Genomic DNA, 56,817 nt, shown 5'->3' with positions numbered 1-56,817 from the left:
TCGATGCCGTGCGCCTGCCGCTGCTGTCGCCGGATTTCCGCGAGCGCGAAGTGTTCTGCTGCGGCCCCGAGCCGTTCATGCGCGCCGTGCGCGAGATGCTGCAAGGCACCGGCTTCGACATGGCCTTCTATCATCAGGAAAGCTTCGGCGCACCGCCGGTCGAGCCGGTGCCGGCGCCCTTTTCCGAACTGCCATCCGATGCGGACGCGACCCCTGCCGAGGCGACCGTCGCGGTGCGGTTCAGCCTCTCCGAGGTGGACGGCGAATGCCTTCCCGGCCAGACCGTCCTTCAGGCGGCGCGCGCCAGCGGCGTGCGGATTTCAGCCGCCTGCGAGTTCGGCCTGTGCGGCACCTGCAAGGTGAAGAAACTCTCCGGCGAGGTCGAGATGAACCACAATGGCGGCATTCTCGACGACGAGATCGCCGACGGCTTCATCCTGGCCTGCTGCTCCAAACCCCTGTGCGACCTCGAGATAGAAGCCTGATCATGAAAAAAGACGATGCGGCCGTCGCCCTCCCAAGACCGCTCGACCGGCAGGCGGCGGCGAAAATCTCGCCGCTGCCGCCGCCGGAGGAGGTGTTCGTCGACTGGCTGATGTCGGTGCCGCCGGATGCCTGCCTCGAGGACGAGGCACGCCGCCAGATCGAGCTGATCGACAGCCGCCCGACGCTGCATCCGGACGTGCGCTGCCTGCGTGCGCTGCTGGTCGCCGTGGCAGGCAAGGGAAGCTGGCCGAAGCCTGCCGCCAGCCTTTGATCGACAGGTTGCCTGCCGCCGGTAATCCGGCGGCAGGCATTTTCGTCAGCCGGCCAGCGACCGCAACTCGCGCGCGGCCGCCACCATGTTGACCAGAGCCGGCCTGACCTCTTCCCATTTGCGGGTCTTGAGGCCGCAATCGGGATTGATCCAGATCTGGCTGTCGGCCAGCCGCTTGCGCGCCAGCTTGATGAGGTCGGTCATCTCGCCGGCGTGTGGCACGCGCGGCGAATGGATGTCGTAGACGCCCGGCCCGATCTCGTTCGGATATTTGTAGTTCCGGAACGCATCGAGCAGTTCCATGCGCGAGCGCGAGGTCTCGATGGAGATGACGTCGGCATCCATCGCGGCGATGGCGTCGATGATGTCGTTGAACTCCGAGTAGCACATATGGGTGTGGATCTGGGTCGAATCCTCCACGCCCGACGACGCCAGCCGGAAGCTGCCGACCGCCCAGTCGAGATAGGCCTTCCACTCCGCCTTGCGCAGCGGCAGGCCCTCGCGCAGGGCCGCCTCGTCGATCTGGATCATGACCGCGCCCGCCCTTTCCAGATCGACCACCTCGTCGCGGATGGCGAGCGCGATCTGGCGGCAGGTTTGCGCGCGCGGGATGTCGTCGCGCACGAAGGACCAGTTGAGGATCGTCACCGGCCCGGTGAGCATGCCCTTGACCGGCCTGTCGGTCAGCGACTGCGCATATTGCCACCAGCGCACGGTCATCGGATTGGGCCGCGAGACGTCGCCGTAGATGATCGGCGGGCGCACATAGCGCGAGCCGTAACTCTGCACCCAGCCGGCTTGCGTGAAGGCGAAGCCCGAAAGCTGCTCGCCGAAATACTGCACCATGTCGTTGCGCTCGAACTCGCCATGCACCAGCACGTCGAGGCCGATATCCTCCTGCCAGCGAATGGCGGCCTCGGTCTGCCCGCGCAGGAAGGCTTCATAATCGGCATAGCTGAGCTCTCCCCGGGCATGGGCGGAGCGCGCCTTGCGCACCTCGGCCGTCTGCGGGAAGGAGCCGATGGTGGTGGTGGGGAAGCTCGGCAGGTCGAGCTTCTCGCCCTGCTTGCGGCGGCGTTCGGCGAAGGGGCTCTTGCGGCGCGCCATCGCGTCATCGACGGCGGCCAGCCTGCCCTCGACCAGCGGATCGTGGACGCGCAGCGATTTGCGACGCGACGCGACAGCATCGGCGCAAGCCTGCAATTCATCGGCGACCTCACCCCTGCCCTGCGACAGCGCACGGCCGAGCACCGTCAGTTCGCCGATCTTCTGGTTGGCGAAGGCCAGCCATGATTTCTGTTCCGCATCGAGCGCGGTTTCGAGATCCAGATCGACCGGCACATGCAGAAGCGAGCAGGAGGGCGCGATCTCGATGCGGTCGAGCGGCCAGCCGCCGACCAGCGGCTTCAGCCAGTCGAGGACGGCGGTGAGGTCGGCCCGCCAGACATTGCGGCCGTCGATCAGGCCGAGCGACAGCACCATGTGCCTGGGCGCCAGCCGGGCAATCTGCTCGAGCTGATGGGGCGCACGCACCAGATCGACATGCAGGCCGGAGACCGGCAGCGACAGGGCGAGATCCAGATTGTCGCCGAGCGCGCCGAAATAGGTGGCGAGCATGATGCCGAGCGCCGGCGCCTCCTCCGCGAAATGACGGTAGGCCGCTTCCAGCGCTGCCTGCTCGCGGGCGTCGAGGTCGAGCACAAGGCAAGGCTCGTCGATCTGCACCCAGTCCGCACCGGCTTCCAGCAGACGGTTCAGCAGCTCTGCATAGACCGGCAGGAGCCTCGGCAGCAGCGACAGCGGATCGAATTCCTCGCCGCCGGATTTCGCCAGCTTGAGGAAGGTGACGGGCCCGAGGATGACCGGGCGGGTGTGGATGCCGAGTTCCCTGGCTTCCAGGAAATGATCGACCGGCTTGATGGTGGTCAGCACGAACTGCTGATCGGGCGCGAGTTCCGGCACCATGTAGTGGTAATTGGTGTCGAACCACTTGGTCATTTCCAAAGCCGACGTGCTGTGGACATGGCCCGGATGGCCGCAGCCCGCTTCTTCCTGGCTGCCGCGCGCCATGGCGAAATAGGTATCGAGCGGCACCTCGCCGCCGGCCCAGCCATAGCGCTGCGGGATCGCGCCGACCATGACGGCCGTGTCGAGCACATGATCGTAGAGGGAGAAATCGTTGGAGGGGATGCGCGTCACGCCCTTGTCGCGCTGAAGGCGCCAGTTCTCGGCGCGCAGGCGCTTCGCCGTTTCATGCAGGGATTCGGCCGTATCCTTGCCGGACCAGTAGTTTTCAAGCGCGAATTTCAGTTCGCGGCGGCGGCCGATGCGCGGCACGCCAAGCGCTGCGACGGGAACTGTCGAGATAGCCATTCCATAAACCCCGATGGTTGGGGCGTGGTGATCGGAATAGCCGTCATCGCCTGCACAGGCAGGCGCATCGCGGCCGTCGGGACACCCCGCCCGTGGACGTTGTTCGTCATGGCAGGTCTCCTGGCTCGCGGGTCACCGCCTGCGTCCGTCTTCCCGAAGCTTTCACCCCAGTGACATGGATGGACGCAAGGCTCTCCGCCTACAGTTGCGGGGGCAGCGCCGGATTTCCCTTTTCAAAAGGCACCGGCTTCCCTCTTAGCTTCGAGACACGAGATGCCCCGAAGAACCACGACGCACGCAATCTCCACCTTTCACATCTCAATGTCAATATGACATAAAGAAATCTTTATATCGTTATTTTAGTTTGCGCGATGCAAGCATGCTAGGCACGCAGGGCCTGCGCCGGGCTCTGGCGATAGGCGATCAGTGCCGGCAGAAAGGTCGCCACCGCGCAGGCGGCGAGCAGGCCGGCGAGCGTCCACAGGTCGCCAGCCTGGAACTCGACCGGCATGGCGACGCCGCTGCTTTCGGCGAGATGGCCTGATATGGCGCGGACGATGGCGTAACCGATGGCGAACCCGCAGATCACGCCGGCGGCGACGAGGACAAAAACCTCCATCCACACCATGCCCATGACCACGGGCCGCGACGCGCCGAAGGCCCGCAGCGCGCCGATCTGGCGGCGGCGTTGCAGCACATGCACGGCCACCACCATCAGGATCGCCGCGCCGACCAGCGCCTGCGCGCCCATCGCCACGAAGCCGAGCACGCGGCGGGCATCGCCCAGCGTGCCGTAGAGCCGCGTCAGCACTTCGCCGGGGAAGACGGCCAGCGTCGTTTCCGTGCGGTATTGCTGGCGCAGGTTGTAGGCGTCGGCAATGCTCTTCGGCTTCACGAGGATCGCGGGCACGCCGGGATTGTCGGCGTGCAGCAGTTCAGACTCGTCGACCGTCTGGCCGGCGAAACCTGAGCCGTGATCGTGGTCGTCGGCATGGGGGACGCTGGCAACAGCGGCCAATCCCGCGCTTTCAACGGGTCCATGGCTATGGTCGTGATCGGCATGGGTTTCCCAGACAGACTGGATCGGCACGAGGATCGCCCGGTCCCACGGCGTTCCCGTCGGCGCCATGCGGCCGACAACCCTGTATTCCACATGCGAATGCACCTCGCCGGCCTCGCCCACCGTGCCGTGGAAGGGATGGAAGCTGTCGCCGATCGAACGCGCCACCTGCGCGCCGACAACGGCGTCGCCCATATGGCTGAAACCCTCGCCTTCGGCCAATCCGCCAAGCATGCGAACCGCGTCGGCGGTCGTGCCGACGATCGGGTAACCGGCGACGAAATCGCCGAAGCCGACGGGAACCGCATTGTCCACGCGCGCATCGGCCCGCAGCGCTCCCATCGTCTCGGGCGGCAGAAGTGGCAGCGGCGCCGGCTGGAGGAAAATAGACGACAGGATGAGCTGCGTTTCCGAACCGGCCGCGCCCACCACGAGGTCGAATGCAGCGGCAGCACGCGCGCTGCCCAGCCGCAAGGCCCGCTCCTGCAAGGTGACGGACACGCCGAGCGCGGTCGCCAATGCGATCAGCAGGACAAGGATCAGCGCGCCGATCCAGTTGCGGCGCAAATCGGCAAGAATGAAATGGAACATCTATGCCCTCATTCCGCCAGCCGCCCGTTCTCCAGCCGCAGGGTACAACCCATGCGCTCGACCAGACGGGCGTCGTGGCTGGCGACGATCAGCGTGGAGCCCGCTTCCCCGGCCAGTTCCACCAGCAGGTCGGCCACGGCCGCGCCGGCCTCCGCGTCGAGGCTGGCGGTGGGCTCGTCGGCCACGATCAGGCCGGGCCTGCCGACCAGCGCGCGGGCGACGGCGACGCGCTGCATCTGGCCGCGCGACATGGTGCCGACGCGCTGGTCCGGACGCTCTATGCCGACCCGTGCCAGCAGTTCGCGCGCCCATGCCCGCGTTCCGGAGGGAAGGCGCAGGTGCGACAGACGCTGCGGCAACAGCACGTTCGCCTCGGCTGAAAGGCCGGCGAACAGGTGAAAATCCTGCATGACGAGGCCGACATTGCGGGCCCGCCAGCGGTCGCGGCCGCCTTCGGGCAGCGCGGCGATGTTGCGGTCGTTCCAGGCGACACGTCCGGCGCCGGCGCGGTCCATGCCCGTCACGATGTTGATGAAGGTGGTCTTGCCAGAACCGGACGGACCGACGAGCGCCGCCTTCTCCCCGGCCGGAAGACTGAGCGACGGCAGGTCCAGGGCCGGCACCGGCAGCCCCGGATAGCGCACCTGCAAACCCTCGACGGAAAGCGCCAGCACGCTCAGACCTTTCGGAAATCGGCGCCGACAATGCGCAACAGGCTGACGAAGCCTGTCTCGGGATCGGTCCAGGAACCGACCTCCAGCTTGCCGGAGACCTCGATGATGCCGTTGGCCTGCTCGAAGGTCTGGCTTTGGTCGAGATAGACGACGATGATGTCGTCGGGCCAGTCCGCATCCGAGGAGCAGAAGGGGCAGAGCGCCATCGGCATTTCGGTGAGCACGAAGAAATTGGCCTCGGCCTTCAGCGGCGGGGCCATGAAGCCGCGCATGGCGACGGGCTTGCCTTCCAGCGCCTTCACCTTGTCCGAGAAACTGAGCCCCAGCACGCTGACCTTGCCGTAGAGCTCGTCGAAGGAGATCGTGTCCGTGGCGGCACCGGCCGGCCATGCGGCCAGCGAAAGCGCGGCCCCGCCCATCGCGGCAAGAGCGCGCCGGCGGTCCAGTCTGGTGGCGGTCATGTCGGCCTCCGTCGCAAACGGGCAGGCCCGGAATTCCAGACCTGCCCGGCCGTGCGATGCGTTACTGCGTCTGCCTGGCGCCCAGCGCCAGCGCCTCGGCCAGGACGCGATAGACGTCGCTCTGCTCCATGTAGCCCTTGAAGTTCTCCGAGCCGGGGCCGGTCGCCTGAAGCACCACGTCGTCCACCGAATGCACGCCGGTGTCTCCGTCGCGCGGGATGTTGCCCTGCACCAGCACGGCGCCGGGAACGTCCTTGTAAGCTTCGTTGGCGACGTACTTCTTGTTCTCGTCCTGGATGGCCGGCACGAACGGACCGTCGAGCTTCGGACGGAAAGTCTCGTAATGGTCGGGGCCGTTGTTGGCGGCCAGGAACAGGCGGCGCGAGACATCGACGCTGTCGGGATAGCCGTCGCCGTCCTTGTCCTCGTAGTTCGGGAAGCCGGCATCGGCATAGGTGCCGACCTTCTCGCGCATCTCGTCGCCCGGCTTCCCGTCATCGACCGTGCCGATGATCGAAACGCCGTGGGTGTGGTCGCCGGTGACGACGATCAGCGTATCGGGGTTCTGCTCGGCGAATTCGCGGGCGGCGCCGATCGCCTTGTCGAACTCGATGGTGTCGACCACGGCACGGTCCCAGTCGAGCGGATGGGACATCTTGTCGACATTGGCGGCCTCGACGACCAGCACGAAGCCTTCCGCGTTCTTCGAGAGTTGGCCGAGGGCGACTTTGGTCATATCGACCAGACCGGGCTGCTCGGGGAATTTCTCGACGGTGCCCTTCTTCAGGAACTCGCGGTCGAGCGTGGTGTCCATGTTGCCGGTGTGGAAGAGGCCGAGCACCTTGCCGGTGTTGGAGCCGGCGGCAGCCTCAAGCTCGCTCCTGGTGGTGGCCAGCGCATAGCCGGCTTCCTTGAAGCCCTCGATATGATCGATGTCGTCCTTGCGCTTCGAGCCCGGGACCGACTGCGGCAGGAAATAGGCCGAACCACCACCGAGAATGACCTCGGGCTTCAGATCGAAGATCTGGGTGTTGATGGCGGCCTTCTCGGCGCGGCGGCGGGTGTGGGCGAAGAGCGCGGCAGGCGTCGCATCCTGTAGCTCGGATGTGGTGACGATGCCCACCGACTTGGACGTCTGGCGGCGCAGCGCCTCGACCAGCGTCTCGACCTTCGGATCGTCGAACGGATCGGCGGTGCGGTCGGCATAGACGCCCAGCGCGTTCACGGCGCTCTTGTGGCCGGTCATGTAGGCCGACATGGTGTTGGCGCTGTCGGTGGCGACGGCCTCGGTGGACGAGGTGCCGATGAAAGCCATGCGGTCGAGGTCGTCCATGTTGAGACGGCCGTTGGCCTTGCCCTCGGTCATGCCCCTGGACATGATGCGCGCGGCGGTGCGATGCGCCACCGAAAGACCGTCGGCGATCAGGAAGATAACGTTCTTCGCCCTGGGCTCGGCGGGGGTGCCGTAAACCTCCCAGGTCACGGTCTTTTCCTCGTCGCCGGCTTTGGCGACAACCGTGTAGGTGCCGGGCTCGGCAATCGTCACGCCTTCAAGGCGCACGGCGGAAGCCTCGACACCGTCTTCCTTCTCGATGAAGGTGGCTTCCTTGCCGAACACTTCGGGAGCCGGCTTGCCGTTGATGGTGACGCTGACATCGGAGCCGGCGACGACGCCGTCGAACTCCACCTTCAGGTCGAAGGGCGACGCGCTGAGGATTGTCGCCCGGTCGAGCGGGTAGACCGTGGCCGCGCCGGCAACGGCCGGCACCAGTACGGTCGTTGCGGTCAGGATGGCGAGCAGGCTGCGCATTGTCGTGTTCTCCGTGAACGTCGAAAGAGACCCGCTTGCTAGGGCCGGCACATTACAGCGCGATGACGGCTTTGAGACAGGCCGATGACAAAGCCGCTCCGGTTCCATTGACCTCGCTTGACAGCACAGCCGGCTTGCAACATAGATGGCGCCATTCCGAGGGGGGCGCCGCACGGCGCTGAGATGGCGAAGAGCCGGACCCTTGAACCTGATCCGGGTTATGCCGGCGTAGGAACGGAACGAGGGCCTTCGGGCAATCCTGCCAATTCTTCGCACACCTGGATCTCCATGATGACAAGTCGGGAGATCGCCATGCATTCGAAATACGAGCCTCGCCCACCGACACGGCTTCCCTTCTAGGGGCCCGGCGTCCATGTCGGCTGTCTCGGCAGCGCTGCGCACCGCCCTTGTGCTGGTGGCTTCATGGCAGGCGATCGTCATCGCCTTCGCCCCGCCGCGCTACATATTGCCCACGCCGCTCGAGGTCGCGGCCGCTTTCCGGCGGCAGCCGCTTTATCTTCTCGACAACGCGCTGGTGACCCTGGCCGAGATCGCCGCCGGTTTCGCGGCCGGCATGGCGGCCGGCATCGCCACCGCGCTTGCCATCGCCGCCTTCCCGCGACTCGGGCGCGCCGTGTGGCCGATAGTGCTGGTGCTGCAAGCCTTCCCGGTCTTCGTCATCGCGCCGCTGCTGGTGCTGTGGTTCGGCTTCGGGATGACCTCCAAGGTGGTGATGACCACGCTCATCATCTTCTTTCCAGTGGCGTCCGCCTTTGCCGACGGGCTGCGCCGCACGCCGCACGAAATCGTCGATGCCGCCGCCCTCACCCCGGCCAGTCACCGGCAGACGCTGTTCCTGCTGCGCGTACCGCTTGCCCTGCCCGCCCTGATTTCGGGCCTGCGGGTCGCAGCACCCCTTGCCCCGCTGGGCGCGGTCATCGGCGAATGGGTGGGCGCCTCGGCCGGGCTCGGCTTCGTCATGGTGCAGGCCAACGCCCGCATGCAGACCGACACCATGTTCGCGGCCATGGCCGTCATCGCCGTGCTGGCGCTGGCGCTGCGGCGGGCCGTCGACCTCCTTGCCCCCCTTCTCACGCCCTGGGCGCGCGAAGGCGATTTTTCCTCCACTCCCAAGCAAAGGAAGCCAACATGATTCGATCCTGCGCGCTCGCGCTCCTGCTGTCCGTCGCCACGGCCGGGGCGGCCCATGCCGCCGACAAGCTCACCGTGATGCTGGAATGGTTCGTCAATCCCGACCACGCACCGCTGGTGGTGGCGAAGGAACTCGGCCTGTTCGAGGAGGCCGGGCTGGATGTGGAACTGGTGCCGCCGGCCGACCCCTCGATCGTGCCGCGCGCCGTTGCTTCCGGCAAGGCGGAGATCGGCATCCACTACCAGCCGAACCTCTATCTCGACCATGACGCGGGCGTGTCGCTGGTGCGCATCGGAACGCTGGTCGAGACCCCGCTCAACACGCTGACGGTTCTGGCCGACGGGCCGATCAAGGAGCTGAAGGACCTCGAAGGCAAGAAGATCGGCTTCTCGGTCTCCGGCTTCGAGGACGCCATCATTTCCCGCATGCTGGGAAGCGCCGGCGTCGACAAGGACAAGATCGAGCTGGTCAACGTCAATTTCGCCCTGTCACCGTCGCTGATCAGCGGCCAGGTGGACGCCACCATCGGCGGCTACCGCAATTTCGAGCTGACCCAGATGAAGCTCGAAGGCCATGAAGGCCGCGCCTTCTTCCCCGAGGAACACGGCATTCCGGTCTATGACGAGCTGGTGTTCGTCACCCGGCCGGACCTGGTCGAGGACGACCGCCTCAAGCGCTTCCTCGCAGCCGTCGAAAAGGGCGCGATCCACCTCACCAACCATCCAGAGGAGGGCTGGAAGCTGTTCGTGAAGGCCCATCCGGACCTCGACAACGAGCTGAACCGGCAGGCCTGGATCGACACGCTGCCGCGCTTCGCCAAGCGCCCCGCGGCGCTCGACCGCGCACGCTACGCCCGCTTCGGCGCATTCCTCGAGGAAAGCGGGCTGATCAGGAAAGCCCCCGCCATCGAGGACATCGCGGTGGAACTGCAATGAGCGGCGCTATTCCCGAACGTGCGGTCGAGCTGCTGGGCGAGGTGCGTCGGCGGCGGCCGCGCATCCATTGCCTGATGAACAGCGTGGTTCCCAAATTCGTGGCCGACGGGCTTTCCGCCCTTGGCGCGATCCCCTCCATGACCTCTTCGCCGGAGGAGGTCGGCCATTTCGTCGCCAAGGCGGATGCCCTGCTGGTCAATCTCGGCACGCTGGACGCGCAGCGCCGCGAGGCCATCGGCATCGCGGTGGATGTCGCCGATGAGAAGGGCCGGCCGTGGGCGCTCGATCCCGCCCATTGCGACTACTCGCCGCCCCGCGCGGCCTTCGCGCAGGAGTTGCTGGCACGCGGCCCGGCGGTGCTGCGCGCCAACGCGGCCGAATACGACCTGCTTGCCGTGCCCGCCGACGTGGTGGCGGTGCGGACCGGCAAGGCGGACCGCATCGCGTGGAATGGTGCGGTGCTGCACGTCGAAAACGGCCATCCGCTGACGGCGCTGGTGACAGGCACCGGATGCCTGTCCGGCGCCGTCATCGCCGCCTTCCTCGCCGTCGAAGCCGATCCGTTCCTGGCGGCGAGCGCCGCCATGCTCGTCTTCGGCATCGCGGCGGAAATGGCTGGCAAGACGGCAACCGGGCCGGGCAGCTTCGAGCCGGCCCTGCTCGACGCGCTGGCCAGTCTTGAGGGCACGCACATTCTTCAGTTCGCAAAGGCAGACAATGAACAGGGTTGACTATAGGCTGAATGCCATCATCGACGGCGCGCTGCGTTCGATCGGCAAGCTGGCCGAACTGGCCGGGATTGCGGCACGCAATGGCGCGACCATCATCCAGTATCGCGACAAGGAAGCCTCGACGCGGCAGATGATCGCCGAGGCCGAGGCCATCCGCGCCGCCCTTGCCGGCACCGGCGTGCCGCTGGTGGTGAACGACCGCGTGGACGTCGCGCTGGCCGCCGGGGCGGACGGCGTCCACATCGGCCGCGACGACATGGATGCCGCAACCGCGCGCCATCTGCTCGGCCCCGCTGCGATCATCGGCCTGACGGTGAAGAACGAGGCGGACGCCGACGCGGCCATCGCCGCCCCCATCGACTACGCCTGCATCGGCGGCGTGTTCGAGACGCTGTCCAAGAAGAACCCCGATCCGCCGGTCGGGCTCGAAGGTTTTCGCGTGTTGCGCGCGCGCATCCGCGCAGCGAAACCCGAACTGCCGGTCGGCGCCATTGCCGGCATCGACACCGCGCGTGCTGGCGAGGTGATGCAGGCGGGCGCATCGGGCGTGGCGGTGATCTCCGCCATCTTCCGCGCCGCCGACATCGCAGGCGCCGCCCGCGAAATGCGTGCAGCCGTGGATAACGCCGGAGATCGGCCATGACGGCAATCGCACTCACCATCGCCGGCTCGGACAGCGGCGGCGGGGCCGGCATCCAGGCCGACCTGAAGACCTTCTCGGCGCTCGGCGTGTTCGGCACCAGCGTCATCACCGCCATCACCGCCCAGAACACGCAAGGGGTGCGTGGTGTCGAGGACATCAGCCCCGGCATGGTCGCGGCCCAGATCGATGCCCTCTTTGACGATATGGAGATCGGCGCCGCCAAGATCGGCATGGTCTCGCGCATCGACACCATCGCCGTCATCGCCGCCGGCCTGCGCCGCCATAAGGTGCGGCCGGTGCTCGACCCGGTGATGGTCGCCACCTCGGGCGACCGCCTGTTGCAGCCCGACGCCATCGATGCGCTGCGCGGGGAATTGCTGCCGCTTGCCGCGATCGTGACGCCCAACCTGCCCGAGGCCGCGCTGCTCAGCGGCATGCCGGTCGCTGAGGACGAGGCGCAGATGATCGCGCAGGCCGAGATGCTGCTCAAAGCCGGTGCGGGGGCCGTTCTGGTCAAGGGCGGCCACGGCAAGGGGCCGGAAAGCACGGACCTGCTGCTCGACGGCAATTCGCTGACCCGGCTTTCGCGCCCGCGCATCGACACGCCGAACACGCATGGCACCGGCTGCACGCTGTCGGCGGCCATCGCCGCCGGCCTTGCGCGCGGCCTGCCGCTTGCCGAAGCCGTGGCGCAGGCAAGGGACTATCTGCACGGAGCCTTGCTGGCCGGCGCCGCGCTCGCCATCGGCAAGGGCAGCGGGCCGGTGCATCACTTCCACCGCTGGTGGAGATAGGATGGAGCGGGCAGGCCATTGGGCAACCTTCCTGCAGCGTGCGCTGGGGCGCGCCTGCGGGCTGGTGCTTGCCCTCATGCTGGCGGCGGTGACGGCAACCACCCTGCAACGCTATTTGCTGGGCTCGGGCTTCCTCGGCATCGAGGAGGCCATGGTGTGGCTGCTCCTGCTCCTCGCCTGCCTCGGTTTCCCGATGGTCGCGGACGGCGCGCTGGCGATGCGCATCGAGCTGTTTGCACGCGAGCGGCAAGGCTTGTGGTCATTGTTGCGGGAGGTGACGGCGGAGGCGTTCACGCTTGCTGCCTGCGTCGTGCTGGTGCTGGCAGGCATCAAGGCCGCGCTTCAGGTGGGCGGGCATTCCGCCCTGCTCGGCCTAGGCGAATGGATGCGCCCGGCCGCCCTTGGCGCTGCGGGTGTGGCCGGGCTGGCAATGCGGGTTCTGGTTCTCCTCGCCCGCCGGCGCACAGGGCTGCTGCCGGCCGGGGCGGGGCTTGCGCTCATTCTGCTGGCGCCGGTCGCCGCCGGGCTGTCGGCCACGATCATGCCTCCCAGCCTCGCCGCGCTTGCCGTGATCGCCATCGGCATCGTGGTGGGCGCGCCGCTGGTGCACGCCTTCGTGCTGGCCGGTTATATCGCGCTTGCCTTCGGCAGCCCGCTGGTCGAGCCGGCACTGGCCCTGTCGCTGCTCAGCGGTATCGGCCGCTATCTTTTGCTCGCCATCCCCTTCTTCCTGCTCGCCGGCGGGCTGCTGACCATCTCGGGCGCGGCCGGCGATCTGGTGCGCTTCGCGGCCGCCATGGTCGGCAGGCGCCGCGCCGGGCTCGGGCAGACGGTGCTTCTCACCAGCCTCCTGTTTTCGGGTGTATCGGGCTCGTCCATCGCCAATGCGGCGTTCAGTTCCAAGACCTTCATGAAGCCGCTCACCGCAGCCGGCTACACGCCGGAACGCGCCGGCGCGATCATCGCCTCCACCGCCGTTCTGGACAACATCATCCCGCCCTCCATCGCCTTCTTCATCCTCGCCGCCGCCACCAATCTGCCGGTCGGCCCCTTGCTGACGGGCGGGCTGTTCGCCGGCCTCGTGCTCGCGGCAGCTCTGGCCATCGCCATCCACTGCAAGGCAGACATGGAAGGCCAGCCGGCAACGGAGGCGGGCACATCGCGCTGGCGGCTGGCGCTGCGGGCCGTGCCCGTCTTCGGGCTCGGGCTGATCGTGGTGGCCGGCATCCGCCTCGGCATCGTCAGCCCCACCGAAGCCGCGGCCCTTGCCGCCGCCTACACGTTCCTGCTGGCGCTGTGGGGCGGCGACAGCCGCGGCGGCATCTTCGCCGCCTTGCAACAGGCCGGGGTCGAGACCGCCGCCATCACCATGCTGATCGGCGCGGCCACGCCCCTCGCCTTCCTGCTGGCGATCGACGGCATCGGCGCATGGGCGACCAGCCTTGCGCTGGCGCTCGGCGAAAACCCGTTCATGGTCATGCTGGCCGCCAATCTCATCCTGCTCGGCGTCGGCCTCGTGCTCGACATCGGCGCCGCCATATTGCTGTTTTCACCGATCCTGCTGCCGGTCGCCGCCGCCGTCGGCATCGATCCGGTGGCCTTCGGCGTGGTGGTCGTCGTCAACCTGATGATCGGCGGGCTGACGCCGCCGGTCGGCATACTGGTGCAGGTCACCAGCGCCGCCGGGGGCGTGCCGGCGGCGCGCCTGTTCGCCGCCACCCGGCCCTACCTCGCCGCGCTGCTTCTGGCGCTGCTGTGCATCGGCATGGGCATCGCCGCCCAGGCCGCTCTCCTCCACTCCTGAAAGGACCAGCCCCATGCGAACCGACCGCCGCACCTTCCTTACCGGACTTGCCGCACTGCCTCTCGCCATGCCCGCCTTGAGGCGGGCCCACGCGGCAACGCCCATCGTCGCCGCCTCGCTGCTGGGAGACGACAAACCCGAAACGCTGGTCTGGATCCATATCCGCGACAGGGTCGAACGCGAGCTGCCCGGCCGCTTCGCCTTCAACATCGTGCCGAACGCGGCGCTCGGCGGCGAGAAGGAGGTGGCGGAAGGCATCCGCCTCGGCTCCATACAGGCGAGCCTGTCGACGCTCTCCAACCTGTCCACATGGGTGCCTGGGACGCAGCTTTTCGACCTGCCCTTCCTGTTCCGCGACGCCGCCCATCTCAACGCCTCGCTGGCGGGCGCCTGCGGGCAGGAACTCGGCGAAAAGCTTGCAACGGAAGGCATCGCCGCCCCCGCCTTCATCAATTACGGCGCCCGTCACCTGCTGGCGCGCGAGCCGCTGCTGGCGCCGGACGACGTGAAGGGAAAGCGCATCCGCGTCATCCAGAGCCCGCTGCACGCGCAATTGTGGGAAAGCTTCGGCGCGCACCCGATCGCGCTGCCGATCACCGAGACCTACAATGCGCTGTCGACGGGCCATGTCGATGCCATGGACCTCACCAAGTCGGCCTATGCCGGCTTCCGGCTCTACGAAGTGGTGCCGCATGTGACGCTGACCGGTCATATCCATGCCGCCGGCGCGGTGATCTTCTCCGGCTCCTTCTGGTCGGGGCTGGACGAGGAAGCCCGCAACGTGCTGCAAAAGGCGGCCATTGAGGGCGCCGGCCATTTCAACACGCTGATGGCGGCGGACGAGGACGCATCCGTTGAGGTGGCCGGGCAAGGCGGCGCGGTCTTCCACGACGTCGCGGATCGCGCGGCATGGGAAGCGCCGGCGCGCAAGGTGTGGGAGAGCTTCGCCGACCGCGTCGGCGGCATGGAGCACATCGAGGCGGCGGCCGCCGCCGAATGCCGCTCCTGACGACGGCCGGTTACGCTGTCAGGCCGCGCTCGGGCCGGGGTCGTCATCGGGATCGAAACCGATGGCCGGCCCGCCACGCCGTGGCCGGAAGCTGACCACGTTGTGCACCGGCTGCGCGGCGGCGCGCGCTTCGGCCTCGGGCTGCGACAGAACCTCGTGCACCTGGATGGTTTCGGCGCCGCCCGCCCCGGTTTCGATGCGCAGGGCGGCGCGTTCGGCCAGTCCCAGCAGGGCCAGCCCGCGCAGCGTTCGAAGCGGCAGCGAACCGGGCAGATTCCCTTCCGCGTCCTGCACCACCACATGCGGGCCGATGACCGCGCCATCGGCCAGATAGGTCAGTTTTGTGCCCAGCGTGACCACGCCGGGAGGGATATCGTCACGGAAATAGAGCGTGCTTTCGCGCACCTTGCGCTCAAGAAGCGTCGCCCAGGCATCGTAAGGCCCGCTGTGCCGTTCCAGCATGGCCTGAAGGATCGCGTGATCCCGGGTCGTCAATTGGAAATGAGGGTCCGTCACCATGGCAAATCTCCCGCAGGAACGGTCGAGCCCGTTCCGACGCCAGTCCGTTATGGCTTTCTGGATCATTCCCCTGATGCGGGCTTGCCGCACCAGGGGTCAGGAGCCTGCGATCAGGGACCCCGCATGATGGAAGAAACGGTGCGGCGCGCCGCAAAGCAGATGCTCGCGCACCTTCGTTGCTTTCGGCTCAAACCATGCAGCGCGCGCCGGCACATCCGCCTCAGGACGCTTCGACGACGTCGTCCACGGACATGATGGTCAGGCGGTGCGTGCGTCCGTCATTGGCGGTCCAGTCGATGGACTGGCCGGCCTTGAGGCCGAGCAGCGCCGTGCCGATCGGGGTGAGGATGGAGATCTTGCCCTGCGCGATGTCGGCGTCGGCCGGATAGACCAGCGTGACGCGGCGCTTGTTGCCGTCGTCGGACTCGTAGTCGACGGTGGCGCCCATCTGGACCGTGCCCTGCAGCGCGCCGGAAGCGGACGCCACCTTGGCGCGCTCGAGCTCGTTGAGCAGCGCGTCGGCCATTTCCGGCTTCTTTTCCAGAAGGCCGTTGGCCAGGGTGGTCAGCCGCTCGTGATCGGCCTTGCTGATGATGATGCTCGGTTTGCGCATGGCGTCTTCTGTCTTCGCTCTGCCGCCCGCTTGGGGAGGTTCATGTGGCGCCCGAAGGTTTACCGCCTCAGGCCTTGCGGTTTGGAGAATGGTGCTGCCCGGCACCGCGGAAAAGTCAGGATGGAAATCCCCCGGTCTCGGGGGGACAGGCCCGAGCCGGGTCAGCCTCCCATCAAGGGATGGCTCCGAAACATGATGTGGGCCCACGAAGTGCTCATGCACATTAGGTTGGAGCATATTGGCCGTTTGTCAAGCAGGGCGCTGTCGCGAAGATGTCACTTGAACTTCGAGGGGGGGTCCATTAACTTCCGCGCCATGAAGACGACCCTGAGACCCAGACAGGAGCCCGCGAGGTAAGCGGGCTGGTTGCCCGGACGCAGAAACGAGCGCGACCGGGTCGTCATTTTCCATTCAATCGCATCGGGAACAATCCGCTTGGAGCGGCGGAGCAGGTTCCAACCAGCTTTTCCCGACCCCGACATTTCCAGACAAGGAACTTGCCTTCGAGGCAGTGATTTCCGCGAGCAGGCCGAATGACCATCCAGACCCCCTACTATCTCATCGACAAGGCGCGCCTCCTGCGGAACATGGAGAAGATCGCCTATGTCCGCGAGAAGTCGGGGGCCAAGGCGCTGCTGGCGTTGAAATGCTTCGCCACCTGGTCGGTGTTCGACTTCATGCGCCAGTACATGGACGGCACCACCTCCTCCTCGCTCTACGAAGTCCGGCTCGGCCGCGAGAAATTCGGCGGCGAGACCCATGCCTATTCGGTGGCCTATGCCGACTATGAGATCGACGCGGTCGTCTCCCACGCCGACAAGATCATCTTCAACTCGATCGGCCAGCTGGAGCGCTTCGGGGACCGGGCCGGCGGCATCGCGCGCGGCCTGCGCCTCAATCCGGGCGTCTCATCGTCGTCCTTCGACCTTGCGGATCCGGCGCGCCCGTTCAGCCGGCTGGGCGAATGGGATGCGGACAAGGTGGCAAACGTCATGGACCGCATCAGCGGCTTCATGATCCACAACAATTGCGAGAACGCGGATTTTACGCTGTTCGACCGCATGCTGTTCCAGATCGAGGAGAAGTTCGGCGCCCTGCTCGGCCAGGCCGAATGGGTCAGCCTCGGCGGCGGCATTCACTTCACCGGCGAGGGCTATCCGCTCGACGCCTTCTGCGAGCGGCTCAAGACGTTCGCCGACCGCTTCGGCGTGCAGGTCTATCTGGAACCGGGCGAAGCCTCGATCACCAAAAGCACGACGCTGGAAGTGACCGTGCTCGACACGCTGTTCAACGGCAAGCAGCTCGCCATCGTGGATTCCTCCATCGAGGCCCATATGCTGGACCTTCTGATCTACCGCGAAAGCGCCAAGGTGGCGCCCAACGAAGGGCCGCACCGCTACATGGTGTGCGGCAAGTCGTGCCTGGCGGGCGACGTGTTCGGCGAGTTCGACTTCCCGGCCGAACTGAAGATCGGTGACCGCATTTCCGTCCAGGACGCGGCCGGCTACACCATGGTCAAGAAGAACTGGTTCAACGGCGTCAACATGCCGGCAATCGCGATCCGCGAACTGGACGGATCGGTCAGGGTGGTGCGCGAATTCGGCTTCGCGGACTACGAGCAAAGCCTGTCGTAGAAGCAGGCCCGTCTTTCAACTCCAGCCCAGAAGGAAACATCCCCCGGAATGAAGAAAAACGTGCTCATCATCGGCGCCGGCGGCGTGGCGCAGGTCGTGGCGCATAAGTGCGCGCAGAACAACGATGTGCTCGGCGATATCCATATCGCCTCGCGCACCCTTGCGAAGTGCCAGTCCATCGTGGACTCCGTCCGGGAAAAGAAGGCCTTCAAGACAGAGGGCGTGATCGAGGCCCACCGGCTCGACGCCATGGACGTCGAGGCGACCAAGGCGCTCATCAGGAAGACGAACGCCCAGATCGTCATCAATGTCGGCTCGGCCTTCCTCAACATGTCGGTCATGTCGGCCTGCATCGAGACGGGTGCGGCCTATATCGACACCGCCATCCACGAGGACCCGGCGAAGGTGTGCGAGACGCCGCCATGGTACGCCAATTACGAGTGGAAGCGCCGCGAGGAGGCCGAGAAGGCCGGCGTCACCGCCATCCTCGGCGCCGGCTTCGATCCCGGCGTGGTCAACGCCTATGCCAAGCTCGCCTATGACGACTATTTCGACCGCATCGATTCGATCGACATCATCGACATCAATGCCGGTAGCCATGGCCGCTATTTCGCGACCAATTTCGATCCCGAGATCAACTTCCGCGAGTTCACCGGCCGCGTGTGGTCCTGGCAGGACAACAAGTGGACCGAGAACAAGATGTTCGAGATCGGCAAGGAGTGGGACCTGCCCGTCGTCGGCAAGCAGAAGGCCTACATGACCGGCCATGACGAGGTGCATTCGCTCTCGCAGATCCTCAAGGTTCCGAATGTCCGCTTCTGGATGGGCTTCGGCGACCACTACATCAACGTGTTCACCGTGCTGAAGAACCTCGGCCTGCTCTCCGAGAAGCCGGTGAAAACGGCGGAAGGGCTCGAAGTGGTGCCACTCAAGGTGGTCAAGGCAGTGCTGCCCGATCCGGGCTCGCTGGCTCCCGACTACACCGGCAAGACCTGCATCGGCGATCTGGTGAAGGGCGTGAAGGACGGCAAGGAGCGCGAGGTCTTCATCTACAACGTGGCCGATCACAAGGAAGCTTTCGAGGAAGTCGGCTCGCAGGGCATTTCCTACACGGCCGGCGTGCCGGCAGCAGCCGCGGCACTTCTGGTCGCCACCGGCGAATGGGACGTGAAGAAGATGGCCAATATCGAGGAACTGCCGCCGCGCCCGTTCCTCGACCTGCTGGGCAAGATCGGCTTGCCGACCCGCGTCAAGGAAGGCGACGACGACCGCGCATTGTAAAAGCCGGTCGACGGATGACGGAAGGGCGGGCGAAACACTTTCGCCTGCCCTTTTGCATGGGGCCGCAGCCCCTCGATTCAAGTCTTGAAAAACTTCCACGGTGCCGCCATCTGGGGACCGAAGAATTCAGGGGCAATCCGACATGACGACAACCACGATGGAAACCAGGAGCTTCGAGGCCGATGTCGCCCGGCTTCTGCACATGATGGTGCATTCGGTCTATTCCGACCGCGACGTGTTCCTGCGCGAGCTGATTTCCAACGCCGCCGACGCCTGCGAGAAGCTGCGCTACGAGGCGATCGCACGTCCCGAACTGCTGGGCGACGACCCGAAGCCGCGCATCACCATCCTCGCCGATGCCGAGGCCAGACAGCTCAGCGTCGAGGACAACGGCATCGGCATGAGCGGCGAGGAGATGACCGAGGCGCTCGGCACCATCGCCCGCTCCGGCACCCGCGCCTTTATGGAGCGGCTGGAAGCCGCCAAGGGCGGTGAGAAGGCGGAGCTGGTCGGCCAGTTCGGCGTCGGCTTCTATTCCGCCTTCATGGTCGCCGAAAAGGTCGAGGTGATCTCGCGCCCCGCCGGCTCGGACGAGGCATGGCGCTGGTCGTCCGATGGCAAGGGCTCCTATTCGGTCGGCCCGGCCGCGCCCGAGGATGCGCCGCAGCGCGGCACCCGCGTGGTGCTGCACCTCATGGAGGATGCCGCCTCCTGCACCGAGCCCTACCGGCTCGAACGACTGGTCAGGTCGCATTCCGGCCATGTGCCGGTGCCGATCAAGCTGGTGGAAAAGCCCGGCGCGGAGCCGCGCGACATCGCCGACGGCACCGCGCTATGGGTCAAGCCGAAGAGCGAGATCAAGCCGGAAGAATACACCGACTTCTACCGCAGCGTCGCCGGCCAGTATGACGATCCGGCCGCCACCATCCATTTCCGCGCCGAGGGGCGGCAGGAATACAATGTGCTGGCCTTCATTCCGGGCTCCCGGCCCTTCGACCTGTTCGACCCGGACCGCAGCGGCCACATGAAGCTCTATGTGCGCCGCGTCTTCATCACCGACGATGCCGAGCTTGTGCCGCGCTATCTGCGTTTCGTGCGCGGCATCGTCGATTCCGCCGACCTGCCGCTCAACATCTCGCGCGAGATGATCCAGCAGAACCCGCTTCTGGCCGCCATCCGCAAGGGCGTCACCAGCCGGGTGCTCAACGATCTTACCAAAATGGCCGAGAACGATGCGGAAGCCTATGGCAAGATCTGGGAGAATTTCGGCGCGGTGATCAAGGAAGGCCTCTACGAGGACTTCGAGCGCCGCGAGCAGTTGCTGAAGCTGATCCGTTTCACCTCCACGACGGCCAGCGACAAGCCGCGCAGCCTTGCCGACTATGTGGCGGCGATGAAAGAGGGCCAGAAGGCCATCTACTTCATGACCGGCGACGAGCGCGCGCGACTGGAAAGCTCGCCGCAGCTCGAAGGCTTCAAGGCGCGCGGCGTCGAGGTGCTGCTGCTGACCGATCCGATCGATGCCTTCTGGACCGCCAACGCGCCGGAGTTCGAAGGCAAGCCGTTCAAGTCGGTGACGCAGGGCGGGGCGGAGCTGGCCGACATTTCGCTGTCCGACGCGGAAGCGAAGGACAAGCCGCAAACCCCGGCCGAGGTCGAGGGCTTCCTCGCCTTCGTCAAGGAAACGCTGGGCGACGACGTGTCGGACGTGCGCGCTTCCGACCGCCTCACCGAAAGCGCCGTCTGCCTCGTCGCACCCGAAGACGCGCTCGACCGCCAGTTCGAGCGGCTGCTCAGCGCCGCCGGCAGGCTGGACACGGCGTCGAAGCCGATCCTTGAAGTCAATCCCAGCCATCCGCGCATCGCGGCGCTGGCCAAATTGGGCGAGGCGGAACCGGAGTTCCGCGGCGACGTCGCCCACATGCTCTATGACGAGGCGCGCGTGCTCGACGGCGACCGCCCCCTCGACGCCAAGGCCTTCTCGCAACGGCTGGCGCGGCTGATCGAGCGCGGCCTGAACGTGAAATAAGGGGCGATAACAAAGCAAAACGGCGGGGATGGTCCCGCCGTTTTCTTTCCTGGGTCACCCGAAGAGTGCCGCGGTGTTCTGCAGCGTGATCCACACGCCCCACAGGATCGGGATGCCGACCGCCGTCCAGGCAAGCGCGGCCTTCAGGTCGAGCCCGCCCTTGCCGATGCCGAAGGAGCCGATGCGCCCCTCGTCGGACGCCGCCGCCGTCCGTGCCTGGATCGCGGCGACCTCCTCGTCGCTCATGTAGAGCTTGGGATCGACCGGCTTGACCAGCGCGTTGGCGATCAGGCCGACGATCAGGAAGCCCACGAGGATGTACATGGTGAAGTCGTAGACCTGCTCGCGCGGGATGCCGGCCGCGATCTGGAACTCGCGGATATAGTTCACCACCACCGGGCCGAGGATGCCGGCCGTGGCCCATGCGGTCAGCAGGCGGCCATGGATCGCACCGACGAACTGGGTGCCGAATATGTCGGCGAGATAGGCCGGAATGGTCGAGAACCCGCCGCCATACATGGACAGGATGATGCAGAAGATGGAGACGAACAGCACCTGGCTGCCCATGCCCGCCGCCGTCGGCGCCAGCGCGTAGAGCACGATGCCGAGGATGAAGAACACATAATAGGTGTTCTTGCGGCCGATCTTGTCCGACAGCGAGGCCCACACGAAGCGGCCACCGATGTTGAACAGCGAGATCAGCCCGGCAAAGCCGGCCGCGATGGCGGCGATCGCCGCCTTCTGCTCGTTCGAAAGATCGGTGAAGGACAGTTCGGGAAGGCCGATCAGCCGGCCGCCGAAAATCTCCTGCAACATGGGCGAGGCCATGCCGATGACGCCGATGCCGGCCGAGACGTTCATGGTCAGGAGCGTCCACATCAGCCAGAACTGCCTGGTCTTGTGCGCGTCGCGCAGATGGACGTGACGGGTGGTGATCATGCTCTGCTTCGAGGATGCGGGCGGCGTCCAGCCTTCCGGCCGCCAGCCGGCGGGCGGGATGCGGTAGCCGAATGCGCCCGACAGCATGGAGACGGCATAGATGGCGGCCATGACGAGGAAGGTCTGCCACACGCCCATCGACGTCCCGGTGCGGAAATGGTTCATCAGCAGGTCGGCCAGCGGCGCGCCGATCATGGCGCCGCCGCCGAAGCCCATGATGGCCATGCCCGTCGCCATGCCGCGCCGATCCGGAAACCACTTGATGAGGGTCGAGACCGGCGAGATGTAGCCGATGCCGAGGCCGATGCCGCCGATGATGCCGGCGCCGAGCCACATCAGCCACAGTTGATGGATCATGACGCCGATCGCAGCCAGCGCCATGCCGCCGCACCAGCACAGCGCCGAGACGACGCCGGCCTTGCGCGGTCCCACGCGCTCCAGCCAGCCGCCCCAGGTGGCGGCCGAGCATCCCAGCAGCACGAAGAACAGCGTGTACATCCAGCCGAGGTCGGACACGCGCCAGTCGCAAGTGGTGGTGAACAGGGCCGTCGCCAGGCTCATGTCCGGGCAGGCCGCCGGCTGGTCTATGCCGATGGCGCGCGACAGCGGCAGCCAGAAGACGCTGAAGCCGTAGGCCATGCCGATGCACAGGTGGATGCACAGGGCCGCCGGCGGCACCAGCCAGCGGTTGAAGCCCGGCCGGGCCACGATGCGTTCCTTGTCGAGGATGCCGGCATTGCCGAATCCTCCCGCTATGACGTCACTTGCTGTAGACATAAATCCTCCTCCGCTCCGCCAGGACCCCGCCGGCGTGCTTCTTCATGCTGGGTGATTGTTCGGATACGGCGGCCCCTTCCTCTCAAGGACCCAACCGTCCGGGAAATCCGTTATCCGCCTTGCGAAAACCTCATGCGCCTCCCTCCAATGGATTGCGCAAGCCGCCAAGCAACTCGCGTGCCATTTGCACCGGCGCACGATTTCATGGGCTTATCGGCCGAAAGGAGACGTCTATGGACATTTTGTCCGGGCGCCCGGACAAAATGTCCGGCTGGCGCGGGCCGCCTATTCCGCCTCGGGCAGCCAGACGGTGAAGACCGTGCCCTTGCCGGCTTCACTGACCGCGCTGATCTTGCCGCCCTGGCGGGTGACCAGCTTCTGGCTGATGGACAGGCCGAGGCCCGTGCCTTCCCGCCGCTTGGTGGTGAAGAAGGGATCGAACACCCGCGCCATCACCTCCTCGCTCATGCCGAGGCCGGTGTCGGCCACCGTCACCGCGATGCCGCGGCTTCCGTCCCTGTCCTCGTCGCGGGTGCCGAGCGTCACCTGCCCGCCGTCGGGCATTGCCTGGATGGCGTTGACCAGCAGGTTGACCAGCACCTGCTGAAGCTCGGTGCGGTTCATCGCCACCAGGCGGGTGGCGGCGCTTTCCCGGATCACGGCGATGCGCGCCTTGTTGAGCAGATGCTGGACCAGCGGCAGGCAGTCGCCGATCACGTCATCGGGGGAATGGCGCTCCACATAGCCGGCATATTCCTCCGGCTTGGCGAACTGCAACAGCTTGGTGACGATCTGGCTGATGCGCATGATCTGCTCGTCCAGCAGGCGGAATTCCGTTTTCGCCAGCTCGGCCTTCCGGCCCATGGCGTTGCGGATCACCTCCAGGTTGCCCTGCATGACGGCGATGGGATTGTTGATCTCATGCGCAACGCCGGCCGTGATCTCGCCGATGGCGGCAAGCTTCTCCGACATGATGAGCTGCCTGGTGGTCGCCTCGAGCTGCTGGTTGGCCAGCCGCAGCTCGCGCGTGCGCTCCTCCACGCGCGCGTTCAGTTCCTCGTTCCATTCGCGCAACTGGCGGTCCCGCTCCTGCAACAGGTCCAGCAGGTGATCGAGATGCAGCGCCACGCGGCCGATCTCGTCCCTTGCCGCGGCAACGCCGCTGCGTGCGCCGAGGTCGCCGCCCTCGACCCGGACAATGGTGCCGGTCATGCGCTCCAGCGGCCGGAAGATCGAGCCGGCCCAGCGCAGGAAGAGCGGCACGGTCAGCGCCGTCACGGCAAGGAAGGTGAGGACGATGAGCAGCAGCGTCTGGCGCTTCGCCTGCGTGAACGGCGCCTCGAGGAAACCGACATAGAGCATGCCGACGCGCTTGCCGTAGCTGTCGACGATCGGCTCATAGGCGGAAATGTAGCGGTCGTTCACCACGAAGGCGCTGTCCAGCCAGGTCCGCCCCTCGTCCAGAACGGCGGATCGCACCTCCGCCGAAACCCGCGTGCCCAGCGCGCGCCGCCCCTCGAACAGGCGCACATTGGTGCTGATGCGCACATCGTCCAGAAACAGCGTCGCCGTGCCCTGGCTGCCCTCTGGCAGGCTCGCCTCGCGATAGACGAGGGCATTGATCGTATCGATGAAATCCAGATTCTGGTTGAGCACGATGCCGCCGACCAGAACCCCGGCGCGCCCGCCCGCCAGCGTGACCGGGCTGGCCGAATGGACGACCATGCCGCGCGTCTCGACATCGCGCTCGACAGGCGTGGCGTTGGGCGTCGGCACCAGCGCCAGCCGGGCGCGACCGGCAAGCGGCTCGGCAATCGCGGCCAGTTCATCGTTGGAGAAGATGTCGAGGGCCGTCGCCGCCTCCCCGCGCCGGGCCGAGGCGATGATCGGCCAGTCGGACCGCAGCGTCGCGGCCCGGAACTCCGGCGCGGAAACCTCGACCGTGCCGGTCCCGTCGGCAAGATAGAGAAAATCGAGACCGAGCGCGCTCCGGTTCTCCTCCAGCAGGGCGGCAAGCTCGGCGCCGCTGCCCGCGTCCACCGTGTCGCGGAAGCGCGCGGCGCCTCCCAGCGCGAGCACCTGGGCATTGGTCGTTTCCAGGATGCGGGCCAGATATTGATGGGCGATGGTGAGATCCCCGTTCACCTTGGAGATCAGCATGGTGTCGAACTTGGCGTTCCAGCGCGCCATGGTCACGCCGAGCAGCAGCGGCAGGATCACCAGCGTCGGCAACAGGGCGATGGCCAGAAGCCGGAAGCGAACCGAATGCCACGGCTTCGTCCGGGCAGGCTGCGCCCCTGACGGCATTATGACGGGTCCGGTGGTCTCCCCTGCCTCGATGCCGTCCCGTTCAGCCATTCCAGGCGGCCAGCTTGCGGTCGATGGTCTTGCGCGAGATGCCGAGCCTGCGGGCGGCCAGTTCCTTGTCGCCTCCGGCCTCCTTCAGGGCGCCAAGGATGTGGCGGCGCTCGATGTCGGCAAGGCTGTCCGTCGCCGATCCCTCCTCGGCGCGCGGTCCGTCGCCGAAATCATGCGAGAACTTGCCGAGGATCAGCGCCCGCTCGATCAGGTTGCGCAGCTCGCGCACGTTGCCCGGCCAGTCATAGCGGCTGAAGGCGGTGCGCAGGGAATCGTCGATCGGCACCGGCGGCATGCCGAGTTGCAGCGAAAGCTTGTGCATGAACTGGTCGGCCAGCTCCTGCACGTCGTCGTCCCGGTCCTTCAGCGGCGGCAGATGGATGCGCACCACGTTCAGCCGGTAGAACAGGTCGCGGCGGAAGCGGCCCTGCTCGACATCCTGCTCAAGGTCGGCATTGGTGGCGAAGATGAAGCGCAAATCGACCGGGATTTCGCGTTCCGAGCCCACCGGGCGCACCCGCCGGTCCTCCAGCACGCGCAGCAGCTTGCTCTGCACGGCCGGCGGCAACTCGCCGATCTCGTCAAGGAACAGCGTGCCGCCCTGCGCATACATGAACAGACCCTCGCGGCCGGCCTCCGCCCCGGTGAAGGCCCCCTTGAGATGGCCGAACAGTTCGCTCTCGATCATTTCGGGCGGAATCGCCGCGCAGTTGACCGGCACGAACGGTTTCTGCGCCCGGTCCGAAAGCGAGTGCAGCAGGCGCGCCGCCACCTCCTTGCCGGTGCCGGACTGGCCGGTCAGCAGTACCGAGGTCGGCAGCGGCGCGACGCGGGCGATGGTGTCGCGCACGTCGCGGATCGCCGTCGAGGCGCCGATCAGCCGGTCGCGCAGCAGCACATGGTCGGACGTGGATTTGAGTTCGTAGCGCAGCACATAGTTCTCGCGCCGCAGCCGCATGCGGTCGAGGCAACGCGCCACGGCGTTGAGGAGCTGGTTCGACCGGAACGGCTTCAGCACGAAATCCACCGCGCCGGCACGCAGCGCCTGGATGGCGGTGTCGAGGTCGGCATAGGCGGTCATCAGGATCGCATCGGCGAAGAAGCCGATGGCGCGCTGCTCCGCCAGCCATTCGACGCCGGTCTTGCCCGGCATGATGTTGTCGAGGATGACGACGTCGAAATGCTGCTGGTCGAGCTTGCGCGACGCCTCTTCCGTATCGGCCGCCTCCTCGATCAGCTTGCAGCGCGGCCCCAGCGTGCGCATCAGGAAATTGCGCATGCCCGGCTCGTCATCGACAACCAGGATCGAGGCCTGCGCCAGCCAGGGTCCGAATTCGGGATCGCTCGGGCTTTCCCTCACCTTGCGCGACGATTGCGCCTCCATTCACTTCCTCCCGGCGCAATCCCCGCACCTGTCCGGCAATGATTAGCCGAAGGCGACGGGAACGCCAACCGGGAGCGGATCAACCGGCCAGGGAAAGCGGAACGGGCGGATCGAGCGCGGCAAGCAGGCGCGCGCCCTCCGCACCCGGCACATAATGGGTCCTCATGGTGCGGGGATCGCGCCCGGTTATGCGCAAGAGGTCGCCATCCTCGGCAAGCCCGGCGAGTTCGCGCAGCACCAGCGCATGCTCGATGCCGAGAAGACGCGAGAAGCTGCGACTGTCGCCGGCGATGCCGAGATGCGACGCCGCCAGCAGCCCGGCCTGCAGCGGGCTGAGGCAAGCATCGAGGCCCGCCAGCCGCTCGGCGGCGTCGAGGAAGGCGCCGGCGTCCGGCGCCGCGCCCTTCATGCCGCCTCGCGATTGCGGAAGGTGACCATGATCGACTTCGAGGTCGGCGTGTCGCTTTCCTCGCCGGCGCTGCCCAGCGGCACCAGCACGTTGAGCTCGGGATAGTAGCCGGCGATGCTGCCGCGCGGGATGTCGTAGGGCACGAAGCGGAAGTTCGGCGCCACGCGCTCGATGCCGTCGTCATGCACGCCGACCACGTCGATGCGATCGCCCGCCTCGGCACCCAGTTCGCGCAAATCCTGCGGGTTGATGAAGACCACCTGCCGCTCGCCATAGACGCCGCGATAGCGGTCGTCGAGACCGTAGACGGTGGTGTTGTACTGATCATGCGACCGGAAGGTCTGGAGCGCGAAGCGGTTGTTCTGGCGCCGCGCCCGCTGGTGCACGGTTTCCTGCGGCAACGGCCCGCTGGAGAAGGTCGCCTTGCCGGCCGGCGTGTTCCAGTCGCGGTGCGCCGCAGGGTTGCGCAGGTGGAAGCCACGCGGCTTGCGCAGGCGCTTGTTGTAGTCCTCGAAGCCCGGAACCGTCGCCGCGATATGGTCGCGGATGCGGTCGTAGTCCTCCGCCAGCGCCATCCAGTCGACCTTGTCGCAGCCCACCGTGGCGGCGGCGATGCCGGCGATGATCGCCACTTCCGAGCGCAGTTGGCGCGAGGCCGGCCGGTTGATGCCGCCCGAGCCGTGCACCATGCTCATGGAATCCTCGACGCTGACGAGCTGCGATTCACCCTGCGAATTCAGGTCGATCTCGGTGCGGCCGAGGCAGGGAAGGATGAAGCTCACCTCGCCCGGCATCAGGTGCGAATGGTTGGGCTTGGTGGCGATGTTGACGGTCAGCTTCTGCCGGCCGAGCGCCTTCGAGACCAGCGCGCTGTCGGGCGTGGCGCGGGCGAAATTGCCGCCAAGGCCGATGAAGGCCTGCGCGCTGCCGTCCAGCATGGCGCCGATGGCGGCCAGCACATTGTGCCCGTCCCTGCGCGGTGCGGTGAAGCCGAACTCCTTCTCCAGCGCATCGAGGAAGGCTGCCGGCGGCTTCTCGTTGATGCCGACGGTGCGGTCGCCCTGCACGTTGGAATGGCCGCGCACGGGGCACAGGCCCGCTCCCGGTCTGCCGATATTACCGCGCAGGAACATGAAGCTGGCGATCTCGCGGATGGTGGCCACCGAATGCAGATGCTGGGTGACGCCCATGGCCCAGGTGCAGATGACGCGCTCGGCCTTCATGTAGACCTCGGCCGCCTGCTCGATCTCGGCGCGCGTCAGGCCGGACTGGTCCTCGATCTCGCCCCAGCCGGTCGCCTCGACGGCGCGGCGATAGTCCTCGAAGCCCGCGCAATGCTCGGCCAGGAAGGCATGGTCGAGGATGGAGGGCCTGCCGGCCGCCACCGCCGCGTCTTCCGCCGCCAGCACGGCCTTGGCCATGCCGCGCACGGCGGCCATGTCGCCGCCCAGCGCCGGCTGGAAATAGTGGCTGGCGATGTCGGTGGAGCCGCCGCGGATCATCTCGATCTTGTCCTGCGGGTCGGAAAAGCGCTCCAGCCCGCGCTCGCGGATCGGATTGAGGACGACGATGCGCGCGCCGCGCATGGCCGCCCGCCGCAGATCGCCCAGCATGCGCGGATGGTTGGTACCGGGGTTCTGGCCGATCACGAAGATGGCGTCGGCCTCCTCGAAGTCTTCCAGAAGCACGGTGCCCTTGCCGATGCCGATGGCCTGTTTCAGGCCCACGCCGCTGGCCTCATGGCACATGTTGGAGCAGTCGGGGAAGTTGTTGGTGCCGTACATGCGCACGAAGAGCTGGTAGAGGTACGCCGCCTCGTTGCTCGCCCGGCCGGACGTGTAGAACTCGGCGCGGTCGGGACTGTCCAGCCCGCGCAGGATGGTGCCGATCTCGGCGAAGGCCTGCTCCCAGTCGACCGGCAGGTAGCGGTCGCTTGCCGCATCGTAGCGCATGGGATGGGTGAGCCGACCGTTCAGTTCCAGCTCGTAGTCGGAGAGCGCGCGCAGTTCCGTCACCGTGTGGGCGGCGAAGAATTCCGGCGTGGCGCGCTTTTCGGTCGCCTCCCAGGCGACCGCCTTGACGCCGTTCTCGCAGAACTCGAAGGAAGAACCATGCGCGGGATCGCCCCAGGCGCAGCCGGGGCAGTCGAAGCCGTCCGGCTGATTGGCCTTGAGCATGGTGCGCGCGCCGGTCAGCGGCGAACCGCTGGCCAGCAGCTTCCTGCCGCAGCTCTTGAGCGCGCCCCAGCCGCCGGCGGCAGCCGATTTTTTGCCGATGAATGTCGTAGCCATGCCCCCTAAAACGCGCTTTCCGAGCATGCGTCAAGCAGGCTGACCTAATGACATAATAGGAAATTTCTATTGAAATTATGCTTCGGAAACAAACGGCTAGAGCAAATGAGGGCGGATTTCCACGCACTCTCCCATGCGCGACGCGGGCTTGCAGCTTTGCGCCGATTCGGTCGCGCCGGTGCTGCCTGTGTCCCCGGTCCCGTCCTGTCAGGAGCCCGTCATCTTCCCTGCCTCAGCGGCACGAACTCGACATGCTCGGCCGCAACCGTGCCGTCCGGCTCCACGATGGCCTGCCAGCGGCGGTTGCCGCAGCGCACGCTGAGCCGCCATTTGCCTTCGTCGTCGCCTTCGCCGCGCTCGACGGTGCTTGTCACCATGCCGCGCCGCATGAAACCGCGCAGCGTGTCCGCCGGCCAGCCGAAATGCCCGGCCAGCATGTCGGCGTCGAGCATGAAGGCGCCGGCTGCGTCGCGCGCCAGCACCGGCCGTTGCACGAAGGCGGTCATGCCGGCCTCCCCGGCGGCTGCGACACCCGCTTGGGCTTCAGCTTGGGCCGCAGCAGCAGGCCGCCATAGCGCAGGCAGAAGCCGAGGAAGGCGAGCGTCCACAGCCCGGCCGAAAGATGCAGCAGGCCGATCTGTTCGGGCATGAAGGCCGCGACGATGCGGACCAGCGCCGCAAGCACGATGGCGGCATAGATCAGTTGCGTCGCCACATCGGCCTTGAGGTCGCGGCCGGTGTGGCCGAGCGTGGCCCGCGTCATCACCGCCAGCGTCATGGTGCCGATGGCGCCGACGCCGAAGGCATGCAGGGCGGCCACGGCCGGGACGTCGGCAAGGTCGAGCGCCGCCAGCCCGGCCAGCAGCAGACCGGCCGGCACGAACAGATAGGCGACATGCAGGATCAGCACGAGCCGGTCACGCCCGGCCCGGTCGCCCGCCCAGCGCGTCAGCCGCGCAAGGTTGAGCAGGCCGGCCGCGCACAGCAGCACGCCGGACACCAGCCCCTCGGGCAGAACCGTCCAGCCGAGCAGGGCGAGGACGGAGACGAGCAGCACGATGCGGTCGAAGCCGTTGAAGGGGATCGGCAGCCGGCCCGGATTCTCGCGCACCATCCAGTTGCGGGTGAAGGAGGGAATGATGCGGCCGCCGATGATGACGATCAGCACCACGGCGGCGGCGATGGCCAGGCGGCGGGCATAGTCGCTGCCGCCAAAAAGCCCGGCCTCGACATGGAAGAGCACGTTGGAGAGCAGGAACACGGTGACGGGCACGACGACCATGAGGTTGCGCCAGTTGCGCCCGGCGATGATCTCCTTGGCGGCCGAGGCGGCGACGGCACCGAGGAACGCGCAGTCTATGACGGCGGCGGCGACCCAGCCGATCTCGGCGGAGAAGAACACGGCGAAGCGTCCCGCCAGCCACAGGAGCACCAGCACCAGAAGCGGCGCGCCCTGGACCGGCAGGCGGCCGGTCCAGTTCGGGATGGCGGTGAGCAGGAAACCGGTGATGACCGCCGCCACATAGCCGAACATGGTTTCATGCACATGCCAGTCGACCGGCGCGAAGGTGCTGAAGGTCTCCAGCGTGCCGCTGAGGATGGGCAGCCAGGCCAGCACGATCAGCCCTGCATAGAGCGCGCCGAGCAGGAAGAACGGCCGGAAGCCGTAGGAAAGCACGGCGGGCCAGTCGCCGCCCCGCCTGCCTTGCGCACCCGCCGGCAGATGTCTCGCGTCGGCACTCATCACAGCGTCTCCTCGACGATGGGGCGGACCAGCACGGTGTCCTCGCCGCGGTTGAAGGCGATGGCCAGCCGGAAGGAATGGGCAATGCGCATGGCACGGTCCATGAACAGCACGGCAACGTCGGGCGGACACAGTTCATGCACCGTGGCCCTGAACAGGGCGAGCCAGCGGCGAAAATGCTCCTCGCCCAGTTCCGGCAGCGCCAGATGCGGCGGCAGCGGCCGCCCGTCATAGCGGCCGCTGCGCAAAAGCGTGGCCGACCAGAAGGCGCACATCTTGTCGAGATGGTGCGGCCAGTCCTGCGGGGCGATGGCCCCGTTGAAGATCGGGCCGAGCAGGTCGTCCTTGCGGATTTCGTCGTAGAAGCCATGGACGACGGAGGCGATCATCTCCTCGTCCAGCACTTCCGGCAACGGCTTGCCGTCCACCACGATGGTGCGCTGCGGCGCGGGCCGTCCTTTCATCTGGTCTTCTCCTTGGGCGTTTTGCCGGCATCATTTCCCGCAGAGCCCTCCCCGCCCCCGGCCTTGTCGCCGTCTTCATCGATAAAAATGCGTTCCGCCGCGCCGTCGAGGTCGTCATACTGGCCGCTCCTCAACGACCAGAAGAAGGCCGCAAGCGCGGCCCCGCCCAGAACCAGCGCCAGCGGCACGAGATAGATGAGGCTGCTCATTCTGCCGCCTCCAGCCTGTGCACCGGGCCGGCCGTTTCCTTTGCCGCCTCCCCGCTCGCCTGCACAGCCGGCTTTGCGGCTCGCAGGCGCAAGGCATTTGCGACGACCAGGATCGAGGAGAAGGACATGGCGAGCGCGGCGATCAGCGGCGTCACATAGCCGGCAATGGCGATGGGCAGCGCAATGGCATTGTAGATCACCGCCAGCGCGAAGTTCTGGCGCACCAGACGCCCGGCGGCGCGCGACACCTCATGCGCCAGCGGCACCGCATCGAGTTCGTCGCGCAGGAACACGAAGTCGGCGGCGTTGCGGCCGATGTCGGCGGCGCTGGCCGGCGCCATCGAGACATGGGCGGCGGCAAGGGCCGGAGCGTCGTTGAGCCCGTCGCCGATCATCAGCGCCTTGCGGCCGTCGCGGGCGAGCGCCTGCAGCCTTTCGACCTTTTCGGCCGGCAGCAGCCCGGAAGCGGCTTCGGCGATGCCGAGCGCCTGCGCGACCGCTGCCACGGCGCCACGGGTGTCGCCCGACAGCACGGCAAGCCGCAGGCCCTTGCGCCGCATCGTCTCGACCGCAGCCCGCGCGCCGGGCCGCAGCGCATCCTCGAAGCGGAAGCGCGCCAGCACCTCGCCGTCGCGGGCAAGCACGGTGCCACCTTCCCGCACGGCCTCATCCGTCGCCCAGCCGGCCCGGCCGAGACGGTAGAGCTTGCCGCCGACACACGCCTCGATGCCGAGCCCCGGCCGTTCCACGACATCGGAAAGCGAAAACTCCGAAGCGGGCGCATCGGCGGCAATCGTCCGCGACAGCGGATGGTTGGAGCGGCCGGCGATCAGCCCGGCGACGGCGAAAGCGTCGGGAGCGATCCCGTCCTTGCCGATCAGGCGCGGCCGGCCGAGCGTCAGCGTGCCGGTCTTGTCGAAGACGGCGGTGTCGATCTCGGCCATGCGCTCCAGCGCCGAGCCGTCCTTGACCATGATGCGGTTCTCGAACAGGCGGCGCGCCGCCACCACCTGCACGATGGGCACGGCAAGCCCGAGCGCGCAGGGGCAGGTGATGATCAGCACGGCGATGGCGACGGTGATGGCGCGGTGCCAGTCGCCGGTCGCGGCCATCCAGCCGAGGAAGGTGAGGAAGGCGGTGGCGTGGACCACCGGCGAATAGAGCCGCGCGGCACGGTCGGCCAGCCGGCGGTAGCGGGCTCGGCCGCCTTCCGCCGCCTCCATCAGCCGCACCATCTCGGCCAGGAAGGACTGTTCCGCCTTGACCGAGACTCGCAATGTCAGCGGACCGGACAGGTTGAGCGTCCCGGCGCGCACGGCCGAGCCCGGCTCCGCCCGCTGCGGCGCGCTCTCGCCGGTGGCGATGGCGCAATCGAGATCGGAAACGCCCTCCTCGATCACGCCGTCGACGGGCACCCGGTCGCCCGCGGCCAGCGCGATGCGCATGCCCGGCTCCACCTCGGCGATGGGCAGGTAGTCGCGGCCGCCGTCCCCGCGCAGCACCGTGGCGCCGCGTGGCGCCAGGCGCACCAGCCCGCGCACGGCGGCGCGCGCCTTCTCGCGCATGAGATGGTCGAGCGTGCGGCCGATCAGCAGGAAGAAGATCAGCGAGGTCGCGGCATCGAAATAGGCATGGCGGCCATTGTGGATGGTGTCGTAGAGGCTGAGGCCGAAGGCGAGGCTGATGCCGATGGAGATCGGCACATCCATGTTGGTGCGGCCGTTCCTGAGCGCCGACCAGGCCGAGGCATAGAAGATGCGGCCGGAATAGAGCATGCAAGGCAGCGCCAGCGCGGCCGAGATCCAGTGGAAGGCGAAGCGCGTTTCGGCATCCGCCCCCGACCAGACCGAGACCGACAAGAGCATGATGTTCATGGCGCAGAAGCCGGCGACGGCCAGCGCCCGGATCAGCCTGCCAAGCTCGGGGTCGCGCACGCCGTCGTCCGGCTCGAACAGATGGCCGGGGAAGCCCAGCGCGTCGAGCGCCGGCAGAAGCGCCGGCGCCTCCGCGCCACGCCAGTTGACGCTGACGCGGCGGGTCGAGAGGTTGACGCGCACATGTTCGACGCTCGGCACCTGCCGCAAGCCGTGCTCGACGGTGCGGATGCAGGATGCGCAATGGACGCCCGGCACGGCAATGTCGACCTGGTGGAGCCCCCCGCCCAGGTCGCGGCTTGCCAGCCGCAACTCTTCCCGCGCCGCGTTCCGGCCGGCTTCGACAGCCAGATCTGCGGGCGGGCAGCAACTCATCTGATCGCCCTGTAGCTGTGCCAGGTCGCATGACCGAGCAGCGGGAAGATGATGATCAGGCCGAGGAGGCCGGTGACGACGCTGATCAGGAACAGCACCAGCACGATGGCGCCCCACATCAGCATGACCGGCAGGTTCCTGAACACCATGGAGATGGACGTGCCCATCGCCGTGAAGGCGTCGATCTTCTCGGCCAGCAGCATGGGGATGGAGAAGGTGCTGATGGCAAAGGAGAAGGCCGCGAACAGCCCGCCCACAACGGTGCCGACCGCCAGCATGCCCAGACCCACCGGCGTGGTGAACAGCATCGGCACGATGTGGTCGATGCCGGGGAACGGTCGGAGGCCGAAGAACAGCGCATAGATGATGACGGCGGCGCGCATCCACACCAGCATCAGCAGGCACAGGATCGCCCCGGTGAACCAGACCTGGGCGCCCGATTCCGCCTTGACGAAGATCATGCGGGCAAGGCTCACCGGCCTGCCCTCCTCAAGGTCCCGGCTTTTCTGGTAGAGGCCGATAGCGACGAGCGGGCCGACGACCATGAAGCCGGCCAGCGCCGGGAACAATATGTAATCCAGCTCGAGCCTGAACAGGCAGATGACGACCGCCAGCGACAGCACGAACACCACCACCCCGTAGGCGAGGCTTGGCAGCGGCGTGCGCCACAGGTCGCGCCACCCTGCCGCCAGCCAGCCGAGGGCGGCGGTTGCCGGCAGATGGCGGCGCCGCTGTTCGGCAAGCGGAAGAGGCGTGGTCTCGGTGTGTCCCATGATCTTCCTCCTCTCTCAGCAGGCCGACTTGGCGGCGCTGTAGGTGCCTTCGACGGTGCCCGCCTTCTCATGCGGCACGCAATCGGGCTGGGACCCCAGCGCCACATAGACGAGATGGGCATTGGCGCCGACGAACAGAAGCACGCCCGCGGTGACGATCAGCGCCGAGATCAGGCGCCAGTTGAGCCGGGTGGCGCCCGTTTGGGGACTTGCGGCGCTCATTGCGGGCCTCCGTCCGTTGCCAGCGCGCCGACATAAAGGGCGAGGATCCTGATGTCGGTGGGCGAAAGCCTGTCCTGCCAGTGCGGCATGTGGCCCTGCCGGCCGGAATAGATGGTCGTGTACACGGTCTGCGCGTCGCCGCCATAGATCCAGTGCTGGTCGGTCAGATCGGGCGCGCCGACCTCCACCATGCCCTTGCCATCCTCGCCGTGGCAGGAGGCGCAGTTCTCGGCGAATACCTCCTGACCGGCCGGCACCCGGGCCTGGTCGGCCTCGCTGAGCTCCTGGCCCGACAGCGAGCGCACATAGGCGGCCACCGACCTGATCTGGTCGGATTCAAGCACGCCGTCGCGGCCGAAAGCCATCATCTGCGAGACGCGCGTGTCGTCATTGGTGGAGTTGATGCCGACGCTGATGGTTTCGGCGATCGTCTCGGGGTCGCCGCCCCACAGCCAGGAGCCGGCGGCAAGGTCGGGGAAGCCGGGACCGCCGGTGCCGCGCACGCCATGGCAGACGGCACAATTGTCGACGAACAGGGTGCGGCCGGTGTCGCGCACATGGCGCATCAGGTCGCCGTCGGCAGCGATCGCGGCAAAATCCTCCGAGCCGACGCGGTCGGTCCAGACGGCGCGCGACACCGCAGCCTCCTCGACCTGTTGCGTCACCACATTGCGCTGGTCGATGCCGAGCAGGCCCTTGGTGTAGGTCCAGCCCACCGGCCAGGCCGGCATCAGCAGCCAGTAGCCGATGGCGAACAGGGTGCCGACGATCAGGAAGAAGAACACCACGCGCGGGATCGGCGTTTCCAGTTCCTCGATGCCGTTCCACTCGTGCCCGGTGGTCACCCGTCCGGTCACGGGGTCATGTCTTTCGGTTGCCATGTGCCTATTCCCCCTCGTCCGGCCGGTCGTCCTTGTCGAGAATGCTTTTCTTGGCGCGGTCGAAACGCTTCCTGTTGGAAGGCCAGAACGCGTAGACCAGCACGCCGATGGCGAAGATTATGAGGTAGAAGAGTCCCCAGCTCTTGGAGAAGCCAACGAGTGTCTCGTGATCCATCGCCTCACTCCTGTGCCGCCGCAGTCTTGTGGGCGGCGTCGGTCAGCCCGCCGAGTATCTGCAGATAGGCGACCAGCGCATCCATTTCGGTGATGCGGCCGGGATCGCCGTCGAACAGCCGGATGTTGGTGGCATCGCCGTAGCGCTCGGCCACGCCTTGGGCATAGGTGCTGTCGGGATTGGCCTGGCCATAGGCGTCCCATCGGGCGTTGGCGATCATGTCGTCGGTATAGGGCACGCCGACCTTGCGCTGGGCCGCCAGATGCTGGCCGAGATCGTCATATTTCAGCTCGTTGCGCATCAGCCAGCCATATTTGGGCATCACCGATTCCGGCACCACGTCGCGCGGGTTGATGAGGTGGGCGACATGCCAGGCGTCGGAATATTTGTCACCGAGGCGGGCGAGATCCGGCCCGGTGCGCTTCGAGCCCCACAGCATGGGGTGGTCGTACTGGGATTCGACCGCCAGCGAGAACGGGCCGTAGCGCTCGACCTCGTCGCGCAGCGTGCGGATCATCTGCGAATGGCAGGCATAGCAGCCCTCGCGGATGTAGATGTTGCGCCCGGCCAGCTCGAGCGGCGTGTAGACGCGCATGTCGGGCGCCTCCTCGACCGTCTCGCTGATGGTGAACAGCGGCGCGATTTCCACGAGGCCGCCGATCGAGGCGACGCCGACGATCGCCAGGACGAAGCCGATGGCGTTGCGTTCGATCTTGCGGTGGAAGAATTCCTTCATCGTTATTCTCCTGCCTGCACGGCGCCGGCCTTCCCATAGAGCGGCACGTCCGCGCCGGCCTCCGCGATCCGGCTGATGCGCGCCATGCGGATCGTCATCCAGATATTGTAGGACGCCACGATCGCGCCGGTGAGGAAGAACAGGCCGCCGACGGTGCGCGCGATGTAGTAGGGATGCATGGCGACGACGCTGTCGATGAAGGGATAGGCCAGCGTGCCGCTGTCGTTATAGGTGCGCCACATCAGGCCCTGGATGATGCCCGAGTTCCACATCGCGAAGACGTAGATGATGGTGCCCGACAGGGCGAGCCAGAAGTGCACCTCGACCAGCTTCGGCGAATACATGCGGTCCTGCTTCCACATCCACGGCACCAGCGCATAGAGCGAGCCGAAGGTGATCATCGCCACCCAGCCGAGCGCGCCGGCATGGACATGGCCGACGGTCCAGTCGGTGTAGTGCGACAGGGAGTTCACGGCGCGGATGGCCATGAAGGAACCTTCGAAGGTCGACAGGCCGTAGAACACCGCGGCCACCATCATGAAGCGCAGCGTGGCGTCGGTGCGCACCTTGTCCCAGGCGCCGTTGAGCGTGGCCAACGCGTTGCCGGCCGAGGCCCAGGACGGCACCAGCAGCACCAGCGAGAAGGTCATGCCCAGCGTCTGCACCCATTGCGGCAGGGCGGTATAGTGCAGGTGGTGCGAGCCCGCCCACATATACATGAAGGTGATGCCCCAGAAGCTGACGATGGAGAGCCGGTAGGAAAAGATCGGCCGTCCGGCGCGCTTGGGCAGGTAGTAATACATCATGCCGAGGAAGCCGGAGGTGAGGAAGAAGGCGACGGCGTTGTGGCCGTACCACCATTGCGTCATCGCGTCCTGCACGCCGGAGAACAGCGAATAGCTCTTGGCATGGCCGAAGGAGACCGGCACGGCGAGGTTGTTGACGATGTGCAATATCGCCACGACCAGGATGAAGGCCATGTAGTACCAGTTGGCGACGTAGATATGCGGCTCCTTCCGCCGCTGCAGGGTGCGGATGTAGATGAGGAAGTAGACCACCCACACGATCACCAGCCAGATGTCGGCATACCATTCGGGCTCGGCATATTCCTTCGACTGGGTAAGGCCCATCAGGTAGCCGCTGGCCGCCACCACGCAGAACAGGTTGTAGCCGATCAGCACGAACCAGGGGCTGAACTGGTCGGGCAGCCGCGCCCGCGTGGTTCGCTGCAGGACGTGGAAGGAGGTGGCGATCAGGGCGTTGCCGCCGAAGCCGAAGATCACGCCGGAGGTGTGCACCGGGCGCAGGCGGCCGAAGCTGGCCCAGCCGGCATCGAAGGTCAAATCCGGCCACGCCAGCAGCGCGGCCACCCAGACGCCGACGAACATGCCGATCACGGCCCAGATCATGGTCAGCACGATGCCGACCTTGGTCGGGTCGTCGTAATAGTGCGACAGCCGCTCGGCCGGCGGCTCGGGATCGTAGTAGCGCGAAATCACCAGGAAGGTCAGGCCGAGGCTGGCGGCCATCACGATGAAGCCGTGGATGCCCAGCGGGTCGCCCCGCCCACCGGCCGCCATGGCCAGCCCGCAGAGCGAAAGCGCGATCAGCACGGCCAGGGAGAGCTGGCGTTCGGCGACTGTCAATCCTGAAACCATCTGGCTAAATCCCTTGCTGGATTCCGGCTAGGCCGCGACGTCGTCTATGCCCAACAGGAAACCCAGCTGGGCCCTGTTGCGCACGACATCGGCGAGCGTGTATTTGTCGAGCACGCTCAGATAGGCGCCAAGCGCCTCCGAGAACATGCCCTTGAGCGTGCAGCACGGCGAGATCACGCAGCCCCCGCCCCGGGCCTGCAAGCATTCCACCACCGAAAAATCTTCCTCGATCAGCCGGACCAGCGCGCCGATGCCGATGCTTTCGGCCGTTCTTTCCAGCCTGATGCCGCCGGAGCGGCCACGGATCGTCTCGATGAAGCCGTGTTCGCGCAGCGTCTGTGCCACCTTCAGCAGATGGTTGCGCGACAGCCCATAGGCCTCGGCCACGTCGTTCACCGTGCAGGCACAATCGGGGCGTGTGGCGACATAGGTCAGCATGCGCAGCGCGTAGTCGGTATGCAACGTCATCCGCATCGAATCGTGCCCTTGTGAGCGAACAGGAAAGCACTGACGGGACAAGGTTTCGAAAACGGCAACGGATTGCAATTGGAAACGGATGGCATCAGCCCCCCCCGCGCGGTATCCAGGCTCCGCATAAAAGAGGTATACGTGATACCTCTTTTCGCTCAAACTGCCCCGACAACAAATGTGCGATATGGTCGCAGGATGAAGACTACAACCTTTTCAACGACATTGCCACTTCAACGCGAGACCGGCCAGAGGGTCGCACCATGAGGCGCGGGCGCGCAACCGGCGGCCATCGCACCCCCGGCGGCAACCGGCGGACCGAGCCGCAACCGGCGCCGACGGCGCATGTCGGCTGGGCCGATCTGTCGGCCGTCGAGCAGTCTGCGCTGAAACGCATGAACCGCGGCCCCTACCCGGATCTCGACCCGGCATTGCTTGCGCGGCTGCTGGAGTTCGGCCTCGCCACGGAACGGCCGCAGGGCATCGGCATCAGCCGCGCGGGCCGCGAACTGGTGATCGAGGCGCTGCTCCACGCCCGCGAGGGGCACGATGCGCGCGGGGAAAGGCAGGACATCACCTGACCACCGCCGCCAGCCCCTGCAAGGCGCCCCGCATCTCCTCGCGCTCGTCGCCCGCATCGGCATAGACGGCATAGACCGGATAGGTGAACTCCGGCGCGCCCTCGACCAGCTCCAGTTCGCCCGATTCGATATGGGGCAGGGCCGCGCCCCGGCGGAAATAACCGCTGCCGCCGGTCCGCAATATGTAGCTGAGACCGAGCGGCCCGAGCCCCACCATCAGCCCCGGCTCGCCATGGGCGCCGGCCGGCTGGCCGCTGCCGCTGGCGAATTGCGGCCCCCAGTCGACATGGACGTAATCCGGAGGATCGCCGTCTTCGGCGCCGCCCGCGGTGCTGCGCACCATCACGAGCTGCTCTTCCTGCAACAGGCGCACGGTGAAGCCCGGCAGCAGCCGGGGCGCATAGAGCACGGCGATGTCCAGCACGCCGGTGCGCAACTGCTCGATCAACTGGTCCGGCATGCCGACATGGGCGCGGATGCCGGTCTGGCGCCATGTCTTGCGCATCCACACCAGCCAGTCCAGCAGCAGCGGGTTCCACAGGCTGAGCTCGCCGCCGAGGGCGACGACCCCGGTCTTGCCTTCCGGAACGGCGAGCTGGTGGCGCGCCCGCTCCCAGATCTGCACCATGGACTGCGCATAGCGCTCGAATTCGCGGCCGGCCGGCGTCAGCTTGGCGCCGGTGCGGTTGCGCACGAAAAGCGGCCGGCCGACCTCGGCCTCCAGCGTGCGGATGCGGGCGCTGACCGTGGTCTGGGTGACGTTCAGACGGTCCGCCGCGCCCTGGAAGCTGCCGCAATGGATGATCTCCAGAAACGTCCGGGCCCGGTCGATATCCATGGCGCGCTCCATTTCAGTGCAATAATCTTGCACTCATACTGCATTTAATTCCGTTTGCCTTCTGCATTAATGGCGCGCACGCTCGGCTGACACAATCGGAGCGGGATGATTGTCCCTGCAGACCCATTTCGCCCCAGGTCTTGTTCTTGACGCATGATCTTGTCCGGAAAGCCTGCAACTTTTCGGGATCATGCCCTAGCTGGATTGCTGACGATGGCCGACGATCCCCAGAGCGAAATTGCAGAAAGCGAACCTGCGGAATACGCTTCGCCGCCCTGCTTCATGCATGAGCTCGATCCGGAATTTCACGCCATGCCAAGCCGTTCCGACGCCTGGAGCGACGTCATGCGCTGGCGCAAGGCCGAACGCGAACGCCTGATAGCCGAACGCATGGCCCTGGAGCCGGAGCAGCGCCATGCCCGCTCCATCCGCATCGCCAAGGCGCTCGACGCCGCCGTCGGCAAGGCCGCGGGGCGCATCGTCGGCACCTATTGGCCGTTCCGCGGCGAGCCGGATCTGCGCAACTGGGGCATCGGCATCATCGAACGCGGCGGCAGGCTGGCGCTACCGGTCGTCATCCAGAAGGGCTGGCCGCTGGAATACCGGCTATGGGCGCCGGGCGACCCGCTGGAGCGCGGCGTGTGGAACATCCTGGTGCCGTCGCGCGGCCCTGCCGTGCTGCCGGACATCGTCATCGCCCCCGTCGTCGGCTTCGACGAGGCGCGCTATCGCCTCGGCTATGGCGGCGGCTTCTTCGACCGGACGCTGGCCGCCATGCCGCGCAAGCCGCTGACCATCGGCGTCGGCTACACGCCGGCCAGGATAAGGACGATCTATCCGCAGCCGCACGACATCCCGATGGACATGATCGTCACCGACTGATCGCGCATTGCGCAGGCAAGGCGCCTGTTCCCGACCGCGACGGCTCAAGCCGCCCCTTCCGAGACAGCCCCTGCGCAAGGCGGGACGGCAGAAAGGAAGGAAGTGAGCATGTCGGACACCACCCATGACGAAACCGCGCCCGGCCAGGGCTTCGTCACCCGATGGCTGTTTTCCACCAACCACAAGGACATCGGCACGCTCTACCTGATCCTGTCGATGCTGTGCGGCATTCTCGGCACCGGCCTTTCCGTCGCCCTGCGCATGGAGCTTCAGGAACCGGGACTGCAGATTTTCCTCGATCCCAGCCTCTACAACGTCGTCGTCACCGCCCACGGGCTGGTGATGATCTTCTTCGTCATCATGCCAGCGATGATCGGCGGCTTCGGCAACTGGTTCGTCCCGATCATGATCGGCGCGCCGGACATGGCCTTCCCGCGCATGAACAACATCTCGTTCTGGCTACTGGTGGCCTCGCTCGTCCTGTTCATCATGTCGATGTTCGTGCCGGGCGCGCCGGGCGCCTCCGGCCATGGCGGCGGCTGGACGATGTATCCGCCCTTCTCCAGCTCCACCGGGCAGCCGGGGCCGGCGGTCGATCTCGTCATCCTGTCCATCCACCTGTCGGGTGCCTCCTCGATCCTCGGCGCCATCAACTTCATCACCACCATCTTCAACATGCGCGCGCCCGGCATGACGCTGCACCGCATGCCGCTGTTCGCCTGGGCCATGCTGGTCACCGCCTTCATGCTGCTTCTGTCGCTGCCGGTGCTGGCGGGGGCGATCACCATGATGCTCACCGACCGCAATTTCGGCACCACCTTCTTCGTGCCCTCCGGCGGCGGCGACCCGATCCTCTACCAGCACCTGTTCTGGTTCTTCGGGCATCCGGAAGTCTACATCATGATCCTGCCGGGCTTCGGCATCATCAGCCACGTCATCTCGACCTTCTCCAGGAAGCCGATCTTCGGCTATCTGGGCATGGCCTATGCCATGGTCGCCATCGGCGTGATCGGCTTCGTGGTGTGGGCGCACCATATGTTCACGGTCGGCCTCTCGATCGAATCGCAGCGCTATTTCGCCTTCGCCTCGATGGTCATCGCGGTGCCCACAGGCATCAAGGTGTTCTCGTGGCTGGCGACGATGTGGGGCGGATCGATCACCTTCAAGGTGCCGATGCTGTGGGCGGCCGGTTTCGTGCTCTTGTTCACCATCGGCGGCGTGACCGGCGTCCAGCTCGCCAACCCCGGCGTCGACCGCCTGTTCCAGGATACCTATTACGTCGTGGCGCATTTCCACTACGTGCTGTCGCTGGGAGCGGCCTTCGCCATCTTCGCCGGGTTCTACTACTGGTTCCCGAAGATGACCGGCTACATGATGAGCGAGACGCTCGGCCGGCTGCATTTCTGGCTGATGTTCGTGGGCGTCAACCTCGTCTTCTTCCCGCAGCATTTCCTCGGCCTGTCCGGCATGCCGCGCCGCTATGCCGACTATCCCGACGCGATGGCCGGCTGGAACTTCATCTCCTCGATCGGCTCCTACATCTCGGCCGCCGGGCTGGTGGTGTTCTTCATCGCCGTGGCGGAAGCCTTCGCCCGCAAGCGCGCGGCGTCGGCGAACCCGTGGGGCGACGGCGCGACCACGCTGGAATGGACCCTGTCCTCGCCGCCGCCGCACCACCAGTTCAGCTCGCTGCCGCGCATCCGCTGAACCGGCACACCGCGCGCGCCCAGGCCGGATGGCGGGCATGCTCGCTGCCCGGCCTTAGACTATAGTTGCAGAGCCTGCCGCCACGTTCCCGATACGGCGCGGTAACGCTGGACACGACATTGGCGGCGTGTATTGTTTGCGCCGGCGGCCGCCGTGAGAAATCAAGGACTTCCAGTTGAATGTCCCTGCCTGGACGGCCGACATCGAGATCCGAAAAGGGAGGAACTTCATGGATCGCCGTTCATTCATCAGGAAGGCCGGCACGACCGGCGCGGGTGCCGTAGCGGCAAGCGCGGCGCTTGCCACCCCGGCAATCGCGCAGACCAACCCGAAGATCACCTGGCGCATGGCGTCGTCCTTCCCCAAGTCGCTCGACACCATCTATGGCGGCGCCGAAGTGCTGTCGAAGATGCTGTCGGAGGCGACGGACGGCAATTTCCAGATCCAGGTCTTTGCCGCCGGCGAACTGGTGCCGGGCCTGCAGGCCGCCGACGCGACGAGCGCCGGCACCGTCGAGGCCGCCCATACGGTGGGTTACTATTACTGGGGCAAGGACCCGACCTGGGCGCTCGGCGCCGACGTTCCCTTCGCCCTCAACGCGCGCGGACGCAACGCCTGGCAATATCATGGCGGCGGCATCGACCTGTTCAACGAGTTCCTCGACAAGCAGGGCCTGTTCGGCCTGCCGGGCGGCAACACCGGCACCCAGATGGGCGGCTGGTTCCGCAAGGAGATCAACACGCTGGAGGACATGAAGGGCCTGAAGATGCGCATCGGCGGCTTCGCCGGCAAGGTGGTGGAGAAGCTGGGCGTGGTGCCACAGCAGCTCGCCGGCGGCGACATCTATCCGGCGCTGGAAAAGGGCACCATCGACGCCGCCGAATGGGTCGGCCCCTATGACGACGAGAAGCTCGGCTTCCAGAAGGTCGCGCCCTACTACTACTATCCCGGCTGGTGGGAAGGCGGCCCGACCGTCCACTTCATGTTCAACAAGGCAAAGCATGAGGAACTGCCGGCGACCTACAAGTCGCTGCTGCGGACGGCCTGTCAGGCGGCCGACGCCAACATGCTCCAGAAATACGACCACCTGAACCCGACGGCGGTGAAGTCGCTGGTGGCCAACGGGGCGCAACTGCGGCCGTTCAGCCAGGAAATCCTGTCGGCCTGCTTCGACGCGGCCAACGAGGTTTATGCCGAGATGACGGCATCCAACGCGGACTTCAAGAAGATCTGGGATTCCATCGTCGCCTTCCGCAAGGACCACTATCTGTGGGCGCAGGTGGCCGAGTACAATTTCGATACCTTCATGATGATCCAGCAGCGCAGCAACAAGCTGTAGTCATCGCAGCCTCGCCGAACAGCGAAAAACCCCGGGGCGATGCTCCGGGGTTCTTGTTTTTTTCGATTCGCCTGCCCAAGGCTCAGTTGAAGCTGGGCGGCTGCGAAAGGTCGGGGGGTGCCGGGGTCGCCGGGGCGGGCGTCGATGGAGCCGGCGCAGGCGTTCCCGGCGCGGGGGCCGGCGCGCCGCCCAGCGGCGGCAGGCCGAAACCGCCGCCAAGGCCGGGAAGCTCCGGCATCTTGAATTCGATCGTGGCCGGATCGACGACCTTGCCCTTGTAGTGCATGACCATTGCGGGGAAGGCGATGGTCAGCGCGATCATGAGGATCTGGATGCCGACGAAGGGCACCGCGCCCCAGTAGATCTGGCCGGTTGTGACCGGCGCGATCTTCTTGCCTGTGATCTTGTCGATATAGGGCACGCGCGCGGCCACCGAGCGCAGATAGAACAGGGCGAAGCCGAAGGGCGGGTGCATGAAGCTGGTCTGCATGTTGACGCCCAGGATCACGCCGAACCAGATCAGGTCGATGCCGAGCCGTTCGGCAGCCGGAGCCAGCAGCGGCACGATGATGAAGGCCAGCTCGAAGAAATCGAGGAAGAAGGCCAGCAGGAAGACCAGGATCGAGACGACGATGAGGAAGCCCAGTTCGCCGCCCGGCAGCGAGACCAGCAGGTGCTCCACCCACAGATGGCCGTTGACGCCGTAGAAGGTGAGCGAGAAGACGCGCGCGCCGATCAGGATGAACAGCACGAAGGACGACAGCCGCGTGGTCGAGGCCAGCGCCTGCCGGATCAGGTCGAGCGAGAGCCGGCCCTTGGCGGCGGCCATCACCAGTGCCCCCACCGCGCCCATGGCGCCGCCCTCGGTCGGCGTGGCGATGCCGAGGAAGATGGTGCCGAGCACAAGGAAGATCAGCGCCAGCGGCGGGATCAGCACGATCACCACCTGCTGGGCGAGCTTCGACATCATATTGATGTTGAGGCCCTTGTCGGCGATCGCCACCAGATAGATGGCGACGACGCCCACCGTGGCGCCCAATATGTCGGCATTGGTGCCGTGGGCGGGCTCCAGATAGTGATAGGCGCCCCAGCCGACGGCACCGGCGAACAGCAGCGCCACGACCAGCGACGTGATGCCGTGGCCGAGGGTGCGCGCTTCAGGCGGCAGGGCCGGCATGGAGTTCGGCCGGATGATCGACATGACCAGCACGTAGAGCATGTAGAGGCCGGTCAGCACCAGACCGGGAATGAGCGCGCCCTTGTACATGTCGCCGACCGAGCGGCCGAGCTGGTCGGCCAGCACGATCAGCACCAGCGAGGGCGGGATGATCTGGGCCAGCGTGCCCGAGGCGGCGATGACACCCGACGCGATGCGCCGGTCGTAGCCGTAGCGCAGCATGATCGGCAGCGAGATGAGGCCCATGGCGATGACCGAGGCGGCCACCACGCCGGTGGTCGCCGCCAGGAGCGCACCGACCAGGATGACCGCATAGGCAAGCCCGCCGCGGATCGGCCCGAAAAGCTGGCCGATCGTGTCGAGCAGGTCCTCGGCCATGCCCGAGCGCTCCAGCACGATGCCCATGAAGGTGAAGAAGGGAATAGCCAGCAGCGTCTCGTTTGCCATGACGCCGCCGTAGAAGCGTTCGGGCAGCGCATAGAGCAATGGCCAGGACAGGTTGATCGAGCCGCCCGACAGCGGGGCCAGCTCGACGCCGACGAAGAAGAACAAAAGCCCGTTGGCGGCAAGGGCGAAAGCGACGGGGTAGCCGATCAACAGTAAGAAGATCAGCGAGACGAACATGATCGGCGCCATGTTCTGCGCAATGAATTCGATCATGAACGGACCTCGTCGGCCAGCGTCTTGGCCTCGATCTCCGCCTGTTCATGCGCCGACACGAAGGGGTTGGGATCGTCCATCCTGCCGCGCATGATGGCGATCTTCTTGATGATCTCGGAAATGCCCTGCACGGCGAGCAGGAAGAAGCCGACCAGCAAAAGCGCCTTGGCCGGCCAGATGATCAGGCCGCCGGCATTGGTCGACATCTCGCCGCTGCGGAAGGAGCGCAGCGCATAGGGCACGAGGTAGTAGACCATCAGCAGCGTGAACGGCATCAGGAAGAAGATATGGCCCAGAAGGTCGATCCAGTGCTGCACGCGCCGCGACCACAGGCCGTAGACGACATCGATGCGGATGTGCTCGTTCTGCTTGAGCGTATAGGCGGCGGCCAGCAGGAAGGCGGCGCCGAACAGATACCATTGCAGTTCCAGCCAGGCGTTCGACGACATGTTGAACGTCTTGCGCACGACCGCGTTGATGGAACTGACCAGGATCGACGCCAGGATCAGCCACGACACCCATTTGCCGATGGCTTCGTTGACGCGGTCAATCATCCGCGACAGCGCGAGAAGCGCTTCCATGCAAGTCCTCCCTGATGCGGCCGCGCCTGTTCTCCCGAATCTTCTCGGCGCGCCTGTGGGCTGAAACCTATGACTTGCGTGGTCGTACCGGTCAACAGAAGAGGCGCAAGCTTCCCGCGCCAACGCCCGAAACGCGCAAGGTCATGCGACGAAAGTCTGATCCGGCCGGAAGCACATGGCGGTTCCAGCCGGCGACGGGCATGGATGGCCGGCTCTCAGGGCTTTGTGGCGCGCAATGCCGTGCCGGCCTCCTTCAGGCACAAGTCGAGCCGGTCGAGCAGCATGTCGACATCGTCGGCCCCGATCGTCAGCGGCGGCCGGATCTTCAGAATGTTGTCGGCCGGCCCTTCGCGGCCGACGAGGATACGTAGGTCGCGCAGCCGGTTCGTCACATAGTCGGCCACGTCCGTCGCGGGATTGCGGCTTTCGCGGTCGGTGACCAGGTCGAGCCCGGTGAACAGGCCGATGCCGCGCACATCCCCCACCACCTCGTGGCGCCCGCCCAGCTCGCGCATGCCGGAAAGCAGCCGTTCGCCCATGCGCCGCGCATTCCCCTGCAAGTCCTCGTCGTCGACGATGTCGAGCACTTCGGCGGCGATGCGGCAGGACAGGTTGGAGCCGCCGAAGGTGGAGAAATATTCCGGCCCTTCGGCAAAGCGTTCGGCGATCGCGCGCGTGGTGATGACGGCACCGACCGGATGGCCGTTGCCGAGCGGCTTGCCCAGCACGACGATATCGGGCCGCACCTTCTGCTGCTCGAAGCCGAAGTAGAAATCGCCCAGCCGCCCGAGCCCGGTCTGCACCTCGTCGGCAATGCAGATGCCGCCGGCGGCGCGGATTCGCCGGTAGACTTCGGCGAGATAGCCTTGCGGAGGGATGATCTGGCCGCCGACACTGGGGAAGGTCTCGGCGATGAAGCCGGCCAGCCGGCCGCCGCCCTGTTCGATTTCGGCAAGTGCCGCGTCCACCTGCCCGGCATAGCGGCGGGCGCGGTCCGGATCGTCGCGGCGGAAACGGCCGCGATAGTCGTCGGCCACATCGACGAGGTGCACCCATGGCCGGCGGCCATGCATGCCCGGCTTGTTGAACTTGTAGGCGGAGATGTCGATCGCGCCGGTGGTGTTGCCGTGATAGCCGTGATCGGGCGTCACGATGTCGTAGCCGCCGCTGGCGGCACGCGCCAGCCGCAGCGCCAGCTCGTTGGCCTCCGAACCGGAGTTGACGAAGAAGCAGATTTCCAGCTCCTGCGGCAGCCTAGCGGTCAGGCGCTCGGCCAGCGCCGTCTGGGCGGGATGCAGGTAGCGGGTGTTGGAATTCATGCGGGCCAGCTGGTCGCAGGCCACGGCCCGGATACGCGGATGCGCATGGCCGACATGCGGCACATTGTTGTAGGCATCGAGATAGGGCCGGCCCATCTCGTCGAAGAGATGATGCCGCCAGCCGCGCAGGAAGGTGACCGGCCGCCGGTAGCTGAGCTTGAGGTTGGAGCCGAAGCGCGCCCTGCGTTCGGCAAGCAGTTCGGCGGTATCGACGGGCGTGCAGGCGACCCTCTCCTCGGGCAGGTTGAGCAGGGCCGCAGGATTGGGGCACAGCGCCCGCCACAGCACCCAGTCGTCGGGATCCGCGACGCCCGGCCAGTCGTGCCCCATGCCGTCCAGCGTCAGCGCGAGCTGGAAGTGCAGATGCGGTTCCCAGCCGCCATTGCCTTGCGGCGCGCCGAGCTTCGCGAACACGGCGCCGGCCGCGACCTCATCTCCAACTTTCAGGCTGTCACACACGGCCGGGTCGAGGTGGCCGTAGAGCGCATAGAAGACTTCGCCTGCGCCGGTGCGATGCTCCATTATGACGACGCCGCCATAGTCGAGCGGATTGGCACGGTATTCCACCATCGCCACCTTGCCGGCCAGCGGCGCATGCACGGCCTGTCCGGCCGGCGCGAAGATATCGACCGCCATGTGCACGGTGCGTCGGTTCGATGCCTTCCACGGTCCCTTGCGGAAGGCCCGGTCGGTGTAGACCAGCCGCGGTTCGCCATAGCGGCCGAGGCGGATGCGATCATCCACGGCACCGGTCAGGCGACGCGCCTCATCCGCGCGCAGGTCGAAGGGGTTCTCCGGCAGGATGCTGTCTTCGACGGCAAGGCTGACCACCTCGGCATCGTCCAGATCGACACCCAGCACCGGCGCGAAGTCGCCGCGATTGGCGTCGAGCCATGCCAGAATCCGCTCGGCGTTGTCCGTCACCGGCAGGCCGCAGGCCGCGCGCAGCCGGGCGCCGATCAGCGCGCCGTCGATTGCCTTGTTCTCCAGCAGCCGCCAGGCCGGCGCCTGCGATATGGTCACATAGGGATCGTCGGGGCGGTCCACGGCTTCGATGGCCGAATTGACCACGCTGACCGCCAGCCGCATGCGCAGCAGCGGCCAGATCAGCTCGATGTCCTCGGAGGCAAGCGGCGCAACGGCATGATAGCCGGCAATAAGCGCGGCAAGGGCCGCCTCCGGCGTCTCATGGTCGAGGATCGCATAGGCGGCGGCGATGGCGAGGCCGCAGATGCGCGGGCCGACCGTCATGTCGCCGAAATCGATGAGGCCGCTGATCCGCGCCGGCACGGTGAGACCGGGCACGACAAGGATGTTGTAGTCGTTGAGGTCGTTGTGGAGCGCCTGCGCCGGCAGCGCCGCAAGGCGCGGGAAAATCCGGTCGTAATCGGCCAGGATGGCGGCGACCAATTGCCGGCGCTCGCCGTCCAGAACGTCGAGACGGTCTCTGATCCAGCCAGCCCGCAAAAGATCCCACTTGGCCGCTTCGGTGGTAGGTTGCAGCGCAAACCCCTCCAGGGCGCGGTCGAGCCGCGCCGCCAGCGCGCCCAGTTCGGCCAGCACCGCCGGCTGTTGCGGCCCGGCCTCGCCCATGGCGATGCCGTCGAGCGACCGCTGCACCCAGACGATCCGCGATTGCCCCTCGTCGTCCCGCACGGCCTGCCACGGCAATCCATCCGGGAAGGCAAGAACCTGCGGCAGCGGCAGGCCCGGATCGGCGGCGCTTGCATGGGCGAGCGCGGCGCATTGGCGTTCGACCAGCGCAGGCTCGCCGCGCTGGCGCATCGCCTTGACGATGACATCGCCTTCAGCGGTGGCGGCGCGGAAGTTCAGGTCATGCTCGCCGCCGAGCTGCCGGAGCGGACCGCCGATGCCGAGCGGCTTCAGCACCGCCAGCAGCCAATCATGCCTCATAGCCTGCCCGTCCATAATCACGCTCCTGCATTTCCCGGCCTGCTCCTACTTCAGCCCAGACCCGCGATGTTATCCACCCAAAGGAGGACATGCGCCTAAAGCGCGTCGCGATCCTTCAGATTCGCTCCTTGCGCTTCAAGCTGTTGCTTTTACGCATGTCGTTATCCCGAAACCGATTCCCACTTTTGGGCGACATGCGCCTATCTGCGCTCGGGGAGCAACGCATCCTTTTCCTGCAACGAGCGGATGAGCAGCGAAAATAGCTCCTGCTGGGTGGCGAGGCCGAGCTTGGCGTAGAGGTTCTGGCGGTGGGTCTTCACCGTGGTGATGGAGATGCCGAGATTGCGGGCGATCGATTCGCCCGAATGGCCCTTGAGGATCATGTGCGCCACCTCGCATTCGCGCGGGCTTAGCTTGCCCTTGCCGAAATCCTCCAGCAGATGGTCGAGCGGCGAAGCCCGCCCGCCCTGCCGCGCCCGGCGCGGACGGTGCTGCCAGATGCGCCTGTAGACGGCACCGACCAACGGCTCGACGGCTTGCAGCAAAGCGCAATCCGTCTCGGCGAAACCGCCCCGGCTCGCCTGCCGATAGAGGCTGATTTCGCCCAGGTCCCCCTGCGGCAGTTCGATGGCGATCACCACCTCCTCCATGCCGGCCGGCCAGCCATGGGTGAGATAGCCCAGCTCCTCGTCGTCCTGGCGACGGACCTTGAACTGGCGATAGTGGTCGGACGAGAAATAATTGTCCGGCGCCAGTTCGCGCAGGCGATGGACGCCCGCCCTCAGACCGGCCAGATAGGCATTGTAGACCGGGTTGAGGATATAGGTGCCTTCCAGATAGAGCTGCATCGCCTGCTTGGCGGCGCGGCCGGTGAAGGTATCGACGACATGGTCGGGCGGGCCGTCCCGGTGGTAGACGACGGACATGGCGAACGCATAGGGCACGACGCTGCCGATGGCATCCAGCAGCATCTGCGGGGCCTCGGCACGTTCGCAATGATCAAGTGCCCGCGCGGCATGAGCGCTGAATGCCGATGCCGCGCCGTTCCCGAATTCCGCAGTCAATGGAGCCTGTTCCCTGACGGGCCGGACAACAGGCCCTTGGCCGTCAGGCTAGCACGGCCGCATCGCGCCCAACAAGCTCGCCCCCGACCAGTTCACTCAGGGCAGCGAGCGTGCGCTCGACCTCGTCCATGGTGTTGTAGTGGGCGAGCCCCAGCCGCACCACGCCTTCGCTCTCGTCGAGTTCCAGGAGACGGGATGGCTCCAGCGCATAGTTGTGGCCCGACCAGGCCCAGATGCCGCGCTTCGCCAGCCCCTCGGCGATGGCATGGGTGGATATGCCGGCATAGGTGAAGGACACGGTGGGCACGCGATGGCGCAACGCCGCCGGATCGGTGATGCCCTGAACGGTGACGCCCGGCAAGGCCAGCAGCCCTTCGATGAGACGGCTTGTCAGCACGTCTTCATAGGCGGCGAAGCTGCGATAGGCGCCCTCGATCTTCCGGCGGCGCGACCCTGCATGGCCGGTCGCCTCGCCCAGCCATTCCAGATAGGAAGCGGTGGCGGCAAGGCCGGCCAGAAGCTCGGTCTGCGGCGTGCCCGCCTCGAAGCGGCCGGGCAGTTCCTCCGTGGCGCAGCGCACCTTGTAGGGCTCCAGCATGGCCAGCAGTTCCTCGCGCCCCCACAGCACGCCCAGATGCGGGCCGAAGAACTTGTAGGACGAGCAGACGAGGACATCGCAGCCGAGCGCCTCTACGTCCGGCAGGCGGTGCGGCACCAGTTGCACGGCATCGACATAGATGAGCGCGCCGGCCTTCTTCGCCAGCGCCGCAAGCGTGGCGACGTCGTTGACCGAGCCGGTCATGTTGCTGGACGCGTTGAGCGCCAGCAGCTTCGTGCGCTCGCTCAGCAGCGGTTCCAGATCGGCCGGCTCGATGCGCCAGCTCTTGCGGTTGAAGGGCAGCCATTTCACCGTCAGGCCAAGGTCGCGGGCCAGAAGCAGCCAGGGCGAGACGTTGCCCTCATGGTCCATCTGGGTGAGGATGATCTCGTCGCCCGGCTTGAACAGGCGACCGATGGAGCGCGACAGATGCAGCGTCAGCGCCGTCATCGACTGGGCGATGACGATCTCGCGATGCGAAGCCGCGCCCAGCATGTCGGCCATCGCCTGATGGCCGTCGAGCCACAGCCTCTCCGCCCGCTTCGAACCGTCGAAGAAGCCGCCGAGATTGTGGGTGGCGGTCGCCATGGCATCGGCGACGGCATCGATCACCTGCTGCGGAACCAGCGTGCCGGCCGGATTGTCGAAATAGATCGGCGGGTTCTCCAGCTTCGACAGGGCCGGAAAACGGCTCCGCACCTGATCGATGGGGAAAGCGGGATGAGTGTGCACGGTCATGGCTCGCCTCGACAGCTAGGGCAAAGGAAAAGGGCCGCAGCATCTGCCGCGACCCCATGGTCCTAGCTCATTGTCGGCACGGGCAACATCATCCCCAAGGTGGAGGGCGGCCCGTTGCGACACCGCCGGCCTGCGATGGCGTCAGTCGATGCCCCCTTGCGGGGCGTCCTTGTCGTCGGCGTTCTCGGGCGTCACGTCCAGAACCGCCGCATGCATGGTGATCTCGGCCTTGCCCGGCTTGCAATCGCTCATGCAGGGCTCGGACTTGTCGGCATAATGCGGCTCGCTCTCGCGGTCGTCATCGATGAAGTTGTCCACGTTGGGCAGCTTGATCGAGGTGAAATTCTCCTTCGACAGCTCGAAATCCTCGTCGTCGACGATGTCGTTGAGGTAGAGCAGATAGGCGGTCAGCGCATAGACGTCGTCGTCCGACAGCGAGCGCGCATTGCCGAAGGGCATGGCGCGGCGCACATAGTCGTAGACGGTCGACAGATAGGGCCAGTAGGAGCCGATGGTCTTTTCCGGGCGCTCGTCCTCCAGCGTGCCCTGCCCGCCCGCCAGCACCGGCCAGCGGTCAATGGCCTCGCCGAAATCGCCATGGCAGGAAGCGCAGTTCTCGTCATAGACCGCCATGCCTTCCGCAGCGGTGCCGCGCCCTTCCGGCAGGCCCTGCCCGTCGGGGCGCACATCGATGTCCCAGGCGGCGACCTCCTCCGGCGTGGCGAGGCGGCCGATACCGAGCTTGCCGCCGGCAGGCGCCTCGGCGGCAGCCTGCCCGCCGATGGCGGCGGCAGCCGTTCCCAGAAGCAGGCTGGCGGCGAAACCGAGTTTAAGAAATCTCGACATTCTCGATCACTCCGTCGGTGCCGACATGCCAGGTCTGGATGCCATTGTTGTGATAGATGGAGTTGGGGCCGCGCACGGCGCGCAACTGTTCCTTGGTCGGCTGCACGAAGCCCTTGTCGTCAATGGCGCGCGACTGGAGGAACAGCTCGGAGCCGTCCCAGTCGAATTCGTGGTAGAAGCGGTGCAGCGCCATGGGCAGGCTCGGCCCGTCGATGCGCGCCGTGTGCCAGTTGCGGCCGCCGTCGACCGACACGTCGACCCGGCTGATCGCCCCGTTGCCCGACCAGGCGAGGCCCGACAGCACCATCGGCCCCTTGCCATGGGTGACCGGCGCCTGCGGGCTCGGATTGGTGATGACCGACTTCACGTCCATCACCCAGGTGAAGCGCCGTGCCTTGCCGTTGGCGAGCAGGTCCGTGTATTTCGAGGTTTCCTCGCGCTGTTCCCACGGCTGATCACCCACTTCGAGGCGGCGCAGCCATTTGATCCACATATTGCCTTCCCAGCCCGGAACGACGAGGCGGATCGGGTAGCCCTGTTCCGGGCGCAGCGCCTCGCCATTCATGGCAAAAGCCACCATGCAGTCGTCCAGCGCCTTTTCCATCGGGATCGAGCGGGTCATGGCGGAAGCGTCGGCGCCTTCGGCCAGCAGCCACTTGCCTTCCGTCTTCACACCCGCTTCCTCAAGCAGGTGCTTCAGGCGCACGCCGGTGTAGGCCACGCAATGGACCATGCCATGGGTGAACTGGCAGCCATTGAGCTGGGAGCCGCGCCATTCCATGCCGGAATTGGCGGCGCATTCGAGGAAGTAGATGCGGTTTTCGCGCGGGAAGCGCTTGAGATCGGCCATGGTGAAGACCAGAGGCCGCTCGACCAGACCGTTGATCATCAGCCGGTGGGCGGCCGGGTCGATCTCGGCGATGCCGCCATGGTGACGCTCGAAGCACAGGCCGTTCGGCGTGATGATGCCGTCCAGCTCATGCAGCGGCGTGAAGTTCACCGACGAGATGGAATCGGAGGTCAGCCACGGCACGTTCTTGCGCACCACATGGGCCTCGAACTGGGACGGCTGGCCATAGGGGCGCGCGTCGACGCCGTCGCCGGGGTAGCGGTTCCAGTCCTGGATCTCGGTGATGACCTCCTCGCTCTCGCCCGCGCGGGCCATGCCGGTGGCGGCCAGAGCGGCGGCGCCCATCAGCCCGCCGGTAAGGAAGCCGCGCCGGGAGGGAGACAGCGTGTCCTGCCGCTCAGCCATGATGTCCTCCAGATAGGTGTTTCATCAATTCTAACATATGAATTTTTCTATGTATACGGCAGCAAAACAGCCGGCGTAAAGCCGGCCGCTTTTCCACATGCGCGGTCAGGCGACGACCTTGACCGTCCTCTCGTCCGGCACGGAAACCGTGCCCTTGCCGGTGATGTAGCTTTCCATCAGGTCGTAGATGGCCGGGCCTTCGGTGCCCTCGTTGACCGACGCCCAGCCGCCGACGACATAGGTGCCCGCCGGATCGATGGGCTCGCCGGTCGCGACCAGCTTCATGTCGGAGATGCGGTTGCCGATCGTCTCGTTCACCGTGCAGGTGTAGGTCATGCCCCCGACGCGGACCATGTCGCCGCCCTGCTGCAAAAACGGATCGGGGTTGAAGAGGTTGTCGCAGACATCCTCCAGCACTTCCTTGAGCTGGGCACCGGTCATCTCGTTGCGGTAGACGGCGGGGTAGTTCATCGAGGTCTCGGTGTAGAGGTCCTCGATGGTGATGTCCTGGCCAGGCAGCAGCGTCGTGCCCCAGCGGAAGCCGGGCGAGAGCGCGATCTGGGTGTCGCGCTCCTCCATGATGCCACGGCAGATGAGGTCGTCCCAGGTGCCGTTGAAATTACCGCGCCGGTAGAGCAGCGTCTCGGTCTTGCCGATGACGCGCGCCAGCTCGTCCTTGTAGGGCGCGCGCACTTCCTCGATCTTCGCCGCCATCTCGGCGTCGGGCGCGATCACGTCGGAGAAGACAGGGATCAGCTTCGAGCTGTAGCCCGTAACCTTGCCCCCGGACACTTCCAGGTCGATGCGGCCGAGATACTTGCCGTGCGAGCCGGACGACATGACGAGCGTGTCCTCCACCTGCAACGCCACCGGCACCGCGTCATGGGTGTGGCCGGTGAGGATCACGTCGATGCCCTTGACCACGCTGCACAGCTTGCGGTCGACGTCGAAGCCGTTGTGCGAGATCAGCACCACGATCTCCGCGCCCGCCTCGCGGGCGGCATCGACATTGGCCTGCAATACATCCGGGCGGATGCCGAACGACCATTTGGGGAACATCCAGCGCGGGTTGGCGATCGGCGTGTAGGGCATGGCCTGGCCGATCACCGCCACCTGCACGCCGCCCTTCTCGAACATGGCCGTGTTGTCGAAGGCCGGCTCGTCCCACTCCGCATCGAAGATGTTGGAGGCAAGGAAGGGATATCCCATGCTCTCGACGATCTCGAGGAAGCGCTCCTCGCCGAAGGTGAACTCCCAATGGCCGGTCATGGCGTCGGGCTTCAGCAGCTTCATGCACTCGACCATGTCCTGGCCGTTGGTCTTGAGCGAGGTGTAGGAGCCCTGCCAGGTGTCGCCGCCGTCGAGGAGCAGCACCTTGTCCTCGCCGCGCTCGGCGCGGATGGCCTTGACCAGCGTGGCGGTGCGGTCGAGCCCGCCCATGCGGCCATAGGCGCGGGCGAGATCGACATAGTCGAGGAAGGTGTGGGCATAGGCAAGCGGACTGCCGGCCTCGATGCCGAACTCCTTCAGGAAAGCCTCGCCCACCAGATGCGGCGGAATGCCGGCATAGGCGCCGACGCCGATATTGGTGTCCGGCGGCCGGAAATAGAGCGGCATGAGCTGGGCATGCACGTCGGTGAAATGCAGCAGCGTCACCTGCCCCTTGGAATCGAAACCGAGCAGGTCGTCCTGGGTGAGTTTCTGCTGCGCCAGCGCGCGGGTGGGGTTCGAAAGATAACCGGCCGCGCCCAGCGCCATGCCGGCATTGGCCGCGAATTGCAGAAAATCCCGACGGGTATAAGTCATGCTTGCCTCTTCAGGGCGTCTCCGCCCGGAACGTCTGTCCCTTCCGGCCGCCTGCACGGCCGGTGCTCATTGCCAGATCGCCGCTTTCGCTAGGGCGGCGGGCGCCCGAACAAATTCGGGATGCCCTCTATCCGTTTGTTTTCGCAGCACTTATGCGACATCAAGTGATTCCACTTGACTGCAAAATGCCCTATTGCCTGACGGCGGGCGTCTCCACCGACAGGCCGGTGCCACGCCAGGTCACATAGACCTCCAGCGCCATCAGCTCGTCGGAGAAGGCCTTCGGCATTTCCGCACGCGTGTCGCGCACGCAGCCGCGGAAACGGTTGTGCAGCGAAACCATGCCGGCCGTGTTGAAGCGATAGGTGGGGAAGCCGTTGGCCTGCCCCTGGCTGAGATGGTCGGCGCGGATATATTTGCCCATCGACGCCTCGTGGCACGAAGCGCAGGCGAGATTGAGCTGGCCGGTGCGGGTGTAGTAGGATTGCTTGCCCTTCTCCCACCAGCTCTGCATCTCGCCCTCGGAAAGGTCGAGCTTGACCGGCGTGCCCAGCGACTGGTGCTTGATGTAGGCGGTGAGCGCCACCTGGTCGGGATCGTCGAACTTGTAAGCTTCCGCCCCCATGTTCTCGACCCGGCACTTGTCGATCTGCAGCTCGACATTGATCGGCTTGCCCGAATCCGCATCCCATTTCGGGAAGCGGGCACCCACGCCCTTCATCGTTTCGGCCGCGTCGTCGTGGCAGGAGGCGCAGGACTTGCCCATGGTGCCATCCACCGTCTCCCACACATCGGCGCCGCGCTCGACCGAGAGCATGCCGGGGTTCTCGAAGGAGTCGGCCTGCGTGGCGCGGGTCTCGGCCTCGCGGAACAGCCAGCCCGACAGCACCTCGTCGAACGGATG

50 protein-coding genes and 2 riboswitches (2 of these 52 only partly in view) are annotated in these 56,817 nt (G+C 66.4%); of the genes, 16 read left to right on the top strand and 34 right to left on the bottom strand.

The window, feature by feature from the left end; all coding sequences use genetic code 11:
* Window positions 1-485, top strand: the 3' portion of a protein-coding gene (locus tag ABID37_RS12470; protein ID WP_354195196.1) for an FAD-binding oxidoreductase. It extends 616 nt beyond the left edge of the window; the window shows 485 of its 1,101 coding nt (coding positions 617-1,101); its start codon lies off the left edge, out of view; its stop codon occupies window positions 483-485.
* 2 nt (window positions 486-487) lie between these two features.
* Entirely contained in the window at window positions 488-757 is a 270-nt protein-coding gene (locus ABID37_RS12465; protein WP_354195133.1) for a hypothetical protein, read from the top strand.
* A 45-nt stretch (window positions 758-802) separates the two neighbouring features.
* Here the strand turns inward: ABID37_RS12465 and metE are convergent, their stop codons facing one another.
* The 5 genes from metE to ABID37_RS12440 form a co-directional block, all read right to left on the bottom strand.
* Entirely contained in the window at window positions 803-3,130 is a 2,328-nt protein-coding gene (metE, locus tag ABID37_RS12460) for a 5-methyltetrahydropteroyltriglutamate--homocysteine S-methyltransferase (protein WP_354195131.1), read from the bottom strand.
* Window positions 3,131-3,223: 93 nt separating this feature from the next.
* Window positions 3,224-3,436: riboswitch (cobalamin riboswitch) on the bottom strand.
* Window positions 3,437-3,512: 76 nt separating this feature from the next.
* Complete coding sequence (locus ABID37_RS12455; protein ID WP_354195129.1) at window positions 3,513-4,781, bottom strand: ABC transporter permease; 1,269 nt, start codon at window positions 4,779-4,781, stop codon at window positions 3,513-3,515.
* Between the two features lie 8 nt (window positions 4,782-4,789).
* Complete coding sequence (locus tag ABID37_RS12450; RefSeq protein ID WP_354195127.1) at window positions 4,790-5,455, bottom strand: ABC transporter ATP-binding protein; 666 nt, start codon at window positions 5,453-5,455, stop codon at window positions 4,790-4,792.
* A 2-nt stretch (window positions 5,456-5,457) separates the two neighbouring features.
* Window positions 5,458-5,916 (bottom strand): hypothetical protein, encoded by a 459-nt coding sequence (locus ABID37_RS12445; RefSeq protein ID WP_354195125.1) that lies wholly within the window; start codon window positions 5,914-5,916, stop codon window positions 5,458-5,460.
* A 61-nt stretch (window positions 5,917-5,977) separates the two neighbouring features.
* A complete protein-coding gene (locus ABID37_RS12440; RefSeq protein WP_354195123.1) occupies window positions 5,978-7,726 on the bottom strand; it encodes an alkaline phosphatase in 1,749 nt (582 codons plus the stop codon).
* A 149-nt stretch (window positions 7,727-7,875) separates the two neighbouring features.
* Window positions 7,876-7,978, top strand: a riboswitch (TPP riboswitch).
* A gap of 121 nt (window positions 7,979-8,099) precedes the next feature.
* Between ABID37_RS12440 and ABID37_RS12435 the strand changes: the two genes are divergently transcribed.
* Genes ABID37_RS12435 through ABID37_RS12405 form a run of 7 tightly spaced genes read left to right on the top strand, consistent with a single transcriptional unit; the run spans window position 8,100 to window position 14,795 of the window.
* Window positions 8,100-8,879 (top strand): ABC transporter permease, encoded by a 780-nt coding sequence (locus tag ABID37_RS12435; protein WP_354195121.1) that lies wholly within the window; start codon window positions 8,100-8,102, stop codon window positions 8,877-8,879.
* The gene (locus ABID37_RS12430; RefSeq protein ID WP_435521558.1) at window positions 8,876-9,814 is read left to right on the top strand and encodes an ABC transporter substrate-binding protein; all 939 of its coding nucleotides are present in this window, start codon (window positions 8,876-8,878) and stop codon (window positions 9,812-9,814) included. The genes ABID37_RS12435 and ABID37_RS12430 overlap by 4 nt, the downstream gene beginning before the upstream one ends.
* Complete coding sequence (locus tag ABID37_RS12425; RefSeq protein ID WP_354195119.1) at window positions 9,811-10,545, top strand: hydroxyethylthiazole kinase; 735 nt, start codon at window positions 9,811-9,813, stop codon at window positions 10,543-10,545. The genes ABID37_RS12430 and ABID37_RS12425 overlap by 4 nt, the downstream gene beginning before the upstream one ends.
* On the top strand, window positions 10,532-11,188 hold the full coding sequence (gene thiE / locus ABID37_RS12420; RefSeq protein WP_354195117.1) for a thiamine phosphate synthase: 657 nt from the start codon (window positions 10,532-10,534) through the stop codon (window positions 11,186-11,188). The genes ABID37_RS12425 and thiE overlap by 14 nt, the downstream gene beginning before the upstream one ends.
* On the top strand, window positions 11,185-11,982 hold the full coding sequence (thiD, locus tag ABID37_RS12415; protein ID WP_354195115.1) for a bifunctional hydroxymethylpyrimidine kinase/phosphomethylpyrimidine kinase: 798 nt from the start codon (window positions 11,185-11,187) through the stop codon (window positions 11,980-11,982). The genes thiE and thiD overlap by 4 nt, the downstream gene beginning before the upstream one ends.
* A 1-nt stretch (window position 11,983) precedes the next feature.
* Window positions 11,984-13,786 (top strand): TRAP transporter large permease subunit, encoded by a 1,803-nt coding sequence (locus ABID37_RS12410; RefSeq protein WP_354195113.1) that lies wholly within the window; start codon window positions 11,984-11,986, stop codon window positions 13,784-13,786.
* Between the two features lie 13 nt (window positions 13,787-13,799).
* Window positions 13,800-14,795, top strand: a complete 996-nt coding sequence (locus ABID37_RS12405) for a TRAP transporter substrate-binding protein (protein WP_354195111.1) — start codon at window positions 13,800-13,802, stop codon at window positions 14,793-14,795.
* Between the two features lie 18 nt (window positions 14,796-14,813).
* Here ABID37_RS12405 and ABID37_RS12400 read toward each other — a convergent pair whose 3' ends face one another.
* Both ABID37_RS12400 and rnk read right to left on the bottom strand, forming a co-directional pair.
* On the bottom strand, window positions 14,814-15,314 hold the full coding sequence (locus ABID37_RS12400) for a transcription elongation factor GreAB (RefSeq protein WP_354195109.1): 501 nt from the start codon (window positions 15,312-15,314) through the stop codon (window positions 14,814-14,816).
* A 220-nt stretch (window positions 15,315-15,534) separates the two neighbouring features.
* Window positions 15,535-15,927, bottom strand: a complete 393-nt coding sequence (gene rnk, locus ABID37_RS12395) for a nucleoside diphosphate kinase regulator (protein WP_354195107.1) — start codon at window positions 15,925-15,927, stop codon at window positions 15,535-15,537.
* Window positions 15,928-16,460: 533 nt separating this feature from the next.
* Between rnk and nspC the strand changes: the two genes are divergently transcribed.
* The 3 genes from nspC to htpG all read left to right on the top strand — a co-directional run bounded on the left by nspC (window position 16,461) and on the right by htpG (window position 20,871).
* Complete coding sequence (gene nspC / locus ABID37_RS12390) at window positions 16,461-17,561, top strand: carboxynorspermidine decarboxylase (protein WP_354195105.1); 1,101 nt, start codon at window positions 16,461-16,463, stop codon at window positions 17,559-17,561.
* Between the two features lie 48 nt (window positions 17,562-17,609).
* Window positions 17,610-18,842 carry a saccharopine dehydrogenase family protein gene (locus ABID37_RS12385; protein ID WP_354195103.1) on the top strand — a complete coding sequence of 411 codons (1,233 nt, stop codon included), beginning with the start codon at window positions 17,610-17,612 and terminating at the stop codon, window positions 18,840-18,842.
* Between the two features lie 142 nt (window positions 18,843-18,984).
* Complete coding sequence (gene htpG / locus ABID37_RS12380) at window positions 18,985-20,871, top strand: molecular chaperone HtpG (RefSeq protein ID WP_354195101.1); 1,887 nt, start codon at window positions 18,985-18,987, stop codon at window positions 20,869-20,871.
* A gap of 54 nt (window positions 20,872-20,925) precedes the next feature.
* Here the strand turns inward: htpG and ABID37_RS12375 are convergent, their stop codons facing one another.
* The 17 genes from ABID37_RS12375 to ABID37_RS12295 form a co-directional block, all read right to left on the bottom strand.
* Window positions 20,926-22,587 carry an OFA family MFS transporter gene (locus ABID37_RS12375; protein WP_354195099.1) on the bottom strand — a complete coding sequence of 554 codons (1,662 nt, stop codon included), beginning with the start codon at window positions 22,585-22,587 and terminating at the stop codon, window positions 20,926-20,928.
* A 285-nt stretch (window positions 22,588-22,872) separates the two neighbouring features.
* Window positions 22,873-24,894, bottom strand: a complete 2,022-nt coding sequence (locus ABID37_RS12370; RefSeq protein ID WP_354195193.1) for a sensor histidine kinase — start codon at window positions 24,892-24,894, stop codon at window positions 22,873-22,875.
* A gap of 43 nt (window positions 24,895-24,937) precedes the next feature.
* Entirely contained in the window at window positions 24,938-26,329 is a 1,392-nt protein-coding gene (locus ABID37_RS12365; RefSeq protein ID WP_354195097.1) for a sigma-54-dependent transcriptional regulator, read from the bottom strand.
* 79 nt (window positions 26,330-26,408) lie between these two features.
* Window positions 26,409-26,738, bottom strand: coding sequence for a hypothetical protein (locus ABID37_RS12360; RefSeq protein ID WP_354195095.1), 330 nt, complete (start codon window positions 26,736-26,738; stop codon window positions 26,409-26,411).
* Window positions 26,735-29,029 carry an FdhF/YdeP family oxidoreductase gene (locus ABID37_RS12355; RefSeq protein WP_354195093.1) on the bottom strand — a complete coding sequence of 765 codons (2,295 nt, stop codon included), beginning with the start codon at window positions 29,027-29,029 and terminating at the stop codon, window positions 26,735-26,737. Before ABID37_RS12355 ends, ABID37_RS12360 begins: the two co-directional genes overlap by 4 nt.
* Before the next feature lie 218 nt (window positions 29,030-29,247).
* Complete coding sequence (locus ABID37_RS12350) at window positions 29,248-29,535, bottom strand: DUF6522 family protein (protein ID WP_354195091.1); 288 nt, start codon at window positions 29,533-29,535, stop codon at window positions 29,248-29,250.
* The gene (locus ABID37_RS12345; RefSeq protein WP_354195089.1) at window positions 29,532-30,773 is read right to left on the bottom strand and encodes an NnrS family protein; all 1,242 of its coding nucleotides are present in this window, start codon (window positions 30,771-30,773) and stop codon (window positions 29,532-29,534) included. Before ABID37_RS12345 ends, ABID37_RS12350 begins: the two co-directional genes overlap by 4 nt.
* A complete protein-coding gene (locus ABID37_RS12340) occupies window positions 30,773-31,162 on the bottom strand; it encodes a group III truncated hemoglobin (protein WP_435521561.1) in 390 nt (129 codons plus the stop codon). Before ABID37_RS12340 ends, ABID37_RS12345 begins: the two co-directional genes overlap by 1 nt.
* Before the next feature lie 71 nt (window positions 31,163-31,233).
* Entirely contained in the window at window positions 31,234-31,446 is a 213-nt protein-coding gene (gene ccoS / locus ABID37_RS12335) for a cbb3-type cytochrome oxidase assembly protein CcoS (RefSeq protein WP_354195085.1), read from the bottom strand.
* Window positions 31,443-33,695 (bottom strand): cation-translocating P-type ATPase, encoded by a 2,253-nt coding sequence (locus ABID37_RS12330; RefSeq protein WP_354195083.1) that lies wholly within the window; start codon window positions 33,693-33,695, stop codon window positions 31,443-31,445. Before ABID37_RS12330 ends, ccoS begins: the two co-directional genes overlap by 4 nt.
* Window positions 33,692-34,468 (bottom strand): DUF2189 domain-containing protein, encoded by a 777-nt coding sequence (locus ABID37_RS12325; protein ID WP_354195081.1) that lies wholly within the window; start codon window positions 34,466-34,468, stop codon window positions 33,692-33,694. Before ABID37_RS12325 ends, ABID37_RS12330 begins: the two co-directional genes overlap by 4 nt.
* Before the next feature lie 15 nt (window positions 34,469-34,483).
* A complete protein-coding gene (locus ABID37_RS12320) occupies window positions 34,484-34,690 on the bottom strand; it encodes a hypothetical protein (protein ID WP_354195079.1) in 207 nt (68 codons plus the stop codon).
* Window positions 34,687-35,571, bottom strand: a complete 885-nt coding sequence (gene ccoP / locus ABID37_RS12315) for a cytochrome-c oxidase, cbb3-type subunit III (RefSeq protein ID WP_354195077.1) — start codon at window positions 35,569-35,571, stop codon at window positions 34,687-34,689. Before ccoP ends, ABID37_RS12320 begins: the two co-directional genes overlap by 4 nt.
* Window positions 35,572-35,575: 4 nt before the next feature.
* Complete coding sequence (locus ABID37_RS12310) at window positions 35,576-35,746, bottom strand: cbb3-type cytochrome c oxidase subunit 3 (RefSeq protein WP_354195075.1); 171 nt, start codon at window positions 35,744-35,746, stop codon at window positions 35,576-35,578.
* 4 nt (window positions 35,747-35,750) lie between these two features.
* The gene (ccoO, locus tag ABID37_RS12305; protein ID WP_354195073.1) at window positions 35,751-36,482 is read right to left on the bottom strand and encodes a cytochrome-c oxidase, cbb3-type subunit II; all 732 of its coding nucleotides are present in this window, start codon (window positions 36,480-36,482) and stop codon (window positions 35,751-35,753) included.
* A 2-nt stretch (window positions 36,483-36,484) separates the two neighbouring features.
* On the bottom strand, window positions 36,485-38,140 hold the full coding sequence (gene ccoN / locus ABID37_RS12300) for a cytochrome-c oxidase, cbb3-type subunit I (RefSeq protein ID WP_354195071.1): 1,656 nt from the start codon (window positions 38,138-38,140) through the stop codon (window positions 36,485-36,487).
* 27 nt (window positions 38,141-38,167) lie between these two features.
* On the bottom strand, window positions 38,168-38,608 hold the full coding sequence (locus ABID37_RS12295; RefSeq protein WP_354195069.1) for an RrF2 family transcriptional regulator: 441 nt from the start codon (window positions 38,606-38,608) through the stop codon (window positions 38,168-38,170).
* 263 nt (window positions 38,609-38,871) lie between these two features.
* On the opposite strand from ABID37_RS12295, the gene ABID37_RS12290 reads away from it, so the two are divergent.
* Complete coding sequence (locus tag ABID37_RS12290; RefSeq protein WP_354195067.1) at window positions 38,872-39,189, top strand: hypothetical protein; 318 nt, start codon at window positions 38,872-38,874, stop codon at window positions 39,187-39,189.
* On the opposite strand, the gene ABID37_RS12285 is transcribed toward ABID37_RS12290, so the two are convergent.
* On the bottom strand, window positions 39,182-40,027 hold the full coding sequence (locus tag ABID37_RS12285; RefSeq protein WP_354195065.1) for a LysR family transcriptional regulator: 846 nt from the start codon (window positions 40,025-40,027) through the stop codon (window positions 39,182-39,184). The two genes, ABID37_RS12290 and ABID37_RS12285, sit on opposite strands and share 8 nt — an antisense overlap.
* A gap of 213 nt (window positions 40,028-40,240) precedes the next feature.
* Here ABID37_RS12285 and ABID37_RS12280 point away from each other — a divergent pair, with 213 nt between their 5' ends.
* The 3 genes from ABID37_RS12280 to ABID37_RS12270 all read left to right on the top strand — a co-directional run bounded on the left by ABID37_RS12280 (window position 40,241) and on the right by ABID37_RS12270 (window position 43,955).
* On the top strand, window positions 40,241-40,909 hold the full coding sequence (locus ABID37_RS12280; protein WP_354195063.1) for a 5-formyltetrahydrofolate cyclo-ligase: 669 nt from the start codon (window positions 40,241-40,243) through the stop codon (window positions 40,907-40,909).
* Window positions 40,910-41,017: 108 nt separating this feature from the next.
* The gene (gene ctaD, locus ABID37_RS12275; protein WP_354195061.1) at window positions 41,018-42,616 is read left to right on the top strand and encodes a cytochrome c oxidase subunit I; all 1,599 of its coding nucleotides are present in this window, start codon (window positions 41,018-41,020) and stop codon (window positions 42,614-42,616) included.
* Window positions 42,617-42,845: 229 nt separating this feature from the next.
* Window positions 42,846-43,955 carry a TRAP transporter substrate-binding protein gene (locus tag ABID37_RS12270; RefSeq protein ID WP_354195059.1) on the top strand — a complete coding sequence of 370 codons (1,110 nt, stop codon included), beginning with the start codon at window positions 42,846-42,848 and terminating at the stop codon, window positions 43,953-43,955.
* Between the two features lie 82 nt (window positions 43,956-44,037).
* Here ABID37_RS12270 and ABID37_RS12265 read toward each other — a convergent pair whose 3' ends face one another.
* The 9 genes from ABID37_RS12265 to soxA all read right to left on the bottom strand — a co-directional run.
* Window positions 44,038-45,792 carry a TRAP transporter large permease gene (locus ABID37_RS12265; RefSeq protein WP_354195057.1) on the bottom strand — a complete coding sequence of 585 codons (1,755 nt, stop codon included), beginning with the start codon at window positions 45,790-45,792 and terminating at the stop codon, window positions 44,038-44,040.
* A complete protein-coding gene (locus tag ABID37_RS12260; protein ID WP_354195056.1) occupies window positions 45,789-46,373 on the bottom strand; it encodes a TRAP transporter small permease subunit in 585 nt (194 codons plus the stop codon). The genes ABID37_RS12265 and ABID37_RS12260 overlap by 4 nt, the downstream gene beginning before the upstream one ends.
* A gap of 215 nt (window positions 46,374-46,588) precedes the next feature.
* Entirely contained in the window at window positions 46,589-49,621 is a 3,033-nt protein-coding gene (locus ABID37_RS12255; RefSeq protein ID WP_354195054.1) for an aminotransferase class III-fold pyridoxal phosphate-dependent enzyme, read from the bottom strand.
* Window positions 49,622-49,806: 185 nt separating this feature from the next.
* Window positions 49,807-50,670, bottom strand: coding sequence for a helix-turn-helix transcriptional regulator (locus ABID37_RS12250; RefSeq protein WP_354195052.1), 864 nt, complete (start codon window positions 50,668-50,670; stop codon window positions 49,807-49,809).
* Between the two features lie 43 nt (window positions 50,671-50,713).
* Window positions 50,714-52,006 carry a cysteine desulfurase-like protein gene (locus ABID37_RS12245; RefSeq protein ID WP_354195050.1) on the bottom strand — a complete coding sequence of 431 codons (1,293 nt, stop codon included), beginning with the start codon at window positions 52,004-52,006 and terminating at the stop codon, window positions 50,714-50,716.
* Window positions 52,007-52,147: 141 nt separating this feature from the next.
* The gene (locus tag ABID37_RS12240; RefSeq protein WP_354195048.1) at window positions 52,148-52,852 is read right to left on the bottom strand and encodes a c-type cytochrome; all 705 of its coding nucleotides are present in this window, start codon (window positions 52,850-52,852) and stop codon (window positions 52,148-52,150) included.
* A complete protein-coding gene (gene soxC / locus ABID37_RS12235) occupies window positions 52,836-54,107 on the bottom strand; it encodes a sulfite dehydrogenase (protein WP_354195046.1) in 1,272 nt (423 codons plus the stop codon). The genes ABID37_RS12240 and soxC overlap by 17 nt, the downstream gene beginning before the upstream one ends.
* Window positions 54,108-54,212: 105 nt before the next feature.
* Window positions 54,213-55,913 (bottom strand): thiosulfohydrolase SoxB, encoded by a 1,701-nt coding sequence (gene soxB / locus ABID37_RS12230; protein ID WP_354195044.1) that lies wholly within the window; start codon window positions 55,911-55,913, stop codon window positions 54,213-54,215.
* Between the two features lie 190 nt (window positions 55,914-56,103).
* Window positions 56,104-56,817 carry the 3' portion of a sulfur oxidation c-type cytochrome SoxA gene (gene soxA / locus ABID37_RS12225; RefSeq protein ID WP_354195042.1) on the bottom strand. 147 nt of this gene lie beyond the right edge of the window, so only the last 714 of its 861 coding nucleotides appear in the window; its start codon lies off the right edge, out of view — the gene reads right to left on this strand; the stop codon is at window positions 56,104-56,106.

Source organism: Aquamicrobium terrae (assembly GCF_040545735.1).
GTDB lineage: Bacteria > Pseudomonadota > Alphaproteobacteria > Rhizobiales > Rhizobiaceae > Mesorhizobium > Mesorhizobium terrae_A.
The sequence above is the reverse complement of the archived record's forward strand: the minus strand, read 5'-3'. Positions and strand labels throughout refer to the sequence as shown.

Excerpts from the sequence above, each read along its gene's own strand:
- ABID37_RS12425 (WP_354195119.1), top strand. The coding sequence starts at position 9,811 with ATGAGCGGCGCTATTCCCGAACGTGCGGTCGAGCTGCTGGGCGAGGTG.
- ABID37_RS12430 (WP_435521558.1), top strand. The coding sequence starts at position 8,876 with ATGATTCGATCCTGCGCGCTCGCGCTCCTGCTGTCCGTCGCCACGGCC.
- ABID37_RS12255 (WP_354195054.1), bottom strand. The coding sequence starts at position 49,621 with ATGGACGGGCAGGCTATGAGGCATGATTGGCTGCTGGCGGTGCTGAAG.
- ABID37_RS12465 (WP_354195133.1), top strand. The coding sequence starts at position 488 with ATGAAAAAAGACGATGCGGCCGTCGCCCTCCCAAGACCGCTCGACCGG.
- ABID37_RS12355 (WP_354195093.1), bottom strand. The coding sequence starts at position 29,029 with ATGGCTACGACATTCATCGGCAAAAAATCGGCTGCCGCCGGCGGCTGG.
- ctaD (WP_354195061.1), top strand. The coding sequence starts at position 41,018 with ATGTCGGACACCACCCATGACGAAACCGCGCCCGGCCAGGGCTTCGTC.
- ccoS (WP_354195085.1), bottom strand. The coding sequence starts at position 31,446 with ATGAGCAGCCTCATCTATCTCGTGCCGCTGGCGCTGGTTCTGGGCGGG.
- ABID37_RS12435 (WP_354195121.1), top strand. The coding sequence starts at position 8,100 with ATGTCGGCTGTCTCGGCAGCGCTGCGCACCGCCCTTGTGCTGGTGGCT.
- ccoN (WP_354195071.1), bottom strand. The coding sequence starts at position 38,140 with ATGGTTTCAGGATTGACAGTCGCCGAACGCCAGCTCTCCCTGGCCGTG.
- ABID37_RS12265 (WP_354195057.1), bottom strand. The coding sequence starts at position 45,792 with ATGATCGAATTCATTGCGCAGAACATGGCGCCGATCATGTTCGTCTCG.
- ABID37_RS12445 (WP_354195125.1), bottom strand. The coding sequence starts at position 5,916 with ATGACCGCCACCAGACTGGACCGCCGGCGCGCTCTTGCCGCGATGGGC.
- ABID37_RS12270 (WP_354195059.1), top strand. The coding sequence starts at position 42,846 with ATGGATCGCCGTTCATTCATCAGGAAGGCCGGCACGACCGGCGCGGGT.
- ABID37_RS12370 (WP_354195193.1), bottom strand. The coding sequence starts at position 24,894 with ATGCCGTCAGGGGCGCAGCCTGCCCGGACGAAGCCGTGGCATTCGGTT.
- ABID37_RS12290 (WP_354195067.1), top strand. The coding sequence starts at position 38,872 with ATGAGGCGCGGGCGCGCAACCGGCGGCCATCGCACCCCCGGCGGCAAC.
- ABID37_RS12360 (WP_354195095.1), bottom strand. The coding sequence starts at position 26,738 with ATGAAGGGCGCGGCGCCGGACGCCGGCGCCTTCCTCGACGCCGCCGAG.
- ABID37_RS12330 (WP_354195083.1), bottom strand. The coding sequence starts at position 33,695 with ATGAGTTGCTGCCCGCCCGCAGATCTGGCTGTCGAAGCCGGCCGGAAC.
- rnk (WP_354195107.1), bottom strand. The coding sequence starts at position 15,927 with ATGCGCAAACCGAGCATCATCATCAGCAAGGCCGATCACGAGCGGCTG.
- ABID37_RS12385 (WP_354195103.1), top strand. The coding sequence starts at position 17,610 with ATGAAGAAAAACGTGCTCATCATCGGCGCCGGCGGCGTGGCGCAGGTC.
- ABID37_RS12340 (WP_435521561.1), bottom strand. The coding sequence starts at position 31,162 with ATGATCGCCTCCGTCGTCCATGGCTTCTACGACGAAATCCGCAAGGAC.
- ABID37_RS12320 (WP_354195079.1), bottom strand. The coding sequence starts at position 34,690 with ATGAGCGCCGCAAGTCCCCAAACGGGCGCCACCCGGCTCAACTGGCGC.
- ABID37_RS12245 (WP_354195050.1), bottom strand. The coding sequence starts at position 52,006 with ATGACCGTGCACACTCATCCCGCTTTCCCCATCGATCAGGTGCGGAGC.
- ccoO (WP_354195073.1), bottom strand. The coding sequence starts at position 36,482 with ATGAAGGAATTCTTCCACCGCAAGATCGAACGCAACGCCATCGGCTTC.
- ABID37_RS12375 (WP_354195099.1), bottom strand. The coding sequence starts at position 22,587 with ATGTCTACAGCAAGTGACGTCATAGCGGGAGGATTCGGCAATGCCGGC.
- ABID37_RS12325 (WP_354195081.1), bottom strand. The coding sequence starts at position 34,468 with ATGGGACACACCGAGACCACGCCTCTTCCGCTTGCCGAACAGCGGCGC.
- thiE (WP_354195117.1), top strand. The coding sequence starts at position 10,532 with ATGAACAGGGTTGACTATAGGCTGAATGCCATCATCGACGGCGCGCTG.
- ABID37_RS12350 (WP_354195091.1), bottom strand. The coding sequence starts at position 29,535 with ATGACCGCCTTCGTGCAACGGCCGGTGCTGGCGCGCGACGCAGCCGGC.
- htpG (WP_354195101.1), top strand. The coding sequence starts at position 18,985 with ATGACGACAACCACGATGGAAACCAGGAGCTTCGAGGCCGATGTCGCC.
- ABID37_RS12440 (WP_354195123.1), bottom strand. The coding sequence starts at position 7,726 with ATGCGCAGCCTGCTCGCCATCCTGACCGCAACGACCGTACTGGTGCCG.
- nspC (WP_354195105.1), top strand. The coding sequence starts at position 16,461 with ATGACCATCCAGACCCCCTACTATCTCATCGACAAGGCGCGCCTCCTG.
- soxB (WP_354195044.1), bottom strand. The coding sequence starts at position 55,913 with ATGACTTATACCCGTCGGGATTTTCTGCAATTCGCGGCCAATGCCGGC.
- ABID37_RS12280 (WP_354195063.1), top strand. The coding sequence starts at position 40,241 with ATGGCCGACGATCCCCAGAGCGAAATTGCAGAAAGCGAACCTGCGGAA.
- ABID37_RS12345 (WP_354195089.1), bottom strand. The coding sequence starts at position 30,773 with ATGAGTGCCGACGCGAGACATCTGCCGGCGGGTGCGCAAGGCAGGCGG.
- ABID37_RS12295 (WP_354195069.1), bottom strand. The coding sequence starts at position 38,608 with ATGACGTTGCATACCGACTACGCGCTGCGCATGCTGACCTATGTCGCC.
- ABID37_RS12285 (WP_354195065.1), bottom strand. The coding sequence starts at position 40,027 with ATGGATATCGACCGGGCCCGGACGTTTCTGGAGATCATCCATTGCGGC.
- ABID37_RS12260 (WP_354195056.1), bottom strand. The coding sequence starts at position 46,373 with ATGGAAGCGCTTCTCGCGCTGTCGCGGATGATTGACCGCGTCAACGAA.
- ABID37_RS12410 (WP_354195113.1), top strand. The coding sequence starts at position 11,984 with ATGGAGCGGGCAGGCCATTGGGCAACCTTCCTGCAGCGTGCGCTGGGG.
- ABID37_RS12455 (WP_354195129.1), bottom strand. The coding sequence starts at position 4,781 with ATGTTCCATTTCATTCTTGCCGATTTGCGCCGCAACTGGATCGGCGCG.
- ABID37_RS12405 (WP_354195111.1), top strand. The coding sequence starts at position 13,800 with ATGCGAACCGACCGCCGCACCTTCCTTACCGGACTTGCCGCACTGCCT.
- ABID37_RS12310 (WP_354195075.1), bottom strand. The coding sequence starts at position 35,746 with ATGGATCACGAGACACTCGTTGGCTTCTCCAAGAGCTGGGGACTCTTC.
- ABID37_RS12365 (WP_354195097.1), bottom strand. The coding sequence starts at position 26,329 with ATGGAGGCGCAATCGTCGCGCAAGGTGAGGGAAAGCCCGAGCGATCCC.
- metE (WP_354195131.1), bottom strand. The coding sequence starts at position 3,130 with ATGGCTATCTCGACAGTTCCCGTCGCAGCGCTTGGCGTGCCGCGCATC.
- ABID37_RS12400 (WP_354195109.1), bottom strand. The coding sequence starts at position 15,314 with ATGGTGACGGACCCTCATTTCCAATTGACGACCCGGGATCACGCGATC.
- thiD (WP_354195115.1), top strand. The coding sequence starts at position 11,185 with ATGACGGCAATCGCACTCACCATCGCCGGCTCGGACAGCGGCGGCGGG.
- soxC (WP_354195046.1), bottom strand. The coding sequence starts at position 54,107 with ATGGCTGAGCGGCAGGACACGCTGTCTCCCTCCCGGCGCGGCTTCCTT.
- ABID37_RS12240 (WP_354195048.1), bottom strand. The coding sequence starts at position 52,852 with ATGTCGAGATTTCTTAAACTCGGTTTCGCCGCCAGCCTGCTTCTGGGA.
- ccoP (WP_354195077.1), bottom strand. The coding sequence starts at position 35,571 with ATGGCAACCGAAAGACATGACCCCGTGACCGGACGGGTGACCACCGGG.